50 protein-coding genes, 1 other RNA gene and 4 pseudogenes (2 of these 55 running past the window's edge) are annotated in these 57,671 nt (G+C 42.6%); 20 read left to right on the top strand and 35 right to left on the bottom strand.

Going from position 1 to position 57,671, the window contains the following annotated elements:
- Positions 1-622: the 3' portion of a universal stress protein gene (locus RAM70_RS01710; protein WP_008201218.1), read on the top strand. The gene continues 233 nt to the left of window position 1, outside the view; the window shows 622 of its 855 coding nt (coding positions 234-855); the start codon falls outside the window, past its left edge; the stop codon is at positions 620-622.
- Positions 623-625: 3 nt separating this feature from the next.
- Here the strand turns inward: RAM70_RS01710 and RAM70_RS01705 are convergent, their stop codons facing one another.
- From RAM70_RS01705 to RAM70_RS01695, 3 genes are read right to left on the bottom strand one after another with little or no spacing between them, the layout of a single operon-like run.
- Entirely contained in the window at positions 626-868 is a 243-nt protein-coding gene (locus RAM70_RS01705; protein WP_044033955.1) for a hypothetical protein, read from the bottom strand.
- Positions 780-1,109 carry a site-specific integrase gene (locus RAM70_RS01700; protein ID WP_312675769.1) on the bottom strand — a complete coding sequence of 110 codons (330 nt, stop codon included), beginning with the start codon at positions 1,107-1,109 and terminating at the stop codon, positions 780-782. Before RAM70_RS01700 ends, RAM70_RS01705 begins: the two co-directional genes overlap by 89 nt.
- Positions 1,046-1,243, bottom strand: a complete 198-nt coding sequence (locus RAM70_RS01695; RefSeq protein WP_312672027.1) for a hypothetical protein — start codon at positions 1,241-1,243, stop codon at positions 1,046-1,048. The genes RAM70_RS01700 and RAM70_RS01695 overlap by 64 nt, the downstream gene beginning before the upstream one ends.
- Positions 1,244-1,422: 179 nt before the next feature.
- On the opposite strand from RAM70_RS01695, the gene RAM70_RS01690 reads away from it, so the two are divergent.
- The 3 genes and pseudogenes from RAM70_RS01690 to RAM70_RS01680 all read left to right on the top strand — a co-directional run bounded on the left by RAM70_RS01690 (position 1,423) and on the right by RAM70_RS01680 (position 3,281).
- Entirely contained in the window at positions 1,423-1,863 is a 441-nt protein-coding gene (locus RAM70_RS01690) for an IS630 transposase-related protein (protein WP_312672026.1), read from the top strand.
- A pseudogene (locus tag RAM70_RS01685) lies at positions 1,809-2,294 on the top strand (IS630 family transposase); the annotation flags it as partial. The gene RAM70_RS01690 and the pseudogene RAM70_RS01685, both read left to right, overlap by 55 nt.
- A gap of 162 nt (positions 2,295-2,456) precedes the next feature.
- Positions 2,457-3,281 (top strand): hypothetical protein, encoded by an 825-nt coding sequence (locus RAM70_RS01680; protein ID WP_311130864.1) that lies wholly within the window; start codon positions 2,457-2,459, stop codon positions 3,279-3,281.
- Positions 3,282-3,691: 410 nt separating this feature from the next.
- Here the strand turns inward: RAM70_RS01680 and RAM70_RS01675 are convergent, their stop codons facing one another.
- The 6 genes from RAM70_RS01675 to RAM70_RS01650 form a co-directional block, all read right to left on the bottom strand.
- Entirely contained in the window at positions 3,692-4,084 is a 393-nt protein-coding gene (locus RAM70_RS01675; protein WP_002780952.1) for a pepsin/retropepsin-like aspartic protease family protein, read from the bottom strand.
- Positions 4,085-4,486: 402 nt separating this feature from the next.
- Positions 4,487-4,711, bottom strand: a complete 225-nt coding sequence (locus RAM70_RS01670; RefSeq protein WP_002753441.1) for a DUF433 domain-containing protein — start codon at positions 4,709-4,711, stop codon at positions 4,487-4,489.
- A gap of 356 nt (positions 4,712-5,067) precedes the next feature.
- Positions 5,068-7,278 carry a hypothetical protein gene (locus RAM70_RS01665; RefSeq protein ID WP_312675767.1) on the bottom strand — a complete coding sequence of 737 codons (2,211 nt, stop codon included), beginning with the start codon at positions 7,276-7,278 and terminating at the stop codon, positions 5,068-5,070.
- A 54-nt stretch (positions 7,279-7,332) separates the two neighbouring features.
- On the bottom strand, positions 7,333-7,509 hold the full coding sequence (locus tag RAM70_RS01660; protein ID WP_002735384.1) for a hypothetical protein: 177 nt from the start codon (positions 7,507-7,509) through the stop codon (positions 7,333-7,335).
- 64 nt (positions 7,510-7,573) lie between these two features.
- The gene (locus RAM70_RS01655; RefSeq protein ID WP_312672017.1) at positions 7,574-9,106 is read right to left on the bottom strand and encodes an NHLP bacteriocin system secretion protein; all 1,533 of its coding nucleotides are present in this window, start codon (positions 9,104-9,106) and stop codon (positions 7,574-7,576) included.
- A gap of 558 nt (positions 9,107-9,664) precedes the next feature.
- Positions 9,665-10,198: a DUF2062 domain-containing protein gene (locus tag RAM70_RS01650; protein WP_190381124.1), complete on the bottom strand. Its 534-nt coding sequence runs from the start codon at positions 10,196-10,198 to the stop codon at positions 9,665-9,667.
- Between the two features lie 53 nt (positions 10,199-10,251).
- Between RAM70_RS01650 and mnmE the strand changes: the two genes are divergently transcribed.
- Positions 10,252-11,625, top strand: a complete 1,374-nt coding sequence (gene mnmE / locus RAM70_RS01645) for a tRNA uridine-5-carboxymethylaminomethyl(34) synthesis GTPase MnmE (protein WP_288002572.1) — start codon at positions 10,252-10,254, stop codon at positions 11,623-11,625.
- 84 nt (positions 11,626-11,709) lie between these two features.
- Here mnmE and RAM70_RS01640 read toward each other — a convergent pair whose 3' ends face one another.
- The 4 genes from RAM70_RS01640 to tnpB form a co-directional block, all read right to left on the bottom strand.
- Positions 11,710-12,006: a polyhydroxyalkanoic acid synthase PhaR subunit gene (locus tag RAM70_RS01640; RefSeq protein WP_045360004.1), complete on the bottom strand. Its 297-nt coding sequence runs from the start codon at positions 12,004-12,006 to the stop codon at positions 11,710-11,712.
- Positions 12,007-12,118: 112 nt separating this feature from the next.
- Entirely contained in the window at positions 12,119-12,427 is a 309-nt protein-coding gene (locus RAM70_RS01635) for a DUF4164 family protein (protein ID WP_287658944.1), read from the bottom strand.
- 113 nt (positions 12,428-12,540) lie between these two features.
- A complete protein-coding gene (locus RAM70_RS01630) occupies positions 12,541-12,816 on the bottom strand; it encodes a hypothetical protein (protein WP_002760168.1) in 276 nt (91 codons plus the stop codon).
- A gap of 361 nt (positions 12,817-13,177) precedes the next feature.
- Positions 13,178-14,359, bottom strand: coding sequence for an IS200/IS605 family element RNA-guided endonuclease TnpB (tnpB, locus tag RAM70_RS01625; RefSeq protein WP_045360007.1), 1,182 nt, complete (start codon positions 14,357-14,359; stop codon positions 13,178-13,180).
- Positions 14,360-14,527: 168 nt separating this feature from the next.
- Here tnpB and alr point away from each other — a divergent pair, with 168 nt between their 5' ends.
- Together alr and RAM70_RS01615 are read left to right on the top strand one after the other, a co-directional pair.
- Positions 14,528-15,724: an alanine racemase gene (gene alr, locus RAM70_RS01620; protein ID WP_312672009.1), complete on the top strand. Its 1,197-nt coding sequence runs from the start codon at positions 14,528-14,530 to the stop codon at positions 15,722-15,724.
- A 434-nt stretch (positions 15,725-16,158) separates the two neighbouring features.
- Positions 16,159-17,463, top strand: coding sequence for a cytochrome P450 (locus RAM70_RS01615; RefSeq protein ID WP_312672008.1), 1,305 nt, complete (start codon positions 16,159-16,161; stop codon positions 17,461-17,463).
- A 122-nt stretch (positions 17,464-17,585) separates the two neighbouring features.
- Here the strand turns inward: RAM70_RS01615 and RAM70_RS01610 are convergent, their stop codons facing one another.
- The 7 genes from RAM70_RS01610 to glyS all read right to left on the bottom strand — a co-directional run bounded on the left by RAM70_RS01610 (position 17,586) and on the right by glyS (position 27,352).
- Positions 17,586-19,577 (bottom strand): ABC1 kinase family protein, encoded by a 1,992-nt coding sequence (locus RAM70_RS01610; protein WP_312672007.1) that lies wholly within the window; start codon positions 19,575-19,577, stop codon positions 17,586-17,588.
- 453 nt (positions 19,578-20,030) lie between these two features.
- Positions 20,031-21,122, bottom strand: a complete 1,092-nt coding sequence (locus tag RAM70_RS01605) for a glycosyltransferase family protein (RefSeq protein ID WP_312672006.1) — start codon at positions 21,120-21,122, stop codon at positions 20,031-20,033.
- 74 nt (positions 21,123-21,196) lie between these two features.
- A complete protein-coding gene (locus RAM70_RS01600; protein WP_312672005.1) occupies positions 21,197-21,886 on the bottom strand; it encodes a retron system putative HNH endonuclease in 690 nt (229 codons plus the stop codon).
- Positions 21,883-23,307 (bottom strand): AAA family ATPase, encoded by a 1,425-nt coding sequence (locus RAM70_RS01595; protein WP_312672004.1) that lies wholly within the window; start codon positions 23,305-23,307, stop codon positions 21,883-21,885. The genes RAM70_RS01600 and RAM70_RS01595 overlap by 4 nt, the downstream gene beginning before the upstream one ends.
- Before the next feature lie 70 nt (positions 23,308-23,377).
- Positions 23,378-24,451 carry a magnesium chelatase ATPase subunit I gene (bchI, locus tag RAM70_RS01590; protein ID WP_002760148.1) on the bottom strand — a complete coding sequence of 358 codons (1,074 nt, stop codon included), beginning with the start codon at positions 24,449-24,451 and terminating at the stop codon, positions 23,378-23,380.
- An 83-nt stretch (positions 24,452-24,534) separates the two neighbouring features.
- Entirely contained in the window at positions 24,535-24,924 is a 390-nt protein-coding gene (locus RAM70_RS01585; RefSeq protein ID WP_312672003.1) for a hypothetical protein, read from the bottom strand.
- Positions 24,925-25,219: 295 nt separating this feature from the next.
- Positions 25,220-27,352 (bottom strand): glycine--tRNA ligase subunit beta, encoded by a 2,133-nt coding sequence (glyS, locus tag RAM70_RS01580; RefSeq protein WP_312672002.1) that lies wholly within the window; start codon positions 27,350-27,352, stop codon positions 25,220-25,222.
- 132 nt (positions 27,353-27,484) lie between these two features.
- On the opposite strand from glyS, the gene RAM70_RS01575 reads away from it, so the two are divergent.
- A complete protein-coding gene (locus tag RAM70_RS01575) occupies positions 27,485-28,069 on the top strand; it encodes a MiaE family protein (RefSeq protein ID WP_190380657.1) in 585 nt (194 codons plus the stop codon).
- 72 nt (positions 28,070-28,141) lie between these two features.
- On the opposite strand, the pseudogene RAM70_RS01570 reads toward RAM70_RS01575, so the two are convergent.
- From RAM70_RS01570 to RAM70_RS01560, 3 genes and pseudogenes are all read right to left on the bottom strand, one after another.
- Positions 28,142-28,347 (bottom strand): annotated as a pseudogene (locus RAM70_RS01570) (hypothetical protein).
- A 51-nt stretch (positions 28,348-28,398) separates the two neighbouring features.
- Complete coding sequence (locus tag RAM70_RS01565) at positions 28,399-29,589, bottom strand: GNAT family N-acetyltransferase (protein WP_312672001.1); 1,191 nt, start codon at positions 29,587-29,589, stop codon at positions 28,399-28,401.
- A 255-nt stretch (positions 29,590-29,844) separates the two neighbouring features.
- Positions 29,845-30,525, bottom strand: a complete 681-nt coding sequence (locus RAM70_RS01560; RefSeq protein WP_312672000.1) for a RibD family protein — start codon at positions 30,523-30,525, stop codon at positions 29,845-29,847.
- Positions 30,526-30,616: 91 nt separating this feature from the next.
- Here RAM70_RS01560 and RAM70_RS01555 point away from each other — a divergent pair, with 91 nt between their 5' ends.
- Positions 30,617-32,542 (top strand): sensor histidine kinase, encoded by a 1,926-nt coding sequence (locus RAM70_RS01555; RefSeq protein ID WP_045360028.1) that lies wholly within the window; start codon positions 30,617-30,619, stop codon positions 32,540-32,542.
- 41 nt (positions 32,543-32,583) lie between these two features.
- Here the strand turns inward: RAM70_RS01555 and pheA are convergent, their stop codons facing one another.
- Both pheA and RAM70_RS01545 read right to left on the bottom strand, forming a co-directional pair.
- Positions 32,584-33,438, bottom strand: coding sequence for a prephenate dehydratase (gene pheA, locus RAM70_RS01550; RefSeq protein WP_045360030.1), 855 nt, complete (start codon positions 33,436-33,438; stop codon positions 32,584-32,586).
- Between the two features lie 227 nt (positions 33,439-33,665).
- Complete coding sequence (locus RAM70_RS01545; RefSeq protein ID WP_287999154.1) at positions 33,666-34,466, bottom strand: ribonuclease D; 801 nt, start codon at positions 34,464-34,466, stop codon at positions 33,666-33,668.
- Between the two features lie 18 nt (positions 34,467-34,484).
- On the opposite strand from RAM70_RS01545, the gene RAM70_RS01540 reads away from it, so the two are divergent.
- Entirely contained in the window at positions 34,485-34,994 is a 510-nt protein-coding gene (locus RAM70_RS01540) for a universal stress protein (RefSeq protein ID WP_045360031.1), read from the top strand.
- Here the strand turns inward: RAM70_RS01540 and RAM70_RS01535 are convergent.
- Positions 34,964-35,194, bottom strand: coding sequence for a hypothetical protein (locus tag RAM70_RS01535; RefSeq protein WP_287999157.1), 231 nt, complete (start codon positions 35,192-35,194; stop codon positions 34,964-34,966). The genes RAM70_RS01540 and RAM70_RS01535 overlap by 31 nt on opposite strands.
- Positions 35,195-35,749: 555 nt before the next feature.
- Positions 35,750-36,163, bottom strand: a pseudogene (locus RAM70_RS01530) (IS4 family transposase); the annotation flags it as partial.
- Positions 36,164-36,511: 348 nt separating this feature from the next.
- Here RAM70_RS01530 and RAM70_RS01525 point away from each other — a divergent pair.
- On the top strand, positions 36,512-36,805 hold the full coding sequence (locus RAM70_RS01525) for a hypothetical protein (protein ID WP_045360033.1): 294 nt from the start codon (positions 36,512-36,514) through the stop codon (positions 36,803-36,805).
- Positions 36,806-36,884: 79 nt separating this feature from the next.
- Positions 36,885-37,955, top strand: a complete 1,071-nt coding sequence (locus tag RAM70_RS01520; RefSeq protein WP_045360035.1) for a WD40 repeat domain-containing protein — start codon at positions 36,885-36,887, stop codon at positions 37,953-37,955.
- Between the two features lie 16 nt (positions 37,956-37,971).
- On the opposite strand, the gene rnc is transcribed toward RAM70_RS01520, so the two are convergent.
- Together rnc and rnpB are read right to left on the bottom strand one after the other, a co-directional pair.
- Entirely contained in the window at positions 37,972-38,676 is a 705-nt protein-coding gene (rnc, locus tag RAM70_RS01515) for a ribonuclease III (protein WP_045360036.1), read from the bottom strand.
- 160 nt (positions 38,677-38,836) lie between these two features.
- Positions 38,837-39,333: RNase P RNA component class A (gene rnpB, locus RAM70_RS01510), an RNA gene on the bottom strand.
- A 422-nt stretch (positions 39,334-39,755) separates the two neighbouring features.
- Here rnpB and RAM70_RS01505 point away from each other — a divergent pair.
- Entirely contained in the window at positions 39,756-40,583 is an 828-nt protein-coding gene (locus RAM70_RS01505; protein WP_045360038.1) for an alpha/beta fold hydrolase, read from the top strand.
- Here RAM70_RS01505 and RAM70_RS01500 read toward each other — a convergent pair.
- Positions 40,561-41,715 carry a histidine kinase gene (locus RAM70_RS01500; RefSeq protein ID WP_190381567.1) on the bottom strand — a complete coding sequence of 385 codons (1,155 nt, stop codon included), beginning with the start codon at positions 41,713-41,715 and terminating at the stop codon, positions 40,561-40,563. The two genes, RAM70_RS01505 and RAM70_RS01500, sit on opposite strands and share 23 nt — an antisense overlap.
- Before the next feature lie 147 nt (positions 41,716-41,862).
- Between RAM70_RS01500 and RAM70_RS01495 the strand changes: the two genes are divergently transcribed.
- Positions 41,863-43,452 (top strand): glycoside hydrolase family 57 protein, encoded by a 1,590-nt coding sequence (locus tag RAM70_RS01495; protein ID WP_045360042.1) that lies wholly within the window; start codon positions 41,863-41,865, stop codon positions 43,450-43,452.
- A 504-nt stretch (positions 43,453-43,956) separates the two neighbouring features.
- Here the strand turns inward: RAM70_RS01495 and RAM70_RS01490 are convergent.
- Both RAM70_RS01490 and RAM70_RS01485 read right to left on the bottom strand, forming a co-directional pair.
- Positions 43,957-44,220 (bottom strand): type II toxin-antitoxin system RelE family toxin, encoded by a 264-nt coding sequence (locus RAM70_RS01490; protein WP_045360043.1) that lies wholly within the window; start codon positions 44,218-44,220, stop codon positions 43,957-43,959.
- Positions 44,221-44,461: 241 nt separating this feature from the next.
- Positions 44,462-46,000 (bottom strand): serine/threonine protein kinase, encoded by a 1,539-nt coding sequence (locus tag RAM70_RS01485; RefSeq protein ID WP_312671999.1) that lies wholly within the window; start codon positions 45,998-46,000, stop codon positions 44,462-44,464.
- A gap of 509 nt (positions 46,001-46,509) precedes the next feature.
- Between RAM70_RS01485 and cruF the strand changes: the two genes are divergently transcribed.
- Complete coding sequence (cruF, locus tag RAM70_RS01480) at positions 46,510-47,424, top strand: gamma-carotene 1'-hydroxylase CruF (protein WP_045360048.1); 915 nt, start codon at positions 46,510-46,512, stop codon at positions 47,422-47,424.
- 1 nt (position 47,425) lies between these two features.
- On the top strand, positions 47,426-48,613 hold the full coding sequence (gene cruG, locus RAM70_RS01475; RefSeq protein ID WP_045360049.1) for a 2'-O-glycosyltransferase CruG: 1,188 nt from the start codon (positions 47,426-47,428) through the stop codon (positions 48,611-48,613).
- Positions 48,614-48,875: 262 nt separating this feature from the next.
- On the opposite strand, the gene RAM70_RS01470 is transcribed toward cruG, so the two are convergent.
- Both RAM70_RS01470 and RAM70_RS01465 read right to left on the bottom strand, forming a co-directional pair.
- Positions 48,876-52,481, bottom strand: coding sequence for an N-6 DNA methylase (locus RAM70_RS01470; protein WP_312671998.1), 3,606 nt, complete (start codon positions 52,479-52,481; stop codon positions 48,876-48,878).
- Positions 52,482-52,708: 227 nt separating this feature from the next.
- Positions 52,709-53,713, bottom strand: coding sequence for a glycoside hydrolase family 10-like protein (locus RAM70_RS01465; protein ID WP_045360053.1), 1,005 nt, complete (start codon positions 53,711-53,713; stop codon positions 52,709-52,711).
- Between the two features lie 145 nt (positions 53,714-53,858).
- On the opposite strand from RAM70_RS01465, the pseudogene RAM70_RS22835 reads away from it, so the two are divergent.
- Positions 53,859-54,143: pseudogene (locus RAM70_RS22835) on the top strand (transposase).
- 430 nt (positions 54,144-54,573) lie between these two features.
- Positions 54,574-55,014 (top strand): DUF29 domain-containing protein, encoded by a 441-nt coding sequence (locus RAM70_RS01460; protein ID WP_312671997.1) that lies wholly within the window; start codon positions 54,574-54,576, stop codon positions 55,012-55,014.
- 157 nt (positions 55,015-55,171) lie between these two features.
- On the opposite strand, the gene RAM70_RS01455 is transcribed toward RAM70_RS01460, so the two are convergent.
- Entirely contained in the window at positions 55,172-56,038 is an 867-nt protein-coding gene (locus RAM70_RS01455) for an alpha/beta fold hydrolase (protein WP_312671996.1), read from the bottom strand.
- 264 nt (positions 56,039-56,302) lie between these two features.
- Here RAM70_RS01455 and RAM70_RS01450 point away from each other — a divergent pair, with 264 nt between their 5' ends.
- A complete protein-coding gene (locus RAM70_RS01450; RefSeq protein ID WP_312671995.1) occupies positions 56,303-57,283 on the top strand; it encodes an ABC transporter ATP-binding protein in 981 nt (326 codons plus the stop codon).
- Positions 57,284-57,513: 230 nt separating this feature from the next.
- Positions 57,514-57,671, top strand: the 5' end (the start) of a protein-coding gene (locus RAM70_RS01445; protein WP_288002173.1) for an ABC transporter ATP-binding protein. The gene runs 784 nt beyond the window's last position; the window shows 158 of its 942 coding nt (coding positions 1-158); the start codon lies at positions 57,514-57,516; its stop codon lies off the right edge, out of view.

The raw sequence follows: 57,671 nt of genomic DNA, 5'->3' as shown, positions 1-57,671 counted from the left end.
TCAAGGAGATCCCAAAGATACCGTCTGTCAAGTTGCCGACGAAATCGGTGCAGACTTGATCCTGATGGGTTCCCGAGGACTGAAGCGACTGGAGGCAATTCTAGAAAATTCCGTCAGTCAATACGTCTTTCAACTGACTAATCACCCGATGTTATTGGTAAAAGACGATATTTACGTCAAAAAAATCAAAAAGGTGATGGTAGCTCTCGATAAGTCTAGCTCGGCTGATTTAGCTCTCGATCTGGCTATTTATCTCCTGCGGGATTATCCTTCAGCAGAGTTAATTCTGGCCCGCGTCAACCCCGACTTAAAACCGGAATTTGCCCCCACTTCCCCCAAAGAAATGGAAGAAAACCCGATTATAGGGCCGGCAGTGGCAAAAGCGAAACGGATGAATATACCCTATCGCTGCGTGGTGACGGGGGGTAAACCGGGGGAACAACTCTGCAAACTCGTCGATGATTATAATGTGGATCTCTTACTGTTGGGTTCGCCCGATCGCCGTCCTTCCGTGGCCAAGAGTTTACCAGATCTCGATCGCCTTCTCGGTACTTCCCTCTCGGATTATGTGCGGGTTAATGTCAATTGTCCTGTCCTTTTAGCTAGAAAAGAAGGGATTTAGCCCCTATTGGGTGTAGGCAGGTAAGTCTTGACTCATTTGATTTAAGTTGCTGGCAATGGCTTTCATCGTCATAAAAGCCGAGCTAAAGGCGATTAGCTCATTTAAGGGATAACTTCGACTCTCAACCCGCAAGCTCAGTAATTGCTTCTCAAGAGATTCAATTTCTTCGATGAGCAATCCTAACTTTGGTGGGTTGAGAATTACCTGGGCAGCGATCGCAGTTTGTTGTGCGATCGCTAAAATCATCAGCCATTTTTACTTCTTTGGTGAGGACGGTGGGCAGGCGTTTGGAGCGTTTTGCCCGTAAATATGCACCGATATTACCCAGTTCAATTTTAAGAACTTCCCGATAAAGGAAGAGGATGGCGTTGAGGGCTTGGTTCTGGGTGGCGGCGGCAACGTTTTTATCAACGGCAAGATGGGTCAAAAAGGCTCTAATTTCTTCACCCCCCATTTCACGGGGATGTTTTTTCTGATGGAAGAGCAGATAACGCTTAATCCAGTCCAGATAGGTTTGTTCGGTGCGGTAGGAGTAATGCGGTAGGGCGGATCGTCTCTCGCACTACGTCTAGGAGTTTTCGGGGTGGGGGAGGGTTCATAAAAGAGTACGCTAATCGGCATAACACGCTTATCGTAATATTATACGGAAAACTTCTCGTGATCGCTCCATTTGAGCGTAATATACGGAAAGATTCTTAAAAAAATGCGTATTTGGCGTGATAACACGGAAAATTTCCGTATATAGCAAAGAGCGGGATAGTTAGGACATAATAGAGAAAAAGAAATGAGGAGAAGCTTTCATGGCAGCACCCTATAGTGATGATTTAAGACAGAAAGCAGTGAGTGCCGTAGAGCGAGGGGAGAAAAAAAGCCATGTCTGTCGCACCCTCAATATTAGTCGTAATACATTAGACCTATGGCTGAAACGGAAGAAACAAACTGGGACGGTGGCCGCTAAAACTAACTATCGTCGAGGGCCGAAGCCCAAAATTGACGATTTAGAAGCCTTTCAAAAGTTGGCCGAACAATATGGGCATTTGACCCAAGAAAAAATGGCGCAAAAATGGGCTAACCCAGTCAGTAGGATGAGAATTGGTCAAGCGCTCAAAAGAATTGGATTTACTAGAAAAAAAAAACTTATGGCTACAGAGAAAGAGATGAAGAAGCCCGAAAAGAGTTTCTCCAAAAAATCAGAGGTTATGCCCCGGAAAGATTTGTCTATATTGATGAAGCTGGAATAGATAACACCATCGATTATCCTTATGGATATTGTCACAAATCAGAAAGATTTGAGGCTTTAAAGTTAGGTCACTGTAGCGAACGAGTTAGTGTGATCAGCGGTTGGTGGCGTGGTTCCACGATCGCGCCAATGGTGTTTGAGGGGTACTGTAATACAGAGTTGGTGTGTGAGTGGATAGAACAATTGCTATTACCCGAACTACTACCCGGTCAAATTATCATCATTGATAACGCCAGTTTTCATCCCAAAGAGAGAATCAAAAAATTGTTAGCTAAAGCGGGATGTGAAGTGCTATTTTTACCCGCCTATTCTCCAGACCTCAACAAAATTGAAAAGTTCTGGGCTAGATTGAAAAACTATGTTAGTCAGATTATCAATGATAGTGAAAACCTTGTGGATGCTGTGAGTAAAGCCTTCAGGCATCTGTCCTAACTAACTCGTTCTATGCCATAATATGTAGTTAGCTGGGTTCGCAAACATTCCATTTAAGCCTGCTACAGCGGTGTTTGCGCTGGTGAGGGACAAATAAAATGGCTAAAACTCTTACCCAGTAGGGAGTTCATTATTCTCATTCGTCTGAATACCGCTATACATATGGAAATTTCTCAATTATTAACAACATGGGGTTTAACTTCAATTCTGACTATTGCTCAAATCATTGGTTTACCAAACAAAAACAATCAAGTCTTAGCAGAATGTAGTTTTCTTGGTGTCACTTGCAATTTAACCAAAGAAAAGACTGCTTTTATTGAGCCGAAAAACCTACATTTTGAAAATAACTTAAAGCAGAAGTTTGATATTGCTTCTAACCCTTTAAATGCTAGTAATTTTTATGTTTTTGCTTATAAAAGGAATGATAATACTGTAATTCTTAGCCCAGGATACCTCAACTGTATTTCTGTGGATTGTTACTTTCAGAGAGGACAGGGTATTGTTCTACAGGGTAGGTATATTGCGAATGTAAGAGATGGTTCATCAGGAAATAAAAAGATTGTGGAGGTAAAATTTGTCGATCCAGGTTATCAATTAAATCTAACAACTGAAGGTAGAGCTTTTACAATTTCCAATGAATTAAGTGCTTTTTTTATTATTTATACAGAAAGACCAACTAGCTTCTGGAATCAGATTGTCTCTACTACTTCAAGTTTTACAAATCCTCAATTAATCGGTTTTGCAATTAAAAATGATGCTCCTACTGTATTAAATTTCCTATCGGAAACTGACCGATTTCCCCAAAACTTACCTAGTGGTAGAAATGAGGGAGTTCCTTTATATATACCTGAAGGATCAGAAGGTAGAGCTATGTTAATTTGTTCACCGAAAGGTCAACCAAGCGTTCCTGGATCTATATACAGAATAGACTCAATTTGGCCAGGTTCATCCTACAATAGCTGTCAACGTTTTAATATTACATGGTGAAAAGCTCTACACTAGACTCCTCCGAAATATAAATTGTGAGCTAAAATAGGTTCAGAATTCTATTTTACGGAGCATAAGTCTAATGACAAATCCATTTGAACATATCCAACAAAAACCCGAAACTGCCAAGTCATTAATTGGAGTGCGATCGCCGATCTTGTAGGGTGCGTTAACGAAGTGAACGCACCTTATCTAATGTTCAAAATCCGTGCGTTACGCTAACGCTAACACAGGCTACATCATATCGATCGCCAAGATTAAGTGCGATCACCGATCTTGTAGGGTGCGTTAATGAAATGTAACGCACCTTATCTAACCCCAGTTCGGGTTAAGCAGCGGGGGGTAAAGCCCATTCCATCTTCAAGGAGGGTTTTTTCGGCTGGTGACAGTAAGCAATCAAACCACCCTTATTAGAAGCGGATAATTTCAATCGTGCATCGCGATCGTTGAAAACAGACATCAAATTCTCGAAAAAAGTTCGTTTGCCCAAGAATTAAGGGTATCTGAGAGGTTTTTGCCCAAGCAAAGGCTAGACGAACAGGTTCCAAATTCCCAATTTGAACATACACAAATAACCCTCGTGCTTCAACCCTTGCAAGATTTCCGGCCAATGGCAAGCGGACAGTTTGTTCCTCCCAAATTGCACCCAATTGCGGCCCGATGTGGTAAGGTAATAGATTGACCGTAGATCCGGTATCCAGCAGGGCATTCGCAGAAACAGAAAGGCCTGCATGACTCAGAGTGATGGGAATCGTGGGTAATGCTTCATCGTCGGAAAGGGGAAATTCGACTGTACTAGGCATGGGTAGATGCCTCTCGGTCATCCTGAATCATATGCCTCAGAATATTGGCGGCTTCCGTGGCATCGTAGGGCGACCAAATCGGATACTCTGATGCGGAAAAGATAACCTGTAGTTCAGCATCCGGGATTTGTGCAGCTAGGAGTTTGAAGAGTGATAATTTGTCTGTCTGGCTCAGATTGTTGACCAGAAGAATTAACTCAGTGAGTGACATGGCTTAAACTTCTAGATATGCGAGAATAAATTGATCATAAGCGATCTGTGAGGTACGGTCTAACAATCCCGTTGCACACCGACCGTATCAGGTTGGTCGGTGCTGAGTAACAAGAACCACATCATGTCCAGCATCAATTAGAAATCTCGCAGTGATTGCGTAAACGTCTTGATCGAGAAGAAATTTCATTATTAAGCCGACACGAGTTTAATGTCTTCAGCCGCTACTAAAGCGATAGCATATTGCAGACAAGCACGAATGTCTTCAATTTGTAAATCAGGGTAATAATCCTGAATAATTATACTGAAAGAGAGTCCCTCATTTAGCAACTCAAGAACACTCTGCACAGTGATGCGCGTCCCTTCTATGCAGGGCTTCCCAAAATGAATTTGAGGGTTAACAGAAATTTTATACATTGTTGTCACCTAGTCGTAAGATGCCCTTATTTTAGATCACATTGCACAAAAACAGCCGTATAACAAGTCGCTGCACCAGAACGCCGTCACTTGGTTGAGTGCGATCGCCGATCTTGTAGGGTGCGTTACGGCGAATTATTAATTTTAGTTTTTTGACTAAATTGATAGCCGCCTAACGCACCCTACTGGACTGTTTCAGCTAATTTGGTGTATTAGAAAAATGCTATAAATTCTATAATCTAAGACTTTAAGCCGAAATCTATTGCCCTATTTTAGTTGAAACAGTCCACTACACTCTACTGAATATACAGCCCTGAGAGCAGAAATCCTTCAGGCTGATAATATTTGCCTATTACCTATTGGGTGTAGGCAGGTAAGTCTTGACTCATTTGATTTAAGTTGCTGGCAATGGCTTTCATCGTCATAAAAGCCGAGCTAAAGGCGATTAGCTCATTTAAGGGATAACTTCGACTCTCAACCCGCAAGCTCAGTAACTGCTTCTCAAGAGATTCAATTTCTTGGATGAGCAATCCTAACTTTGGTGGGTTGAGAATGACCTGGGCAGCGATCGCCTCAGCCATTTCATCAAAAGCGATCGCGGTCTGTTGTGCGATCGCTTGTAATTCAGGTAAAAACTTTTGTCGTATCGGTTCAGGAAGCGGTTGCTGTAGCACATCTTGTAAAGCATCCAGTTGAGCCGAGAGTTTTTGTTCGTAGCCGATGGAGAAATTCCAAAAATTTTGGTGTTTGGTTGCTAAAACTGTGGAAATTTGTTCGAGACTGGCAATCTTAACCGAGGCTGGATGTTGAGCGATCGCCACTGTGATGGCCTGCTTCAGTTGGGCGATATCTGACGGTGGCATCGTATCCTGAAAATAGCCTGACAGCAGTTTTTGATATAGCTGTCCCATTTTCTTAAAAGTCACAGAAAAATCTGTTTCCAGTTGGTTTGTAGCCGATTTTGTCATAAATACAGTGGTCAGCAACACCCCCAGAAACGCACCTACGGGAACTGAAATCAGTGCAGCCCAAATTCCTTGCTCGAAAAAAGGAAAAATATCCTTCCCGATGGCATCGGCTGCTACAATCGCACCGATGCGAGCGATGGGCGTAAACCCCAGCCAAGCACAACTGAAGTAGGCGAAAAAATAAGCCAGACTGCTACTAAAAGGATTATAACCAAAGGACTTGACCAACAGGTAAATACAGAGAATCGTCAAACTCAAGGAAACAGTGGCCGCCCAACCGATTGCGATCGCTCGCCCCCTTGTCGGTTGAATGACAGTGACCACTGCACCTATGATCACAATATCTGCCACTTTTTCGTAAGCAGAAGGATAGGGAAACTCGATGTGACGAATAATAGCCAGTAACAAACCAATAACCACGCCAAGACTGACAATTTCTCTCAGGCGTTTTAGGGATATAGGGGCCCATTTGGGAAAGGTAATCAGGTGTCTTCGTCTGAAAGTTGCAGTTACTTTCGTTTTATCGATTATCCTGCCTCCTAATCCCTCGCATTGTTGGATAAATCGAGATACAAGTTCAATAAATTGATAAAACTGTAGTGATTCTTGAACATCATACTGGTCAATCTCTCCACTTGTTCGGAGATGATCAAGTTTACCCCCAATATTCCCTAAATCTTCTTCTAATTCTCTAAGGTAAGGGGTAGCTAAGATTTTTTTGGCGTTACTCAGATCCCTCAAGCTATCAAAGCTGTCGGTAAGATGAGTCGCCAATTGGTTTAATTCATCACTGAACTGATGCACTAAATTTTGTTCATGCTTTTCGCCCTTAAAAGCCATCAGATCAGCTAATTGTCGAGTCAATTGGTTCTGAATTGCCAAGATTTCACTCCAATTTTCTGCCACCAATCTCTCACTACCGAATTCATGGGTTGCTTTTGTGAGTATTGAAAGGCTAGTTTGTGTTGATTTTTTAATCTGATTGAGTAAGTTAAGCTCGTTCTGCTCAATAGAAAGAGGATAATCCCGCTCGTCGACCTCAGTTTTTAGGTAGCGATCGAGGATTTTTTGGAACAAGCGCGGTATATCTTGAAGGATTCCCATCAAGTTCCGGTTGAGATCGGATCGAGTATTCTGGGGCCAAAATAGTAAGGCCACAGCAATTCCCACAGCGATTCCGATCCAGTTATCGATCAGGCGCGACCGCAAATAGAGCCAGATATCTTGTTGTGCTGATGTTCCTACCACTCTCATGGCAATTAAAGCGCCCAGTAGTGTGGCTTGGGAATAAGCGGCTTGCCATCGGTAAGTTTCACAGATCAGGGCGGCTAAAATGTAGGTGAGAGAGGGAATGACAAAAAAACTTGAGCCTTGGATTCCGTAGGCGTTCACCAGGATAGCGGCAATGATTCCCCCCAAAGCACTTCCCCCCAAACGCCCCAAACCTGCCGCAATCGCACCTCCCATCGATGGCTCAATCAGTACAGAGACATACCCAAAGACGGGATAGACAAAGTTGTCTAATACATTTCCTCGGTGCCAAAAGAAACTCGTTAAGAGAGCAGCACCCAGGGAAAATTTCAATCCCTGTCTGATCATTAGCCCGTTTTTACTGTCCAAGGTATCTCTATATCCTTTTTCGACTACTCATTGTTACCCATTAATCGCTCGCTCAATCCCATATAAAATTAGTGCCAAAAACGTCACCAACCAAAACCAAAGCTGAGGAGGCTCACTATGGATCAAGATGACTAAAACAAAGGCTGCGGCGATAATCCACCACTTAAACCACCAAGTCCACCATTGAGAACGTCTTTTCGGATTTTCCATATTAGGTTTAACCGTTTATTCTAGTCGTTGTTTCTTTCAGCTACTTACGCTCGCAAGATTGTGGTTAACGATCGTACACCCCTGTAATCCAGCGAAAAGCAGGGGTTATATAACTCACCAAAGAACGCTCTTCTACCACGGCATGGACATCTGCGGTAGTCCCGTTGGTAATTGTTTGGGGCGCTCCCTTGGCTTGGGTCCAGTAAAAACCACTCGGTGTATTGCGATCGACCTTCAGGGCTAAAGTGGCTTTGATAACACTTGCATTGACGGGTATAGGCTTATCGCGATCGTCTTCATCTCTACCCAGAAACAGCTTGCTGGCGAGTTCATGACTTCCGACTATATTTGCCAGTTCTGCCACAGTTACCGGCTGCTGATCGACGGTAATTACCTTAGCGACGATACCCCCATAGCGTTCGCGATCATAGAGATCGGGAACGACTTCTACTTCCTTGCCCGGTTCTAATCGTTTGGCATCACCACTCTTAAACAATGCCACCACGTTGGTCTTGGCCTTTAGATTGGAGACTTCTAACGTACCTATGCGCCCCCCCGGAGCCAGGACTTCCCCCGGATTAACAGATAAGTCTAAAATCTTGCCGTTGTACAGACTCACTACATTTTTGTTGGCTTGAATAGTGGTTCTTAACGTATTAATCTCTCGTTGCTGGTCAGCGATCGCATTGTAACGAAGAATATCACTGGCTGTATCTTGCAGGTCTATTTGCCGTTTTTCTGTGTTTAGTATATTATTCTGTGCCGTCAATGCGTTCATCTGCGCTCGCAGGCTTTCATCAACCCCCTTCAGGCGGTCGAGTTCTATTTGGACGCGATTGATACTATTAGAAGCCTCTAGATTATTGAACTGAAACAAATAGGAGGGAAAATCTAGCTTGGCGACAGCCCCCTCTTCGATAAGTTTATCGTAGGCGGCTAGTCTTTCATCCGTTGAGTTCTGGAAATTTTTAAGGTATCGAGCATGGGAGAGATAGGCTTCTCGCTGTTTTTGATTACTGGATAATTGAACTTGAAGTGCTTTAATCTGAAGCTGATTCGCCTTTTGCTGGCGATCTATTGAGGCTGCATTCAATTGGCGACGACTCACTTCAATAGAGTCAACTCTTTTATCCTGCTGCTTGAGATCTGCTAACCTATCCTTTTTATCCTTTAATTCTGTTTCTAATTCAGGAAACTCTAAAGTTGCCAGTAATTGCCCTTTTTTGACAGAATCTCCCGGTTGAATCAGGAGGGTTAACACCCGCCCACCTTGACGGGGTTCGATATTAACAATAGAACGAGGAATCAAAATGACCGCTCGTCCTTGAACAGGAGTCGGAATCTTGCCAACTATCGCCCAATAACTCAGTCCTCCGAGCAAAAGACCCACCGGCATTAAGCGCAGGATTATCTCCCCTAATCTTCCTGTTGGCTCCGAATATTTAAACGGTTTTTCCGAATCAATTTTAGGATCAATTCCCGTTTTTATTTGCTTATTATCCTGACCTTCTATCCTAGCCTGCGTTGTTTTCTTCGCACCCATATCTGGCTGCTGATGATTCTGATCAGACATAGATTCGGCTTGATTTTTTGCCATTGTACTGAAATGAGTAAAAATCACTTAATTTGTAACATGATAAACATTCAGAGGATATTACTTTAGACTAGGAAAATCCCCTGAAAAAATCGCTCAAGCTATTTTTGAGATATGATAACTAGGCTACCTCGAAAGATTTACCGAAGGCTCAAACCTTTAAAATTTCCTGTAAGAAACCTAATAAAGTAGCAAACTTGATGTGACCTAAAACAACCTAATTAGGGATCAAGTGTTTGAGTCCAACACTCCGACTAGAGAGATAATCTATCGAAAGAGTTTACACCATTCCAGCTTTTAACTTACATAAGGCGTATAGTCTCATTGTAACCGTTCAGGGGGGGGGATGTCAAGCCGCCAGTGGCATTGACTCTGTGGAAGGACTCTCCTGGGGCAGCAGAGAAGGAGAAGCACTGCCTTTCCTAGGGGCGCAAATCGCTTCGGTCATGAATTCACAGGGCTACCTCCCCTGCGCCAATTCCTGGTATCAACCGTAGGTGCTTCTCATCCATGCCTCTTAGATTACCAGATTTCGTCCCCCCCCTGAACGGTTACAATTTATCAGCGTTTTCTACCTGTTTGTCGCCGGTGATACCGTTGATGAACTAGGCGATAGCTAACAAAATAGGTTATCGTAGCAAATACCGTCGCTGATAGTAAGCAACCAAAAAACAGGGTCAAAAGAAATTGGCCGCCAGAACTAGCTAACTTTTCGGTGAAGCTTTGATTAGTTTGAAAAATGTCGCCCAAATTCGCTCGCCCGCTTTGACCAAGAATAAACTCTCCTAATCTATAATTAAACAGGAAAATTGGCAGATCGGTCACGGGATTGCTGATATAAGTACCCGCAGCAGCGGCAATTTTGTTGGCACGAAATAGGGTAGCTAAAAAGATAGCGATGATGATTTGAAGGCCCATCCACGGGAAAAATCCCGAAAAAACTCCCAAGGCAAAACCCCTGGCAATTTCCCTAGGATGTCCTTGTAATCGCATTAAGCGAATATACCAATAGCGCAAAAATCGCAGTAAGCGATTACTCGAATATTTGCGGCTTTTTCTCGCTTTTAATGACCGTGAGCGCATATTTTCGGGCATAAATGCTGACAAAATTGATACCGACTTCAATTTTAGCAAGGAGTGATTAAGAGATGTTAAACACAGGGGATACGATCGCCGCCATCGCTACGGCGATCGTTCCAGAACAGGGTAGCATCGGTATTGTCCGTTTATCCGGTAGTGAGGCAGTGGCGATCGCTCGTTGCCTTTTTCATAGCCCCAATCGTCAAAAATGGCAAAGTCATCGTCTTCTCTACGGTTATATCCGACATCCCCAAAGTCAAGCAATTATCGATGAAGCTTTGCTGTTGCTCATGTTAGCGCCCCGCTCTTTCACCCGCGAGGATGTGGTGGAATTTCACTGTCATGGCGGCATTATGCCCGTACAACAGGTGTTACAGTTATGTCTAGAAAATGGGGCGCGTTTGGCCCAAGCGGGGGAATTTAGCCTGCGTGCCTTTCTTAACGGCAGAATTGACCTAACTCAAGCCGAAAGCGTCGTCGATCTCGTTGGGGCGCGTTCTCCCCAAGCGGCACAATTTGCCCTCGCCGGTTTACAGGGGAAACTCGCTCAACCGATCCGCCATTTGCGCGCCACCTGTCTCGATATTTTGGCTGAAATTGAGGCCCGTATTGACTTTGAAGAAGATTTACCGCCCTTGGATCATGAGGCAGTTCTCCATAGCATAGAACAGGTTTTTTGTCAAGTAAATTTAATTTTAGCTACTGCCGAGCGCGGGGAATTGCTGCGTAGTGGTCTGAAAGTGGCGATCGTGGGGCGGCCGAATGTGGGTAAATCCAGTTTGTTAAATGCTTGGAGTCGGAGCGATCGAGCGATTGTCACCGATTTACCCGGCACTACCCGCGATATCGTCGAATCTCAGCTAGTTGTGGCGGGAATTCCCGTACAAGTCCTCGATACGGCAGGAATTCGCTCGGCCAGCGATCGAGTCGAACAAATTGGGGTGGAACGTTCCCGTCAAACGGCCCGGTCTGCTGATTTAGTTCTCTTAACCGTCTCGGCAGAGTCCGGATGGACCGAGGAAGATGAGGAAATTTATCTCTCTGTCAGCGATCGCCGATTAATTTTAGTGATTAATAAAATTGATTTAGCCAATCCTGAAACAGTAATTTACCCAGCAGAAATTAAGCGAGTTGTCAAGCTGTCGGCCGCCCAAAATCAGGGTATTGAAGACTTAGAAAAAACTATTATTAATGCTGTCCAAAATCAAGAATTACAGGCGGCTAATTTGGATTTAGCCATTAATCAACGACAAGCGGCCGCTTTAACTACGGCGAAAATTGCTTTGCAACAGGTCAAAAAAACAATTGACCAAAATTTACCTTTTGATTTTTGGTCGATCGATCTGCGTACTGCCATTCAATCCTTAGGAGAAATTACCGGCGAAGAAGTGACTGAATCGGTACTCGATCGCATTTTTAGCCGTTTTTGTATTGGTAAATAAGCAATGAGGAAATCTGGTCAACCAGAAACAAGGTTTTATCCTTTTGTGTTGGGTTAACTGTAGTTTTGTTGAGGATTAGAGAGATCAGATATTACTGGAAAAAAATACTTTCCACCCAGCCGTAATAATGGCACTCCCCAAAAGGATAATCAATGTCCAGACCTGATTTTTTTGGGTTCCCTCTACCGATATTAGCCGATTGTCGATGCCTTCGATTTTCCCGTCTAACACTTTAATATCCCCTTTGAGATCAGCTATTCCTATTTCTACTTTTGTCAAGCGTTCATCAATCTTATCGAATTTTTGACTAACTTCCTTGATACTGTCTTTAATTTCTTTAAGGACGACATCCAGGGAATAAGTGACAGTTTCGTTAGACATTGGCTAAACTCCTATACTGCATCTGGTTGGATATAATTTTATCTTAGTCTAGGCTTTAAGAAAATTTTCTTTCAGGAGCGATTAACTGTAGTCTTGTTGAGAATTAGAGAACTCAGATATTACTGGAAAAAAATACTTTCCAAGCAGCCGTAATAATGGCACTTCCCAAAAGGATAATCAATGTCCAGACCTGATTTTTTTGGGTTCCCTCTACCGATATTAGCCGATTGTCGATGCCTTCGATTTTCTCGTCTAACACTTTAATATCACCTTTGAGATCGGTTAATCCTATTTCTAGTTTGGTTAACCGATCTTCTACCTTGTCAAATCTTTCGTTAACCCGCTTCTCAAGCGAGTCGATCTTTCCCTCAATCCTTGTGAGGACAGCTTCTAGGGAATAAGTAACAGTTTCGTTAGACATTGGGTCAACTCCTATACTGCATCCGGTTGGATATAATTTTATCTTAAGTCTAGGCTTTAAGAAAATTTTCTTTCAGGAGCGGTTAACTGTAGTCTTGTTGAGAATTAGAAAGATCAGATATTACTGGAAAAAAATACTTTCCATCCGGCCGTAAAAATGGCACTCCCCAAAAGGATGATCAATGTCCAGACCTGATTTTTTTGGGTTCCTTCCACTGATTTTAGCCGATTGTCGATGCCTTCGATTTTCTCGTCTAACACTTTAATATCCCCTTTGAGATCGGTTAATCCTATTTCTACTTTTGTCAAGCGCTCATCAATCTTGTCAATCTTCCCCTCAATCCTGGTTAGGACAGCTTCTAGGGAATAAGTAACAGTTTCGTTAGACATTGGGTCAACTCCTATACTGCATGTGGTTGGATATAATTTTATCTTAAGTCTAGGCTTTTTGGCATTCCTTACCCTATAGTTAACTTCACTTCTGTACAACCACTGAGATAGTGTTAGGTGAAAACTTCGCTACTTTCTTGTCACTCGATCGAATCTAAAACCTAATTGGTTAAGCTAAAAGCTTTTAGGTACTTAGTTTCTAGACTTTATAACCCTAACTGCCAATTTTTTCGGGAACTTCCTAACATCCCATTCATCTTAAAGCCTAGATTCCGCCTGGAAAAAGGAGGAAATCCAGAGGAGTTTCCGGCTTTTTTCCTAGCCCTCTCGGTTTTCTTTTGGTTTGACACTCCCATCGCACTCATGCGAGGGATTCTTCGTTCACGGGGAGATGCCTTGCAAAAGCAGTGCCTTTACTTGGTCTTACTCTCCCTCCAGAAGCAGTAGCGGTATGCCCTACCGCCAAAATTCGTAAACCTTCGTCTCGAATATTCTTAGCGGCATTGATATCTCTATCGTGGGTTTCTCCACACTTAGGACATTGCCAACTACGAATATCTAAGCTTAAACTATCCAGACGATTTAAACAGTTACTACAAGTCTTAGAGCTAGGAAAAAATCTGTCAACTTCTATATAGATTTTTCCTTCCCATTCAGCCTTGTATTTTAACATGGTACAGAATTGACCCCAACCAGCATCACTAATTGATTTGGCTAGTTTCTGGTTTTTGACCATGGTTCTGACTGCCAGATTTTCTACCACTATGACTTGGTTTTCGTCAACTAATTTACGACTTAGTTTGTGCAGAAAATCTTCACGACAACGAACAATTTTAGCGTGAACTTTAGCAACTTTAACTCTAGCTTTATTTCGGTTGTTAGACCCTTTTTGCTTGCGATTAAGTTTCTTCTGTCTCCTCGCTAATCTCTGTTCGTACTTACGATAGTATTGAGGATTCCCGTGTTTAGTCCCATCTGATGTAATAGCAAAATGGGTTAGTCCAACGTCTATCCCAACAGCTTTTCCTTCTGTTAATTTTTCGGGTAAATCCTGACCATCATCATAAAGACAAGATGCGAAATATTCTCCTGATGGATTAACTGAAACCGTAACAGACTTTAAGTCTCCCTCTGGTGGCCGTGAAACTTGGCAATAGACTTCACCAATTTTAGGTAATACCAGAACATCATTTTTTAACTTACAGTGCTGAGGAAATCTAATCGACTGCCTATTTTGCTTTTTCTTGAAGTTAGGATATTTAGCTCGACCTTCAAAAAAGTTAAGGAAAGCACTAGAAAGATTTAAAGCTGCTTGTTGTAATACCTGCGATGGTACTTCGCTTAACCACTCATACTCTTTTTTTAGGGAAGGCAGCTGCTTAATTATTTCGTTTCTGCTTAATCCTTTTCCAGTTTGCTTGTAAGTTTCGGATGTTAAGTTTAGAGCGTAATTGTAAAACCATCTAGCACAGCCAAACGACTTGGCGAGCAAAACTGATTGTTCGCTTGTCGGATAGATTCTGTACTTGAATGCTTTTAACATTTTGCTTATCAAACTATATTTACTATGGTAAGCTATGCAAGGCTAAACTGTCAAGGATTTAATCGTGCTTCGCTGTTTTATATTGGTCGGGGTTTCATCCCGTCAGTACGAGGGTCTTCACCCCGACATCTGTGATAAATTGGGTTATGCGTGCAAAGGAGTGAGCGAGTGACGTTTAGCATCGAACCAAAAATTATCAATCCGCCCAAAAACCGTCATGATTATCAATTGTCGGAAGTAATTCGCTATCGTGCTTGGGTAGAGATTGATCGATCGGCCTTACAACAAAACGTGCGAAAAGTCAAGGCCTTATTAGCCACAAAAACGGAATTAATGGCGGTAATTAAAGCCGATGCTTACGGACACGGGGCAGTTAAGGTGGCTAACAGCGTTTTAGAAGCTGGAGCGCAGTCTTTAGCCATCGCGACTATCGGGGAAGGTATCGAACTACGCGAAGCGGGAATCGTTGCCCCAATTATGATTTTAGGAGCAGTGAACACCCCGGAAGAAGTGGCAGCCTTAGCCCATTGGCAATTGCAACCCACCCTGGTGCAAATCGAACAGGTACAAATTTTTGCCACCGTGATGAGACGCTTAGAACAGCGGCTGCCGGTTCATATCAAACTAGATACGGGGATGTCTCGCTTAGGTACACCATGGCAAAACGGCACAAAATTCGTCGAACAGGTTTTAGAGGCTCCTAACCTGAAAATTGCCAGTATATACTCCCATTTTGCCACAGCTGACGATCCCAATCCCGAGATCATGCAGTTACAACGGCAAAGATTCCAACAAGCGATCGCCGAGTTAAGATCAAAAGGTTATCATCCCCCCTGTCTGCATTTAGCCAACTCTGCCGCTACCCTAAGCGATCGATCTCTGCACTACGATCGAGTTAGAGTCGGATTAGCTCTCTACGGTCTTTATCCCGCCGATCATCTCACCGATAAAGTCCCTTTGCAACCGGTGCTACAAGTAAAAGCGCGCATTGCCCAAGTCAAAACCATTGCCGCCGGCTCCGGAGTGAGTTATGGTCATCAGTACATAGCCGCAAAAGATACTCGTATTGCTGTGGTCGGTATCGGTTACGCCGATGGAATTCCCCGCAATCTCTCCAATCGTTTAAAAGTATCCCTGAGAGGACGTTTAGTACCCCAAATCGGCGCGATAACCATGGATCAGTTAATGATTGACGTGAGCGAGATTCCAGAGGTAAAAACAGGGGAAATCGTCACACTTATCGGTAAAGACGGCCCGCAGTGCATCACCGCCGACGATTGGGCGCGGGATTTAGGTACGATATCCTGGGAGATTCTCTGCGGTTTTAAGCATCGTTTGCCGCGAATTACTATTAGCAAAGGCTAATTAGGGTTTGCGGCAAAAAGTTTTTCGGTGGGGGCAGGGTGTGGGGTGTAGGGTGTAGGGTGTAGGGTTTTAGCGATTTTGAGGGGGTCAATTACCTAATTTTCAGGGAAAAAGTACCTAAATTTTCCCCCTGATCACTCCCATATATGCTACTTTTTGGTTTCTAAAAAGTCTAAAAGTTTTACCCAACAAGGTTTTCAGATTTATTGATCAAGCCCTAATTATGGCGGTGATCTTAAAAAATGTCAATTGGCGGCAATTCTTACTGTTGACTGACTGGTGAGATGTGTAATTAACTTTGCTTAGGTACTTACCGTTGCTGAGTGCGATCGCTAATTGCTAGGCTAGATTAGGGGATGAATTCTCCGGTGCTTTAGGTTAAAATAAACAGGGTTAATCGACGGCAACTGATTAGTTTTACCCTAGAGGCAGCGATGACTATAAGCAACGATTTACCCCTACCCCCCGGCAGTTTCGGATTACCCCTATTAGGAGAAACAATCGCTTTTTTGACCGATGGGGATTTTGCCAGTAAACGTCATAATAAATATGGTCAACTTTTCCGTACTCATATTTTTGGCAGTCCCACGATTATTTTATCCGGTACCGACGCTAACAGGTTTCTCCTCAGCAATGAGAATAAATACTTTGCGGCAACTTGGCCCAAAAGTACCAAAACTCTCCTCGGCAGCGCATCTTTAGCGGTGCATACAGGAGATGTCCACGCTTCCCGTCGTCGCTTAATCTATCAAGCTTTTCAACCCCGGTCCCTAGCAAGTTATATCCCTACGGTAGAAACAATTACCGCTCGCTATTTAGAGCGTTGGCAAACCGCAAAAACCCTGTCATGGTATCCTGAATTAAGAAACTATACCCTCGATATCGCCTGTAAATTATTTGTCGGTCTTGACCAGGGTTCTGCTACCAAATTAGGAGAAGCTTTTGATACTTGGTGTGCGGGACTATTTACTCTTCCCCTTCCCCTTCCCTGGACAGCTTTCGGCAAAGCATTACGCTGTCGAGAAGAATTACTGGAAGCCATAGAAACTATCATTTTAGAAAGACAAAAAAATGATGACTTAGGCCAGGATGCTCTGGCTATCCTTTTACAAGCTAAAGACGAAAACGGTCAAAGTTTATCCCTAGCGGAATTAAAGGATCAAGTGCTATTATTACTCTTTGCTGGTCATGAAACTTTAACCTCTGCTATCGCCACTTTCTGCCTACAAATGGCACTGCATCCCGATATTTTTCAGCTTGTCCTTGAGGAAATAACTAATTTTGATCTATCCACTCCTTTAAGCGTTGATACCCTCAAACAGATGACCTATTTAGATCGCGTTTTAAAGGAAGTTTTACGTTTTACTCCCCCCGTGGGAGGAGGATTCCGTCGGGTAATAGAAGACTGTCAATTTAACGGTTATCATTTGCCGAAAGGATGGATAGTGCAGTATCAAATCAGCAATACCCATAAAGATAATAATATTTATTCCCATCCTGAAACCTTTGATCCCGATCGCTTTTTAGCCGAAGAAAAACCCTACGGATATATCCCCTTTGGTGCGGGATTGCGCGAATGTATCGGCAAGGAATTCGCTCGTTTAGAGATGAAAATTTTAGCCGTCCGTTTAGTACAAAAATACGATTGGCAATTACTCCCCAATCAAGATCTCACCCTCACATCTATCCCCACTCCCCATCCTCGCGACGGTTTACAAGTCACCTTTAAACCCCGTTAACCGTTTAGGATAAAAAAACTTTTAAAAAAGTTTAACGTTTTTCTCTGAGCCGTGAAATTTATTCCACGGCCTTTATTATCGGAAATGCTCAGATTTTGAGCCGTCGGTGGAACTGACAGAGGTTAATCGGCAGCGGGTAAAGCTTTCGATAATTCTCCATTTTGCCGATGATTTGGTCTATCAAATTCGAGAACTAGGTAACGAATTAAACGCGCTAGGGATTTTTGTAGCAAACCTTCAGCAATTTTTTGTCCCATCTGTTGGGTTTCCGGTTTAGCGATTAGTTTAGTCATCACTGGCACCATAGCCATGGCATCGAATCCTTTCGTTTCCTGTAAAATACTAAAGATGTTGCGAAGATGCTCAAAACTCTTAGCATCACCTAATAATTCTGGGGGAGTTTCTTGCACCGCTAAACCCACCTGTTGCCGGAAATTAACCGTGAGATTAAACCAAGTTCGACGGCCGAAATTATCGAGAGTATTTACTAACTCATTAACTAATTTTTCGCGGATAAATATACCCCTGTCTGAAAGGAGAAAATCTAACGCTTGATCGGTGACTTTCTCGAAGTTAAAATCATTAGAATCTTTAGCATTTCGCAGGAGATTTTCTAAACGATTCCAGCGAAAAGTACCGTCTTTAAACAATAAATCCCGCAGGGAATCTCGCAACTCCGTAGAAGGATCGGTGAGCAGACGTTTAGCAATGTAAGGATAGGCTTTACTCAGTACCTTAAAATTAGGATCGATGCCAATCGCTATTCCCTCTAAAGTCACCATCGAGCGAATAATCAGGGCATAATAGGCAGGGACTCGAAAGGGAAACTCATACATCATCGCCGACATTTTATCGGTGATACTTTTAAAGTTTAATTCTGCCACACTCGCCCCTAAAGCATTACCGAAAACTTCCGAAAAAGCGGGAACAATTGGCTCTAAATTGGTAGTTGGTGACAGGAAGTCTAACTTAACGTAATCCTTGGCCAAAGACTCAAAATCCCGGTTGACTAAATGCACCACCGCTTCGATTAAACCGTAGCGTTGATAGGGTTCAATATTGCTCATCATGCCGAAATCAAGATAAGCTAATTTACCGTCGGGAGTCGCTAATAAATTACCCGGATGGGGATCCGCATGGAAAAATCCGTGTTCAAGTAATTGACGCAAAGAACACTGCACCCCCACATTAACTAAGTGGGTGGCATCAATACCCTGGGACTGAATTTCTTTGATATTAGTTAATTTTGTGCCGTCCACCCACTCCATGGTTAAAACCCGTCTCCCGGTATATTTCCAGTAGATTTTGGGGATGTAAATTTCGGCAATATGACCATAAAGTTGAGCGAATTTTTCGGCGTTTTGTCCTTCGTGAAGATAATTAATTTCTTCAAAAATGCGACTGGCTAATTCGTCGGTAATTGCCACTAAATCGGAGCGAAGTCTTTTAATATTACCTTTCACCCAAGTCGCCAAACTACGCATGATATACACATCTAAAGTTATACAGCGAATCAAATCGGGACGCTGTACTTTAACGGCGACTTTCTCTCCGGTTTTTAATTTACCTTTGTAAACTTGTCCTAGGGAAGCGGCCGCTATGGGATTGGGGGATAATTCTGCGTAAATTTCTTCGGGAGAATAACCTAATTCTTCTTCGATAAAACGATAGGCAATTTCATTAGGAAAAGAGGGAATTTGATCCTGGAGAGTGGTTAATTCTTCTAAATATAAAGGCGGTACTAAATCAGGCCGGGTAGAGAGAGCTTGACCGATCTTAATATAGGTTGGTCCCAATTTGGTCAACATTTCCCGCAATTGTACGGCCCGTCTAATTTCATTTTTCGGCGATTTTCCCCGCAGTTTATCCCACCAGATACCGATGACAAAAGATAAAACCGGCAGGGCAATTTCGATTAATCTCCCCACAACTTCTAGAGGTCGCCGACGGTAATAGTCGTTAATAACTTGGGGATTGTAGCGCCAACTCTCGGCTACGTTGTCATCCATGGGGCCAATATCTTCCCGATGTTCTTCGGGAATATGGACGGGCTGCACTTCAACAGTAATCGGTTCTGGGGTTTGCGTCTCTGGGGAGATCATCTGTTCGGACATAGTTCGGTGGCGGGGCAGGGTGATTTGTAAACTATTGTAACAAGTATCGGCTTTCTGCCCGATCTTGTTTCTGTCTCCCCGGTTCTCTGCTCAGGTTCGTCTTCAACTTTACCCGGGGGTTATTCGGTATTTTTGACGATTTCGAGGCTGATACTGCCCTGATTATCCCGAATGTGATTGTCAAAAAATAGCGCGGTAATTTGGCTGGTTTCTAGGACTTTGTTAAATAAACAAGGGACGGCTGACCGATAACTAAATTTACCGCTAAGTAGCTGGTTATAATTAAATTAAAAATGGATTTTAGGTTCGATCCCCCCTGCCCCCCTTGATAAGGGGGGTGCCGATAGGCGGGGGGATCCCCCCTCAATCCCCCCTTGATAAGGGGGGTGTCTGATAATTTTTAACGCCTACCTACTTAATAATCCGAGGTTAAATTGGCTAAGTTAATCATTACTATTGCCTCTCAAAGTATTCTACGATAGCTCTCGCTATCGATTCTGCACCATCTTTAGGCGGTTTAACCTTTAATCTGGGCGGTTGGGGGGCTTGGCGTAAAAAGTCCCAATTACCTTGAAAAAATTCTTTACTGCTAATAATTTGATGATCACTATAATCTTGGATTCCGGCTAATAAAATCGCTGATTCGGCGAAACCTTCTCGCATTAGGGAAACAATCGGCACCTCTAATTTTAAAGCCTCGGCAAAGGTACTATATCCCGGTTTGGAAATAATTTGATCGCACAGGGGCATAAAATCCACGGGACGATAGCTCCGATCTGGTTTATCCTGTAAGCGGACTAAATTCGGCAATTCGGGCGCGTTTTTTTCAAAAGTGATAAATTGCCAATCGGAAAAACTGGCGAGGTTATTATATGGAATTGCTTCTAATCCTAACCCCCCAAAACTCAATAAAATAGTTTTTTCTTTAGGGGCATTTAGCTTAAATTCCTGTCGTAATTGTTCTTCACTGTAGCGGGGTGTACCCCCGGTTAAACCTGCCTCGGTAACGAGAGGAAATGCTGTCATCGCTTCTGCTAAAGGCAGTTTGAACAAGCGATCGCATTGATTATAACAACGACTAATCCAATCACTAATACTGGCAAATTCTTCACCCCAATCACGATAGATAAAATCCCAGCCAAAGTTACCGATCATCCAACAAGGAAGCCCCGCACTTTTGGCAATTAGTGCCGCTAAAGGCGGTAAATCGGCCACAACTAAACCGACACGATTAGTTTTAATAAAATTAACTTCACTGGCAATAATTGACCTTGATTGAGCAATTATTTGTTCTAATTTTTCTTTAGTAGCTAATTTATCCATCGTTAAACTATCCGATTGGATTACTCCCACATCAAACCCCCGGGGTCTTTGAATATATTCTCCGGATATATAGGAATCTAATAACCAGCGCGGGGCCGTGGTGACTAATATCGGCAAAATTTCGGGATTAAGTTCAATAATATTAGCTACTACCGAAGCACTGCGGACAGCATGGCCAAAACCATGATTAGTAACGGCAAAATAAACAACAGGACGAGACATAAATATCAAGTAGGGTGAGAATAATAAGCGAGAAATTTTGTTTTTCAGACCGTAGATAATAATTACCCTTAGTTTTAGGGAGGCAAATGAGGCAGTATATAAATACTAGCAAAAGCATAATATTCCGCTCCCGGTTGACAAGCTTCTTGCAGTAAAGATAAAGCCTCCGAGTCTCCTTGTTTTGCGAAACGTAATAATGCTAACAACCTTTTAATATATTGACTACGATAGTTAATTAATTCTTTTCGTCCACGCATACCATTGAGATCGAACAAATCTTCAACAATTTGACCACGCCGATCCCGACCATAAACACTGGCCAATTTTGCCATTTCATCCCAAACAAATTCAAGATGTGTATTCGGATCGGTTACTCCATCCGTGGGGTCTATTAACAGAGGATTTCCTGTGATATCATCGAGAGGAAAATTTGTGCCTTTGTGATTGGCATCATTACATTTATCACAAGAAAGCAGTAAATTCTCCCAAGTAAAAGTCAGATCAGGATACTGGCTTTTTGGATAAAAATGTTCGATCGCTCCGTAAGTTACCACTGTAATCTTACTTTCACAGTAAGCGCATTTCCCATTAAACATTTTAACTAATGCGTCTTTAACTTGCGGATGACTGTATTTATTTTGTGCTTGGTTAATTTGAGCTTTAGTTGCCTTGTTGTTTGATTTTATTGATTCTAAAGCCTCTAGCCAACGAGCGGCATTTTTAGCTAATACGGGTGGCTCTGATATTCTGGTGACAGGAATCAAGATAAACGCTCCTCTAGTAAGGCATCAATTCGGGATTCTAAACTATTAGGTTGAATAATTTCGCTAAAGGGTTTAACTTCTCCAACAAATAATGACAGTTGTTCATATTCTTCCTTTTCTTCTGCTGCCAGATTTTTATTTTTACGATTTAGTTGGTGGTAACGCTTAATTTTATTTTCTGTCTCAGTGGGAAAGGTTGATTTCAAACCAAAAGCAGAACTTGTTAAAGTACGATCAACATTAGCCGCTAATTCTTTATAAGGAATTTCTACAATCTCTGATTCACCCGCTACCAGATCGATTCGTAGGGTTAAAGAATTTGGCCCTGCACCGGCAGCGATTAAAGGACTATGAGTAGCGACAAAGAATTGAAGCTTGGGAAAAACTTCCTGTAACCATCCAGCAATTTCCCTTTGCCAAGAAGGATGTAAATGAATATCTAACTCATCGATTAAGACGACTCCAGAAGCCTCTGTGGGGTTATCTAGATTGGGGAAGGATTGTAATAATCGCCAAATTAAATCCCCGGCTAAAGCAATCATACTCCGAAAACCATCGGATAAACTAATGGTTGGAACTTTTTGACCGTTAACTAGAAACTGAATCAAGCCATCGGCAGTTACTTCAGCAATTTCTACATTACCGGGTAACAGTTTAGTAATTGCTTCTTCGCCGATTTTTTTCATTTGTTTGGCTTGAATATCTTCAGGATTTTTGGCTATTCGATAATCTAAATACACCATCCATCTCTCAAAAGAACTTAAAGATGTATCCTCATTAAATTGGCTGAAAAAGTTGCTAGAGCGTTTCGGAGGTTCAAGACTAGGAATGATCACTTGACTCACTCGTGTCAAACGACGGAAAGCTCCATAACCGACGGCAAACCAACCATGATTATCGGAGGCAAAAGCATTGGCTCGCAACCAACTTAAAATTTTAGTATTTTCTTCGATTAATGCTGGTTCTGTATAGGTTTGTTTGTCCTTACTGCCTCCTAACTCTAACCTTTCCTTGCCTGTAACAAAATAGGAATAAGCAAAAGTTTTTCGAGTTTTATCCGTACCAAATTTTCCCGCATCCCCATCTTCCTGATGAAGCACTGCGGTTAATTTACCCGGTGTTTTAGGATTACATATCCAACCGGTCGGACGTGGTAATAATTCTTTGGCTGCTTCTGGTCCTGCGAGCAGCAAAGCTAAAGCCTGTAGAATCCTGCTTTTTCCTACTCCATTTTCTCCTAATAAAGTGATCCAATGGTAAGGTTTAGCGCGCCAATGACGTTGATTATTGGGATTACGAATAAATTTAATCTCTTGATTCTGGAAGCATTTAATGTTTTCGAGTGTTATACTTTCAACCCACATCGACATTCCCCCAGAGGATAACAGCAGTCGATAGAATTCTAGCTTATTTGGCCACATCTAGCCCTTTTTGGTCTTCATCTCTAAATCCAGTCAAAAACCCTCTCTTCGGGGAGAGGGTAAATTAGATTTAGGAATTTTCTTCTAATCCAAAGACGCGATTAAAAGCTTTCAAGACTTTATAACCAGAATCGATCGATTCTAAGGGATCTTTCCGCAAACGGTGACGTAAACAGAGAACAATTACCCGACGGATATCATCTACCGTCACAGTTGTCCGTCCTTCCAAAGCGGCCAGAGCTTTAGCGGCGCGATTGGTAACGATATCGCCGCGCAATCCATCCACGTCCAACTCGGAACAAACCTCGGAAATTTTCACCCGCAGATCATAATCAAGCTCCACAGAAGGCAAAAGATTTTGGGCCTCCACTAGCTTTCTTTGCAGTTCTTCCTGTTCTAAGTTGTATTTCTCTAAAAACGAGAGGGGATTGCCATCAAATTCCGCACGCTGTTCCACGATTTTGACCCGTAGAGGGGGTTCTTTGACGGTGTGAATCTCGGCGTGCATTCCAAAGCGATCGAGCAGTTGTGGGCGCAATTCTCCCTCTTCTGGGTTGCCCGATCCCACCAAAACAAACCGGGCCGGGTGACGGATGGAAATTCCTTCCCGTTCCACCGTATTCCAACCACTAGCGGCCGAATCCAATAGCACATCGACGAGGTGATCGTCAAGTAAATTGACTTCATCCACATAGAGAATGCCGCGGTTAGCTTTGGCCAGCAAACCGGGTTCAAAAGCTTTTACCCCTTCTGACAGGGCCTTTTCGATGTCAATCGTGCCACAGACCCGATCCTCCGTCGCACCGAGGGGCAGATCTACCATAGTGACTTTTTTCTTGGCAATGGTCAACGGGATGGCCTCGTCCACCTTTTGCCGCACCTCATCGCTCATTAAATCGGGATCATTGGGGTCAGAATTAAAGGGATCGTTAGCAACTACGTCAATCTCCGGTAAAAGGTCGGCTAAAGCCCTAATTGTGGTCGATTTTCCCGTACCTCGATCCCCCATAATCATCACCCCGCCAATTTTGGGGTCGATGACGTTGAGCATTAGGGATAATTTCATTTCTTCCTGGCCGACAATAGCGGTGAAGGGAAAAACCACGCGGCGAGTTTTCGGAGGAGCTTGGGGAGTCACGGTCATAAGTGGATTCAAAAGTCAAGAGTTGTTGCGTAAAGAATTATATCTAGTGGGGGTTCTAGCCGTCAGCTTTCAGCAAAGCTTTATCATTGTAAGTCTTTTTCCCTGCTTTTTAAGATCCAGCGCCAGAGGGGATGATGCGGCCCTTTGTCCCGAATTTTCTGCACCCGTTGCTCTAAGCGCAGTTTTTCTCTGGGGGAAAGTCCTAAAATAATGTTGCGACTTTGCCAGACTAATACTGCTCCTGTAATGGCAACACAAAAGGCTAGACCGATAGAAGGCCAGTAATTGAAAGCTAAAGCGTATCTTACGGCTGTCCAAGTAAAATACTGCCGCATTAAGGCTATATCATCGCGTAAAACCCATAAACTAGCCGAACCAATCCCTAACCAACAACCCAACACAAACAACCAACGACCCCATACCGTCAGTCGATGTAATCTTTGGACTTGTTGCTGTAGTTCAGAATCGGCCATTTCAGTTATCAGTGAGCAGTAATCAGTAATCAGTGGGGGCTCTCCCAGGTTTGGTGGGTAAAATGTATTCTAAGATACAGTCTTGCGGGCGAGTGAGTGGAAGGAATCACAGAGACACAAAGGACACAGAGATCGATCACTACTATATAAGTTAAACTTATCACACAAAGAATAAGAGAGCCCAGTGGGGAATTATGAATTATGAATTAGGAAGTGTTTTCAGTGAACAGTAATCAGTGAACTGAAAACTCAAATCTGATAACTGATAACTGATAACTGATAACTGATAACTGAATTATCCTTTGACAATTGCCCCAAAATCTGCTAGGACTCGGGCGTGATTTCGCAGTAAACCCAAAAGATTTAAACGATTGCGACGGACAGATTCTTTTTCTGCCATAACTAACACACTATTTTCGCCATCAAAAAAGTCAGCCACCACGGGAGAAATTGCCGTTAAAGCAGTGACAAGACGCTGATAATCCCTTTGCTCTCTTGCGCTGATAGTTTCGGGAATTAGGGCAATTAAAGCGTCATAAAATGCCTGTTCGGAGGATTGTTCAAATAACTCCGTATCGATGATTGCCTTGGCTTCTAGGGTAGTTGTATCTAAATCTCCTTTTTGTGCTAAACGGGTGGAGCGATTGACGGTTTCATAGATGTTGGCTAACTGACCATCCTGACGAATTTGGCATAAAAAGCGGGCGCGTTCACGGGTATCTAATAAATTTTCTAAAGCGCGAGACTTATACTCCGGATCGTTTTCCCCTAAAACTGCATTAACGAGATCATAATCTATCCTCAAATCATCAATTAAGAGAGTTTGCAGACGTTGTAAAAAGAAATCTTTAATCAGATTGGCCGGGTTAGCTTTATCGTGATGACTGGTGACAAAATCCTTAGCTATTTGCTCAATTAATGCCAAAAGATTGATATTAAAATTGGCTGACCAGATAATACTAATTATTGCATTGGCAGCCCGACGGAGAGCGAACGGATCTGAGGAACCAGTGGGCAGCATTCCCAGTCCAAAAATACCGACTAAAGTATCCAATCGATCGGCAATTCCCACCACTTGACCGGTTATTGTTTCCGGGAGTATATCCCCAGCATTGCGAGGCAGATAATGTTCAAAAATGCCCCGGGCAACTACGGCCGATTCACCACTAATTAAAGCATATTTTTCGGCCATTACTCCCTGTAATTCGGGAAATTCATAGACCATTTGGGTAACTAAATCCGCTTTACAAAGCATGGCAGTGGACTCTATATCACTGCGACTTTGTTCATCGAGATTTAACTGTTCGACAATCATCTGGGCAATTTCCATAATTCGATCGACTTTATCGCGCATGGTTCCCAATTCTTCTTGGAAAGTGACGGTTTCCAGTTGGGGAAGGAAACTATCTAAGGGTTCATCACAATCGGCAGTATAGAAAAATCTGGCATCGGCTAACCGTGCGCGGATAACCCTTTCATTTCCCGCGGAAATAATCTCAGATTTCTGGGGATCGCCATTGGAAATAGTAATAAAATAGGGTGACAAACCCTGGGGAGTTTTCACTGGGAAATAACGCTGATGTGTCACCATCACGGTAATAATTACTTCTGGGGGTAATTCCAGAAATTCATCGTCAAACTTGCCGACAATTGCCGTGGGATATTCGACTAAGTTAGTCACTTCTGCTAATAAATCTGCGGGAATTTCTGCCACTCCCTCCAGCTTTTTGGCTAGGGTGGTAATCTGATCAGTAATTATCTGTTGACGCACTTGCGGATCCGCTTCCACAAAAATCGATCGCAAACTGGTTAAATATGCTTGGGGATGACTAATGGCTAAGGATTGCGGGTGTAGAATGCGATGACCAAAAGTTAAGCGATCGCTGGTTAAAGTGGTAGAGCCATTAATTAATTCTAGGGGCAAAACTTCCCCATCCACTAAAGTTAATAACCAACGAATTGGCCGGGGAAATCTTAAATCTCCATCTCCCCAACGCATAAAACGTCTTCCTTCCAAACGGGTAATCCATTGGGGAATTAATTCAGTTAAAATCTCGGCTGTTTGACGACCTGGAATCGTTTTTTCAATATAGACAAATTCTCCTTTGTCTGTGGCACGAATGGAGAAAGCAGCGGTGCTAACTCCCTGTTTTCGAGCAAAACCCTCACCAGCGGGGGTAATTTGACCATTTTTGTAGGCGGCACTAACTGGCGGTCCTTTTATCTCCTCGCTGCGAGCCTCTTGCTCCCTCGGTAATCCTGTGATTAACACGGCCAAACGGCGCGGGGTTGCGTAAACTTGAATAGCAGTCGCGTCCAGAGATTCCGTCTCTAAACTCTTGCTAACTCTTTCCTGCAATTGTGCGATCGCGCTATCGACAAAATCTGCGGGTAGTTCTTCTGTACCGACTTCCAGTAAAAAATCCATCTGATTGATTGGCCGTGTTTATGCTTCACCAATCATCTAGGCTATCACAGAAGCCGTGTCCTTAGTTTTTGACTGGTGTTGTTCGACTTTTTGGGTTAGGGTAAAAGATGCAGCACATTGGAATCAGCGACGATGGGAAAGATTAATTTATTAGTCAGTGCCACCTCTGAGGATTGGATAGAACAGGCAATTAATAATTTAGAGATTATTCTGCTCGATCATTCCCATTGTGAGCGAAAAGCGGCAGGAGTGGCCTTAAATCTCATGTTTCGTTATCCTTCCTACGCTTCCCTCGTGCGGAAATTAACAGCGATCGCCCAAGAGGAATTAGAACATTTTGAACAGGTCAATCAATGGTTAGATAAATGGGGAATTCCCCTCGCTCCCTTGAATTCTCCCCCCTATGGTGCTAAATTAAAGGCCCAGATTCGTCACCAAGAACCCGATCGCCTTTTGGATTCTCTGTTAATATCAGCTTTAATTGAGGCGCGTTCCCACGAAAGATTAGGTTTATTGGGAGAATATTGTCCCGATCCTCAATTAGCTCAATTTTATCGCGGTTTAATGGCTTCCGAAGCCCGTCATTATGGTATTTATTGGCTATTAGCAGCGGATTATTTTGAACGGACAGTGATCGAGCAACGTTTAGCAACCCTAGGGGCGATCGAAAGTGAAATTCTCACTACTCTGCACCCGGAACCTCGTATTCATAGTTGATTGCACTAATAGAGACAATGGCTCCATCTCGCATTTGCAGAAATACGGACAATTAGCAATTATCAGTGACTCTTAAATTATTACAAATATATCAGCAGCTGCCTGTAAGCATCCCACCGAAAAACTAATGCGCTCCGGGGTTTGGGGACGGCGCTTGCGTCCCCAACGGGTAGGGTTGATTCATGAATCAACCCTACCATGAATCAACCCTAGGATTGAGTGATAAAATCGGAAGTAATGACCAATTTTAGAAGATAGTTTCCCTTTAAAAATCCCAACTCAGTAGATTTACAAAAATGAGAGGCACCCAGGGACAAACCCTATCTAAATTACTCGTTAAACTCAATTTCTCTCTTAGAAAAGGGTAAATCTTGATTGATTGCCTCAATTTCTTCCTGTTCCATTTGATTAATTTCCTGGATATAGTTGCGGATAATTTGAGTCATTTTGCCATGATAAAAACGGTGTAAACTATGATTAGCAGTGGCAGGAAAACCCCGTCTTTTTTTATGTTGTCCTCCCGCACCGGGGTCAAACATGGTAATACCTTGACTAATTGCCCAATCGATCGGTTGATAGTAACAAGCTTCAAAATGTAAACAGTCGTACTCCTGAAAACTGCCCCAGTAACGACCATAAAGATTAGTATCTTTGCGAATACAAAAAGATAAACCCACCGGTTTAGTATCTTTTTCATTTTGGTAGGCAGTAATCAAAACCACTCGCTGACGATAATTCGGATATAATTGTTCAAAAAATTTCTGTGTCAGGTATTTACTTCCCCAGTAAAATTTATCACAGGTACTGCTATAAAACCGATAAATTAACGGGAACAAATGATGGGGAATTTCTTCGGCGGCCAGAGTTTTAATAGTTAACCCCGCATTAGTCACCGCTTTCCGTTCCCGTTTAATATTGCGGCGTTGATTAGCATTAAAAACCGTCAGATAATCTTCAAAACTTTGAAAACCTTTGTTATTCCAGATATAACTATGGTGTAACCAGGGAGTAAAGCCAAAATTTTCCATTAAAATTCGCCATTGGGGATCCACAAAAAGAAAATGACAACCCGACAGATTATTTTGATCACAAAAATGATCAATTGCCGCTATCATTAAAGCAGTAATCTCCAGTTCATTTTCCCCCGGAGCAATTAAAAAACGATAACCCACCGCCGGAGTAAAAGGGGTCATTCCTAACAGTTTCGGATAGTATCTAATCCCCAAACGATGGGAAAGATCTGCCCATTGGTGGTCAAAGACAAATTCACCGTAACTATGACTTTTAATATACAAAGGAGCGGCGGCAATTAACTCAGCACCGCGCCAAACGGTTAGATGAGCAGGTTGCCACCCGGTGCGTCCCGTGGCGCTGCCGGAAGTTTCGATATTATGTAACCATTCCCACTCGAGAAAGGGAGTAGTTAGGGGTTGAGCGAGAGCATCCCATTTTTGTTGGGGAATCTCACTCATTTTATCAATCCAAGCGACAGAATATTGGGGTTTAAGCTGTTCTACCATGGGACAAGATAAGTCAACCTTTTTATTTAAGGTTTGCTGAATAAATCTAAAACCCTTGTTGGGTAAGACTTTTAGACTTTTTGTCAATCAAAAAGTACCGGACTGGGAGTGATTAGGGGTAAAATTCCGGGACTTTTTCCCTGAAAATTAGGTAACTGAGTACCTCAAAATCAGTAAAACCCTACACCCTACACCCTACACCCCACACCCTGCCCCCACCAACAAACTTTTTCAGCAGACCCTATTTAAGGTAATCTAGTTTTGAGATTTGTGGGAATCTCGTTCAAGGGAATAATGTAAGAAAATTTCTTCTTGTACGGTTTCCACGCTCAAAAGTTGTAATTTTCTGGCAGAATCAGCCATAAATCCAGTTCCCCCCAGGGGAGTTGCCGCTTTATTGCCTCCTAACAGCAACGGACAAATGGTTAGGTAGATTTCATCGATTAAATCTTCAGCTAAAAGAGAGGCAATTAATTCACCTCCTCCCAGAATCGCCAGCTTTTTAATACCTAAAACCGTAAATTGACTAAAAATAGCCTTCCAATCACCGCAGACTAAGACAAGCTCAAATAAACCCCGATTTTCCCATGCCGCCACTTTTTCCGCTGCCGTGATTAACCAGCGCGGGAAAGGCTGCTGAAAAAATTTCATCTGGGGATCAAGCTGCCCTGAATAAGAACAAACGATCTGTATCGGCTGCGGAGATAATCCCCGTTGTTGACGGTATGCGAGAAAATCGCCATGACGGATAGGAAGACTGGTGTGATAAGCGCGCAGGGTGTTAGCACCGAATAAAGCGGCATCCATGGGGGATAAATGTTGTTCTAGACGCATTTTATCGGTAGCAGAGGCAAACCTGGCCGCCGACTGGTAGGCGTCGGCAATTTTACCATCGGCACTCATGGCTAAAATAACGGTGGTGTGAGGACGATTCATGGCAAATGCTCGGGGATATCACCCGGTCCGATTGGTTAATAGGCTAGTATAGTCTGGAGTTTGATAGCAAGAATCAAACCAATTTCCGCCTATGCCTATCGGTCAATCCTCCTTTCGTCGTATTCTGCTCTCTCGCCTACTCCTAGTCAGTGTACCTGTACTACTAATGGGAGTTTATGTCACCTATCGTAAGGCGCGATCAGCTTTTTTGGAAACGGCCCGTCAAAATCTTACCGAAAGTGCCATCAGAAAGGCAGATAATATTGAGCAATCAATTCAACTTTTGCAGGCCAATCTTATCACTGCTGGCGAAAGTCTGGTTTTAAAACAGGGAAACTTAGCCGAAAAAGAAGCTTTTTTACAACAATTCACCGCGCCGCTTCCTAATCAGATTAACTGTGTGGAATTAATTGATATTAAGACCAAGAAATCTTTATTAAATCGAGCCTGTGAACCAGAAATGATCAAAGTTTTGCCTCTAGAAAGATGGGCAGAAAAACGGACTAGCTTTGCTGGTAATATCGAAAATATTTTAGTTAGAAGTTTACCCCGAAAATTTCTAATTAAATCTCTCAATAATAATCGTCAATTAGAATTAGTTTTTGCCGTTCCCATCTACGATAATCAAGGACAATTACAATCTAGTCTGATTCTGCAAACTTCTCTACTTTACGGTGAGAAGGTTTTACCCGGTTCTTTGTCAGGTTATCCCGTGGTTATTTCTGAAAATGGCATTATTCTCGCTCATCCCTATTTTCATCGCATTGGTAAGCATATCAGTCAAGAAGCTGATGCTGAACGCTTAAATAGTATTATCAGTAATGCTATCCGAGGAAAACAAAATTTCTTGCATTTATTTTCTTTCGAGAAAGATGGCAAAGAATTAGTCGCTGGTTATAGTTCCCTCCCCAGTCCAGTTACGGGAGAATCGTCCCAACAATGGGTAGTTTTAGCCATTAGTCCCCTCCCTCAAGCTCTCGCTCCTCTACAACAAATTTGGGAGGCAATTTTTTATCTGATTTCTGGTTTATTATTAGCTTATTTAGTAGCTATTGTACTGATTGCCAGGGATTTAGCTAGACCTTTAGAAAAACTGCGAGATTATGCCTTAAATATTCATAAAATTCCTTCGCAAAAGATTGGACTTCAAAACTTTAATATTCGAGAAATTAATCAGTTAGCCTCGGCCTTAGAGGAAATGCTCGAACGTTTACGCCTTTGGGGAGAGGAAATAGTTAAGAGTTGGCAAGAAGCAGAAAATGCTAATCAATTAAAAAACCAATTTTTGGCGAATACTTCCCACGAATTACGCACCCCTCTTAATGGTATTATTGGCTCAATTCGTTGCGTTATGGATGGATTTTGTAATAGTGAGGAGGAGGAAAAAGAATATCTGCAACAAGCGGATAATGCCGCCGTACATCTTTTAGGAATTATTGATGATATTCTCAGTATTGCTAAAATAGAAGCGGGCAAACTTTCCGTTAATCCTGAACCAGTAGATTTACACCAAATTATCAATGAAGTTATTAATTTACAAACAGCATCGCTGCAACGTAAGCGCTTAAAATTCAATCTACTTTTGTGTCCAGAAAATCCGATAGTTTATGCTGATCCCACTAAATTAAAACAGGTAATTTTGAATGTTATTTCTAACTCAATTAAATTTACTGATAGAGGCACAATTTCTTTGATAACTCACCTAGAACATCCACAGGCTATTATGACTATAATCGATACAGGAATCGGTATAGACCCCCGGCAGCAATCAAAATTATTCCGACCTTTTGTGATGATTGATGGTTCCACAACCAGAAAATTTAGCGGTACGGGTTTGGGATTAGCTATTTCTAAGAATTTGATGAAAATGATGGAGGGAGATATTACTATCTCTAGTCAAGGTCAAGGTTTAGGAACAACTGTGGAAATTATTCTTCCTCTAGTGGGGGAAAAAAAGCTTGATTCTACCCCAGAGGAAAACTCATCTTTGCCGATTCTTCCCTCTCTTAAAAGCTAAAATATCTCTATTTAACTACTGTAATTTCTGGGCAACTTAGTTTATAATTCCTCTAAACTTTCTACAGGCAAATTAACCACCTGATAAGCACCAAGAACATCGATCGCATCGGTATAATTGGTTAATTCTTCTAAAGTTTCTGCGATTAAATGCTGTTGATCTGGATTAATTTCTAGATCGATAAAAAATATGTATTCTCCTAAAGATCGTTTAGTTGGTCGCGATTCGATCCGAGATAAATTAAGCTGACGTTTGGCAAAAACTTCTAAAGGTTTGACTAAAGCACCGGGTTGATCTAAAACTTGAAAAGCGAGGGACATTCGCTCACCTTGGCGATGGGAAGTTAAAGCCATTACCCAAAAACGGGTACAATTATCGGGATAATCATTAATTGGTTGTATTAATATTGGTACATTATAGAGTTTTGCTGCCCGGGGGGAAGCAATAGCGGCCGAATTGGCCTCTCGATCGAGAATTTGAATCGCTTCTGTGGTAGAATTAGTGGGAATAATCGGCACGTTAGGTAAATTATTTTCTAGCCATTTTTGACATTGAGCTAAAGCTTGGGGATGGGAATAAACGGTTTTAATTTCTGTTAGCGATTGTCTGGGAGATAGAAGTGCATGGGAAATCGGTAAAACTAATTCTTGTTGAATCTGTAACCCGGGTAATTGCCATAAAGCATCAAGAGTCATTACCACACTTCCTTCGGTGGAATTTTCCACCGGGACCACTGCTAAATCGGCCTGATTTTGGACAACCGATCGCAGGGCTAGGGCAATGCTAGGATAGGGTATTAATTGATGAGGCTGGGGTGGTAAACTATTAGCAAATGCTAAAGCGGCTGTTTCTGAATAGGTTCCCACTGGCCCCAGATAAGCGATCTTTACAGTCATTTAGATTATCCCCGCAAGCAATTTTTTCTAGCTATTACAGCCTTTCTCATAAATATCAAGTATAACCCAATTTGGTCTTGACTCCTATCTCCTATCTGCTTAATTCTGCTGTAATCATGTCAAGTCAGCTTCATTTTGTTTGATGGTCAATTGACTAATTTTTTTGGGAGTTTCCTCGATGGTTAACCCTTGGGCTAAATCCCCTAATTCTTTGAGAAAATCATTAGTTAAGGAGAGAGATATTTGGCTATCCTGTCCCGATAAATAGACAAGGCTAATTCGGCCAGTTTAACTTTTTTGTTGGTGCGATTTTGGTAACTGACCGAAAACCCGTTAATCTCCGCAGCCTCTTGCTGGATAATTGCCGACTTTAAACGTTCCTTGAGATGTTCCATCTCTGGATCTAAAAGCTTCCATTGCTGGTAAATTTCCCAATAACGATTAGTTAATCTTTCCAGATTCTCACCGGCAGGATCAGGAGTAATTAAATGGGAGAGCTGCAAAAGACGATGATGGATTTGGTCCCTATATACGGGGTCTTTTTGTGCATATTCTAGCTGGTCCGCCGTTAAAGGTCTTTTGCCCCAATTACCCCCCTGTTCAGTCTGATCAATAGGGGGAAAATGACAAAGACATTCAGCCAGGGTTTTTAGTTGATAATTGGGTAAAGGAGCAATATAGTAGGGAACCTTTTTAGCTAACTCTAGGGTACAGGTAATCTTTTTAACTTTGCCCTTACCGCCCAAAAATTTACAATCATAACTAGCATTGTGAAAAACCTTTTCTATCCAGTCAACCAGCATGATTTTAGTGATAAAATAGTTAGTCAGATCGGGTCGATCGAGAACATCCAAAATTGTCACCCGCTCACCCGTTAGGTACGTGGAATCAGCAAGAATTTGAATCAGAGACAAACGGGGAGTCTTGCTATCGTAATCAGCTACTTCCGTATCTAACCAAAGAATGGGAAAATAACAAAAGTGATCGATCGCATTTCTAATAGCGTCGGATTCCGTTAAATAAGGCATGGTTGCAGAGGCTGAAAAATGTATCAAAAAATCTTGATAGCAATAGATTTGTCCGAGATGGGGGATAGTGTTTTTAAGGAGGCTGTATCCTTAGCCAGTAAGTACGAAGCTAACCTCCTACTACTGCACGTCCTTTCCCCTGAAGAAGATTATAGCCCTTTACCGATTCCACCCAATTTAGCCGATATTTACCCCGCCCAGGGTAATGATCTCACTCTCGATTTTTGGCGGCAACAATGGGAAGAATTTGAGCAGAAAGGGGTGGAAATGTTGCAAAAAAGAGCTAATCAGGCGGTAGAAATGGGTGTAAAGGGAGAATACCGGCAAATTTACGGTCATGCCGCCAAAACTATCTGTAAAGTGGCGCGAGAGGAAAATATTGATTTAATTGTCATCGGTCGGCGTGGGCGATCGGGTCTAGGAGAGTTATTCTTAGGTAGTGTGAGTAATTATGTTCTCCATCATGCCCCCTGTTCTGTGTTAATTGTTCAACATCATCACTTTACCAAATTAGCCGTTAAAACTTGATACAAAAGCCTAGTCTCGTAAAACAGCAAGCGACACAGTCCATCCTTACCTAATGCCTTAAAACTGGGTAATTCTTTCTTTTTCTCGATTCTTTGACCGTTTTCGGTTTCGTAATAGAGATAAATACGGGGATTAAGCCAAGAATGCTTAAGTTTACCAATAATCTCGGTTTTAGCGGGTTTATTCGGGCAAATAGTCACCAGTGCATGAGCCTACAAGTGAGAGCGCATTAAGTCGGAACCCTTCCAAGACTTTTTCACCTTGTCTTGTTTTGCTGAGGTATCCCCAGAAATCTGATAGGAATACCCTAAGCCTAGATAAGCCTGAAACTTTCTCAGGCTAATATCGTGATTCCCTCTAAAGTAAGGTTTACCGTTGACTAAAAATCTTTCGATAGGATAGCAGTGTAAAAGCAGTAAACTTTGAGTAACAGTACCGAAAAGAAATTGGTCAAATACTTGACAATAACCCTTAAACTGCTCTAATTCCAGAATTTATCTTCGGTTTTTTTCTTTAACCGCGATTCTATCCTGATAGGTGACAATATCCTTGGCCAATAACCGACTATATTCACTGATTCCAGTGCCAGCAGTGGTTTTAATGCGCGAGTTATTTCTCAATTCGGCGATATGTCCTAATGTAGGATTAAAGCCATTAACTCCGATATAATCGAGGTTTTTTTGAGCGATTTCTGGGTGTTCACAACATAATCGCTGTCTAAGTTGATTAATTAAGGAATTTTGATTCTTGTTAAGTTGTTCTCTTTCATCACTGTTCGAGTTTCCTTTTTTCGGGAGCATCCACCACAGTAAGGGAATGGCAACTCCCTCGTGAACTATGCCTACAGTCAAGATGTTGTAGCAATGCGGGACCTACTCCCAAGTTGTCCGGTCAAGACTCAATACTCAAGGTTGGGGGATATTCACCCAACCCACGACAGTTTTGGCACTCTCAAAGTAATCAAGCTCGAAATTTCGGAAAAAGCGTTGTAATCTTTTGTAGTTAGACTCTTTGAGGGCTTTACCTCCAAATCCTACTGCTAACTCGCTCAGGTTGACGGTTTTGACTTTGAGCAAGGCGAGTAAAAACAGTGCGAGAAAGGAAATTCTGGCACCATGCCATCCTAGATGGGGTTGGAGGGCTTGCTTTAAGGCACTATACTGATTTATATGGTTTTCGAGATTAGTGCTATTTCTCATCAAACCCTACTCCCGCCTACTTTTCAAGCTTTTTGTCCTGTACTTAGCTTTAAACATTTTAACGATCTGCAATTGCTTGTATTAATTGAAATGGGTTGTCGTAAACATCTCCATGACGGGGATATTTTAATTAGGGCTTCACTGATATTCAGCCAACCCTAAATAGCAGTTGCCTACTGTCTTTTCACTGTTTACTGATTACTGTTCACTGATTACTGTTTACCGATCACTGAAAAACCCCCATCACCCGATCGACACCATTTTGCTAGGATGATAGGATAAGCTGGAATTATCGAAACCGTCGAAATAATAGATAAAATGAGTAATCTCCTCTGGCCGCGTTTTCTCAAGAAAGCTTACCGTCAAGAACCAATAACTAGCTTTATCTTTACCGCAGCGGCAGTAGATGTCATCATCGGGGTTCTAGGACAAAGATGGACACTGCTATCTTTAGGGGCAACGGTTATGGCGATCGCTATCTTCGCCAGGTGGCAACAGAGCCAAAAAACCAAGCCAATCAACAGAGAAGAAACAGCGAGATACTATTTACCGCCCCAATCGGGTCAAGTAGCTTTACCAACCCTGAAAAACGAAAAAAATCGACCTTCTTAGCTCAAAAATCTCACCTTGCTTGGCAATCAATCCCCTCAAAGGCTAGAATCTATAGCACCGTTAATATTCAACTAAATTTATGAAATTCCGATTGATGGGTGGGGAGAAACTTGTCTGGACAATTGTGGTCAGTGTCTTAACCACGCTGACAATCGGAGAACATCAGCTTAGTCATGCCCAAAGTCCTATTGCCCCCCCTAAACCCGCAGCTGAAAGTGGCGAAAAAACCCCAGAAACTATCCTAGTAGAAGGTTTAGGCAGACTTACCCTCGCTAAAACCTTAGAAGGGCAACAATCCACCCCTAACGCTCTGATTTTCAGTCCCGATAACCAATTGGTTCTCGCTGGTGGTAGTGATAGCGATCCTCTCCTGAGAATTTGGTCGGTAAAAACAGGTCAGAAAGTTTCCCAAACTCGCGCCCAAAGGACCAGCGTCAAAGCTTTAGCCATTAGTCCCAACGAAAGATTATTAGTTAGTAGCGGTTTAGATGGTTCCATTAATTTTTGGAATCTGGTGGAAGGCAAGTATTTAGGAATTGCCCTCGAACACGGTAATACTGTCCTCGCCCTCACCGTTACTCCCGATGGTAAAACCTTAATTAGTGGTGGTTTGGAAGGAATTCGCCTCTGGACAGTGCAACCCCCCCGCCGTCCCCTCTATCGTTTAAATTGGGTGGGTAATTTTGTTTATTCCCTAGGGATGAAATCCGATGGTGTCACCCTGGCTAGTGGTCATGAAAACGGTGCGGTACATTTTTGGGACATCCGCGAGGGCAAATTTTTATCGAAATTTTCCGCCCATCCCCAAGCGGTTAGCAAGCTTTTATACACTCCCGACGGTAAAAATTTAATTACGGGTAGTTTAGACCGCACGATTAAAATCTGGGATACGAGCAATAATAAGTTATTATTTACCCTCATCGGTCATACGAACCGAATCCGTTCCCTGGCACTCCATCCTAACGGACAAATTCTCGCTAGTGCCAGTAATGACGGTGTGCGTTTATGGGATGTGACCACGGGTAAACAGTTAGCCTGGTTTGATAATAATTCCGACTGGGTGGAATCCCTGGCTTTTAGTCCCGATGGGCAGTATTTGGCTAGTGGTAATTATGATTTGAAAATTCGCCTCTGGCAATTCGTCCGTTAGGCAAAAATATCTCCATTTAGCCTTTAACCACTTCTAGAAAAGCCGATTTAGCCGCTGCCTGTTCCGCCGCTTTTTTGCTTCTGCCTATTCCCACTCCTAATTTCTGCTCATTTAACCACACTTCCGCACAAAAACGCTCCTGATCTAAACCATTGATTTCTTTTACTAAATATTGCGGCAGTTTTTTGTATTTTGCTTGTGTCCACTCCTGCAAGGCATCCTTATAATTCTGTCGGGCCGGATCTCGACGAATTTCGGCCGCTTTTTCGCGTAGTGGCTCATCTAACCAAGAACGCACTAAAACCATCGTCTGTGTACTAAGATATAAAGCCCCCAAGACCGCCTCAAAAGCGTCTGCTAGTCGGGAAATTCGCCCCGCCCGATCGATACTCGTACTACTTGATACCAACAAATAACGCTCGAAACCGTAGCGATCCGCAAATTCCGCCAGAGTGCGATCGCTAACCATCATCGATCGCAGGGCGGCAAATTCTCCCACTAGCGCCTCCGGATAGGTTTCTAACAATACCTCCGCCGCCACGAGTCTTACCACAGAATCGCCCACAAATTCTAATTGTTCATAATTCTGATCACGGGAAACACTGGGATGAGTTAGAGCCAAATCCAATAAATCCCACCTGACGGGGACATTAGCCGATAAACCCAGCTTTTCCACTAGGGTTTTTAATTGTTTTTGGCGACGCGGATCACTTAAGGACATGGGAGCGGGAAGAAGGGGGTGTGGGGTGTGGGGTGTGGGGTGTGGGGTGTAGGGTGTAGGGTGTAGGGTGTGGGGTGTGGGGTGTGGGGAGAATAAATAAAAGCAATCTCCTATCTCCTGAATACTGAATACTGACTCCTGATAACTGATAACTGATAAAGGAGAGAGTCAGACATAAGCCGAATTCTGTATTTCCCAACAGCAGTAAAATTGCTTTTACCTTTGTTGGAATAGAGGTTATCTATCTGGGATAATTGTCACCAATTACCTCAAGCGGTTCCTAAGAACGGGACAGGAAAAAGACCAACCTTTGTCCCTCCACCTTGCTCCCCACCGGGGTTTACCGAGCCAGTACCTCTCGATACTGCTGGTGCGCTCTTACCGCACCTTTGCACCCTTACCCCCAATCAGTTATCAGTTATCAGTTATCAGTGATCAGTTATCAGTGATCAGTTATCAGTGGAAAGTTATCAGTGAATTTACTTTCGTTACTGATTACTGTGTACTGATTACTGAAAAAAGGGGGCGGTATTTTTCTGTGGCACTATCCTCACGCTCGCGCGCACTGGACGTTATCCAGCAAGTGTGGTCTTTCGGGAGTTCGGACTTTCCTCGGAATCATTGATAAAATGATCCCGCAACCTCTAGACCAACTCTCTCCTATTCTCTAGTATGACTTACCAGAGACTCGATCGCTCATATATCCCGGTCAATAATCAGTGATCAGTAAACAGTAAACAGTGAAAAGACAGTAGGAAACTCCTATTTAGGGTCTGCTGAAAAAGTTTTTCCTGGGGGTAGGGTGTAGGGTGTGGGGTGTGGGGTGTAGGGTTTTACCCATTTTCAGGGGGTCAATTACCTAATTTTCAGGGAAAAAGAGCCTAAATTTCCCCCCCGATCCCCCCAAGGTCTGGCACTTTTTGATGGGAAAAAAGTCTAAAATTTTTATCCAACAAGGTTTTTAGATTTATTCAGCAGACCCTATTTAATACTGCTCGCTTAATACATACTGCTCACTTAAAACTCAAATCTGATAACTGATAACTGATAACTGATAACTGACTCCTGATAACTGCTCAATGTCGATCGCTCTAAACGTTAACATCAAAGGTAATGGCTATCCGATCCTCTGTCTGCACGGTCATCCCGGTTCGGCAGCCAGTATGTCTGTATTTACTGAGCATTTTTGCCAACGCTGGCAAACCCTGGCCCCGGATCTGCGCGGCTACGGTAAAAGTCGTTATCGCCGCGATTTTCAGCTAGAAGAACATCTAGAGGATTTAATCGGGCTGCTCGATCGCCAAAAAATCCCGCAATGTTTAATTCTCGGTTGGTCTTTGGGGGGTATAATCGCCCTGGAATTAGTATTGCGGTATCCCGATCGCTTTCCTGGTTTAATTCTCGTGGCCTCGGCCGGACGGCCTTGGGGTAGTCATCCTCCCGTCACCACCACAGATTTAGTTTTGACGGGGATAGCGGCAATTCTCAATCAGATCAAACCGGGGTGGCGTTGGAATATTGATACTTTTGCCCGTCGTTCCCTGTTTCAGTACCTTTTTTCACAACATCAAGCGATTGCCTATCAATATCTCGCTCAAGATGCTGTTCCTGCCTACTTAGGCACTTCTCCAGCTGCCGATCGCGCTTTAAATCGGGCTTTAAAAAAAGGTAACAATTGTTTAAAATCTCTTGACACAATTACAATTCCCTGCTTAGTTCTGGCAGGGGCAAATGATCGCCATATTACCAGTGCCTCGAGCCAAGAAACAGCCGAAAAACTGAAACTGTGTCAGTGGAAATGTTACCCGGATACGGCCCATCTGTTCCCCTGGGAAATCCCCGACTTAGTTTTAGGGGACATTGATAATTGGTTAGCGGAGCATTTTAGCGATAAACTGGCAGGGTGAAGTGAAAACTACTGCCGTGGTCAGGGACACTATCCACCCAAATTTGACCGTAGTGGGCGCGAATAATCTTGCGACAGACCGATAAACCGATGCCATAACCTTCTTTACCCTCATCCCGTTTGAGACGCACATGACCCTCAAAAATATGCTCTTGTTTTTCTTCGGGAATGCCGGGGCCGGTATCACTGATGCTCACCTGTACTTTTTGAGTAGTACGATGGAGGACAGAAAGGGTAATTGCGCCGCCGGGGGGGGTATATTTGATCCCATTCTCCAAGAGATTAATAATCACCTGTCGGATTAACTCCTCATCAGCATAGACGGGGGGCAAATCTTGGGGGATATCGCTTTGGAGAATTAAAGTCTTTTCCTGAAAAGTATCAGTAAATTGAGACAAAATTTCCTGACAGAGGGATTGCAGATAAAATTTACTCTGTTGGAGAGTGAATTGCGCCGCCATGCTCTTAGAAGCTTGTAGAATATCTGTGATCAAACGGTTCATAATCCGGAACTGTTTGCGGGCCTGTTGGTGCAGTTGTTCTCGTAATTGCAGACTGCGCTCAGTATCCGGTTGATGATAGGCTAATTCTAGGGTTTCCACGGCGATGGAAGCGGCGGTGAGAGGGCTGCGTAAATCGTGGGCTAACATAGCCAAAATTTGGTCTTTAAATTTTAATTGTTCTAATAATTCTTCCTTTTCCTGTTTGAGACGAAAAACCTCATCGGCGATGCGGATGAGTTCGCCCGAATGTTCCATCTCTTGACGTTGTCCATCCTCAGCGTGATTATTTTTGATATCCTCTTTAATCGCTTTTTGCCAACGTACCAACCATTTTTTAAACTGTTCCACCAGATTACTGCCCGCGAGGGTATGACGGGGGCCGGGGGCAATTTTGACCAAGGCAGGGGTAGCTACAAGGCGAAAATGTTCGACTAAATGAGGTTGCTGGCGAATTTCGATGATCTGTAGGTCAATTGGGTAATCAGACTTTAAAGACTGGAGATAGGACTGAATTTGACGGATAATTTCTTGAGAACTGGGACGGTCATCAACAAATAGTAAAAGTTGAATCGAGAGAGGCGTTGTCGTCTCTCTCCCTAAAGCAGTCAGTGGCTCGTTAGATGGGAGCATCGGAAAATTAGTAAACCTAGGGATTGAGGAAATCGATCGATCGTCGATCGACTTTTATCATATTCTTTATTGTAGAAGCTTAAGATAGTATAAAATCTACTCAACCTAATCTTAAAGTTTTATTCCTTAATTCTAAGAAGAAATCCTATGGCTTTTGGCTATGTTGCCCTAGTTCTCCACGCTCATCTCCCCTTCGTCCGCCATCCCGAAAGCGATTACGTCCTCGAAGAAGAATGGTTATACGAGGCAATCACAGAAACCTACATCCCTCTGCTGCAAGTTTTTGAAGGTCTCAAGCGGGATGGTATCGATTTTAAAATGACCATGAGCATGACTCCGCCGTTGGTGTCGATGCTGCGGGATCCGTTACTGCAAGAGCGTTATGAAGAACACTTAGGTAAGTTAGAAGAATTAATCGCTAAAGAAATCGACCATAATCAACACAATGGTCATATTCGCTACTTAGCCGAATATTACGCTGAATCTTTCCAAAGTATCCGACAAACTTGGGAAAAATACGATCGAGATCTGGTCAAGGCATTTAAACAATTCCTCGACAGTAATAACCTAGAAATTATCACCTGTGGTGCGACTCACGGTTATATGCCCCTGATGAAAATGTACCCACAAGCGGTGTGGGCGCAAATTGAGGTGGCCTGTCAACACTACGAAGAAAATTTCGGTCGTCGTCCCAAGGGCATTTGGTTGCCGGAATGTGCCTACTATGAAGGGGTAGAAAGAATGTTAGCCGATGCGGGCATTCGTTATTTCCTCGTCGATGGCCACGGTATTCTCTACGGTCGTCCTCGCCCCCGTTACGGCAGTTACGCGCCCATTTTCACAGAAACCGGGGTGGCCGCTTTCGGTCGTGACCACGAATCCTCTCAACAGGTTTGGTCTTCCCAAGTCGGTTATCCGGGGGATATAGTTTATCGGGAATTCTATAAAGATTTGGGCTGGGAAGCGGAATACGAGTATATTAAGCCCTATATCATGCCCAACGGTCAACGCAAGAATATAGGCATCAAATACCACAAAATTACTAGCCGGGACGGTGGTTTATCGGAAAAAGGGCTTTATGACCCCTACTGGGCCAAAGAAAAGGCCGCCGAACACGCGGGCAATTTTATGTATAATCGCGAGCGGCAAGTGGAGAGTTTAGGGGGAATTATGGGCCGTCCTCCCCTGGTTGTTTCTCCCTACGATGCCGAGTTATTCGGTCACTGGTGGTATGAGGGACCCTGGTTTATTGATTTTCTGTTCCGTAAGTCTTGGTATGACCAAAATATCTACCAAATGACCCATTTAGCCGATTATCTCCGGGCTAACCCGACTCAGCAGGTCTGTCGTCCTTCCCAATCCAGTTGGGGTTATAAGGGTTTCCATGAATACTGGCTGAATGAAACTAACGCTTGGCTCTATCCTCACCTGCACAAAGGCACGGAACGGATGATTGAATTAAGTCATCATGAAGCGGAGGATGAATTACAGGAACGGGCTTTAAATCAGGCGGCCCGGGAGTTATTATTAGCGCAATCTTCCGATTGGGCGTTTATTATGCGAACCGGTACAATGGTTCCCTATGCTGTCCGGCGCACTCGTTCCCATCTGCTGCGGTTAAATAAAATCTATGAAGATGTGAAATCCGAGAAGATTGACTCCGGTTGGTTGCAAAAAGTCGAGGAAATCGATAATATTTTCCCCAATATCGATTACCGTGTCTATCGACCTCTGTAATCTCGGTTAGAGATTAATAAAAATTTTGGTGCGTTACAAGCTGTAGCGCACCTTGTTGTTTTCTGATTCTATCCGTGCCAATTAATTTGGCGTTGCTGATTTTAAGGATGAATTGTTCTCTAGGCCATTCTTAAAACTTGGGACTAAGTTAACTTGTAGATACGATGCACAATTAGCATTCAGATATTGATGGCTGCAACGCCGATTTTATGGTTTAGTGCAAATGTATTATTGTTTACAGCCGATTGAACCTTCGGTCAAGCGCCGAACGGCGATTATTTTTGCATAATAACCGATAGCGTCAACCTCCGTTCTGCCTGCAAGAAGTTGTTATACTAAATCCAGTTATTAAAGACTGATTATCTATTCCTCCTTTTGCCTTTTGCATGAGTGCCTTTTGCCTATCCTGATATGTAGGCTATACTCAACGGATTTAGTATTAGCCATGGAGTTTTCTATGGATAAGATCTACAAAGCTTTTAACGATGCAGTTATTTCCTGCGCTTACAGAGGATGAATATAATACTCATCATGTGCGCCAATCCAGTACCAATAAATATGCTCAGACTCTAACAAACCCAAAGCCCGATAGTTAAGGCTGACACGAGCGGAGTAGATCGGTTGCTTTTGACTGACTTGTTTAAACTGAAGGCTGGGGTGATACGGATCTTCTTGCCAGAGTGCATAAGCTTTTGCTGCTTGTTCCTGAACTGATGCAGGAAGATTATTAAGCTGTTTACGAAACGTTTTGGTGACACTTGATTTCATTTTTGTGTCGGAAATACTTCACTGGCTAGAGTAGTTTCACCCATTGCTATTTCCTGACGCACCATCGCACTTGTTCAATAAAAAGGGGGGTTAGTTAATAAGCTGCCCGCGCATTTAAATTGCTTGTTGAGACGAGGCAAGAGGCACTCTTGCAAGAGGCAACAGTAAAGGGATTGGGGGAGATTCGGCTAATCTTAAGAATAAGCGCTTTAAATGCGTCTTAGCTTACCCCCCTGATTTTTTAGGGCTGCGCGGCCAATTCCGACTCTAATTTAGCCATAATTTGGGGCTTGAGTTCATCCAGTTTCTGTTTTAACGTCTGCTTGCTAATTTGCGGGTTGCCACCCTGGACCGATTGACTATCGGTCAGCCATTGCTGCAAAATTTGGCGTTGATTGGCGGGAATATTAGCGGTGATCACATTTTCACAGATGTTGCTGCCTTCGAGGGAGAAAAATAAAATCCAGTATTGACCGGTTTCGCCGAGGGTTTTGGTCATTTTTTGACCCTGGGGGGTTTTTAAGTCCAAATAACAGGGCAACCAGCGCGGTCCCTGTTGACGATGATAGAGGACAGTAATCCAGAGAATCATCGGGTGGGGTGCGGGTAAAAAGAGGAATTGATTATAACGGACACTAGCAACCCGAACGGGGATATCTTCTCGAGCCAACATTACCCATAAACTGGCAAAAACCCCGTCAGCAGCCTGGAGACAGCGTGGGAAGACAATTTTTTGGCGGGGTTTGTCCTCGGGCCAACTGGACTTGAGACAGACATCCTTGGCATTAGCAGCAGAAACAATGGTTTGATCTAAATCATGAAGGGTTTTGATTTTGGTGGTGTAATCGTCAATTTTTTTGACTATTTCATCGATACGATTCAATTTGTTGGGTTGAGCATTTTTGGCTAGGGGTTCGAGTCGTTCGAGAACTTGTAGTATATCTGTAACACTTTGTGGGCGATCGCTGGGTGCTTTGGCTAAACAGCGTAGGATTAACTGTTCTAATTCTGGCGGTAATTGCAAGCTAGAATTAAAGGGACAGGGTTCGACGTAGTGGTGAACCTCATACCAACCGCCAAAGGAGAGATTATCGGGAAAAAGGGGCGTTTCTCCCGTGATCATCTCGTACATCACAATCCCGAAACTGTAGATATCGGAACGATGATCGAGTTCTTTACCTTCCATCTGTTCTGGGGAACAATAGGCTAAGGTTCCCATAAACGATTGGGTTGGGACTTCTCCTGATTGGATGGGTTTAGCGATGCCAAAATCGAGAATTTTCACCAATTCCCCTAATCCTGAGTCCTGAATCACGATAATATTGCCTGGTTTGATGTCCCGGTGAATAATCGGACACATCTGTCCTTGGAAGATAATACCCTTATGGGCGCATTCCAGGCCGAAACAAATCTGACGGGTGAGATTGAGGAAGCGCGAGAGAGGCAGCGGGTGATATTTGATGATTTCACTCATGCTTTCCCCTTGCAAAAATTCCATGACGTAGAAGGGGACTTCCTTTTCATCTACACCATAATCACGAACTTTAACAATATGAATACTTTTTTCGCCTAAAAGTGCCGAAATAGTCGCCTCTCGCTCGAAACGCCCGCGCATTCTTTTGTTGAGGAGAGTTTGCGAGAGAAATTTCACGGCGACGGTTACGCCACCTAAGAGTTTATCTTCTGCTCGATATACTTGTCCCATGGCGCCGCTACCGATCAACTCGACCAGTTGGTATCGATTGGCAAGTAGGCGCCGATGTCTAGAATCTGCCGACATAGCTAGGCTACTGTGTTAATTATAGTGAGTCTGGTGGAGAGAGTTTTTTTAAGAACCGCTGCAATTGGTGGGCGATCGAGAGGACTTAATCTTAGAGTGCCATTTTTTCGGGCTAAAAGCATCATTCTTAATATAGCGCTTTTCACGTTACTGAGGTGTCGAGAAGTTTGGCTAACAAAGGGTTTAATCCCCTTGCCCATGCCTCATTCTGAGGAAAACTGCTATATATATTTTCAGGCATTTTTAGTCATTGCCCCTTGCATAATTAATTTTTGGGGGTTGAAAAAATGAAAAAACTAAGTATAAAGTAGCATAAAATCTCTAAATAGACAATTTGATTGATTATTATGACCACTGACTCCTGCCTACTGACTCCTAAACCGATGCTACACTAAAATCCCTAACCCCTGTAAAACTTTTTTGCCGAAAGTGACCGATCTGCGTAATAATTCTTTAATAAAGATTTGTAAACTTGAAAATGATTATCCCTTCGCAGTGCTAGAGATTTAATGAGACGACTAATTGCGATCGAAAAAGCTCTGCTCATCGGTCATATTGTATCGATGGCTTTTGGACTAGCGGGATTGTTGCTAGTTTTGCCCCATCCCGAATTTGTGGCCAATTTACCGGATTTTGGCAAAACCGCCTTTGCTTGGTCAATGGCCGGGGGGGGTGTGGTGTATATGGTGTTAGGAATGGCAGCCGTGGCTGTTTATGCCTATCGAACTCTAGGAGTGTGGCACTGGTTAGGATTCATGGTTCCCGCTATCAGTTTATCCCTTTGTAGCGAACTATTAGGAACCAGTACCGGCTTTCCTTTCGGTCATTATCGTTATCTTTCGGGCCTAGGTTACAAAATTGCGGGTTTAGTACCCTTTACTATCCCCCTATCTTGGTTTTATCTCGGTTTTAGTGCCTATATTATCGCTCGCGTTGGTTTATCCACTCTTGCTTTACCCCAATGGCTACAAAATCTAGGATCGATCGCTATCGGGGCGGTATTATTAACTTCCTGGGATTTTGTCCTAGATCCGGCCATGAGTCAAACTACCATACCCTTCTGGATTTGGGAACAACCGGGGGCCTTCTTTGGGATGCCCTATGAAAATTTTGCCGGTTGGTTCGGTACAGGCTGTGTTTTTATGACGGTAGCCACTTTAATTTGGCAAGTGCAACCGGTGAAACTGCCAAGTCAAGATTTAACCCTACCTTTTGTGATGTATTTAGGTAATTTTGGCTTTGCTACGGTCATGAGTATCGGTGCTGGTATTTATCCGCCGATTTTCCTAGGATTACTCACCGGTGTTCTGCCTTTAATACTCCTCTATAATCGCGCCCAAGCTGTTGCTTCTGGGCAAACAGTGCCAACCAGCGAAGTAACAACCCTAAAAATCCCCGTTGTTTCGGTGAGAGGAGCCAAATAAGTTGTTAACTGAGATAATTCTCGGTGCATTCTGCCTGGGGCTACTGCTGTCTCAGGCTGTTGCCTTTTTTATCCTTCTTTCCCGTCTGCTAAAAGGGGCGCGTCGTCGTCCTCCCCTGACTCCCCAACCCCCCACCCCGGAGATGTTAGGGACAGTAAGCGTGATTGTGCCGACGTTAAACGAAGTGGCCAGGATTGACGGTTGTTTACGGGGATTGAGTCAACAGAGTTACGAAGTGCGAGAAATTCTGATTGTCGATAGCAATTCCCAAGATGGTACGCGGGAAAAAGTCAAGGAGATAGCGGCAAAAGACCCCCGCTTTCGCCTGAAAACCGATTATCCTTTGCCTCCCGATTGGGTAGGTCGTCCCTGGGCGTTACACAATGGTTTTTTGTTTAGTTCTCCTAAAAGTGACTGGATTTTGGGCATTGATGCCGATACCCAACCCCAAGCAAATTTAGTCGCTAGTTTAGTTAAAGCTGCGATCGCAGAAGGTTACGATTTAGTTTCCCTGTCGCCGCAATTTATCCTCTCCTATCCGGGAGAATGGTGGTTACAGCCGGCTTTATTGATGACTTTGCTCTATCGCTTTGATGCGGCCGGAGTGCGCGGGCAAGATCCCGAACGAGTCATGGCCAATGGTCAATGTTTTCTCTGCCGGCGGTCAGTTTTAGCGGCTTTAGACGGTTATAGCGGGGCAAAAGGTTCTTTTTGCGATGATGTCACCCTCGCCCGTCTAGCGGCAACGAAAGGCTATCGGGTGGGATTTCTCGATGGGGCGAAGTTGATTCGCGTGCGGATGTACGAAGGACTCAAGGAAACTTGGCGCGAATGGGGCAGATCTCTTGACCTCAAAGATGCCTCCTATCAGGGGCAATTATGGGGCGATTTAGCTTTATTAGCTCTTACTCAGGGATTACCGATAATTATCACTCCTTTACTGCTCACAGCTTTGATTTTTGGCTACAATTTCCTGAGTTTAAAAATTGTTTTGACTTTAAACCTGCTGCTGTTATTGATTCGCTTTGCCCTTTTATTGGCTGTCTCTCCTAGTTACTATCGGGGCGAAAAAGTCAATCTATCTTCAGGATTATTTTGGCTATCTCCCCTAGCGGATCCGCTGGCAGTTATCCGCATTTTTATCTCTGCTTTTACCCGTCCCCAAAGTTGGCGCGGTCGAGTGTATTAAAAATGTTAGGGTGAAGACCCTCAGTTTCGTAGAAACCCAACTTTAAGGGTTTCTTTTATGAAAGTTTGCCTGAGATTTTCTCCTTTTTAAGTAGGTAGGCGTTAAAAATTATCAGACACCACCCTTATCAAGGGTAGGGTTGATTCATGAATCAACCCTACCTTATCAAGGGGGGATCAAGGGGGGATTAAAGGCAAAATCCATTTTTAATTTAATTATAACCAGCTACTTAATTTAACGGTTTTCAAGATAAATTAGGCTTTTAGTCATCACCTAAAATCATGGCTTCGACTTCCTGTTTAGCTTTTTCTAGGTCGTCTTTGGCTTGTTGTTGGAGTTGTTTGGCTTGATTACGAATTGCCGTGATATGCTCACTAATTTCGATTTGTTTTTCAATGGGGGGTAATATTATTTTTAAATGCTTAACTACGTTTTTTGTTATTCCTGTAACAGTTGCTCCTGTTATTTCCCTTTTAAGCTGCACACTCCCTATTTTTGAGCTTAGATAATTTAGCAAGTATATGGGATTGATCAAGCTAGAGCATCTTATTAAAAACAAGTGTTCATTGATGTTTTGTCCCGAATATTTTTCTTGTAAAATAATTCCTATCTTACCAGTAGTTGCACCATCTTTTACAAGCAAAATATCATTAAGTCTTGTTTCTGTTAATTTATGTGAATTGTGATATTCATGGGGGATATATTTGGGGTTATTAATTTCAATTTCACATCGATTATTAATATGTTCACCCCCAAAACTTAAAACTCCATCATCTATATTTGCAACACCTCCTTGAGGACGACTTCCACTTTCTAAAAAGGTTAAAACCTTAGATAACAATATTATGTTACTTTTGCTTTTGATTTTATTTAAAATATGAATATAGTATTTTTGAAAATAAAAAGGATCAAACCTATCGCCTGATACTTCGCTTAAATTACGGATAAAAATTCGGTTTTGAATAGTGTTTTCTTCGGGTTCGGGTAACTCAATCCCCAACTCCCCTAACAGATAATCATCAATACTATCTAGTAATCGCTGTGCTTCCAGTTCTTTTTGTTTTTTTGAAAGATAACTTTTATCAAGAAAATCAACTATTTCTAATTGTTTTTTAATAGATGGTAAAAATATGTGAATCTCTGATATTTCTTCATTATTTAAGTTATTTTGAGCAGTTCCTTTACCAATAAATTCAATTTGAACTCTTGTTATATTTAAATCAAACATATAACAAAAATATTTCTTATTTATAACTGACCAATCTAATTTTAGTGTCACCAATGCTGAATTTAAGTTGGCTTCAGAAATATGATCGGGAATTATTGAAACTGTTCCAAGGTTTTCTTTTGTTCCACTAATTGCAAAAACTACATCTCCAGCAGTAACTTGCGATCTTTTAAGAGTATTTTCATGGACATATCTAGTTATGTATTTAACATCTTCTAAATTTATAGTATGCTCTTTAAGATTGTTTACACGAAGAAAATAGACCCCATTTTGATAATCATCTGTATAAAAACCATCACGGGGTCCATCTCCTCGATTCCAAGATAATATTAATCTTCCAATCCTATTAAATAATGGATTATTTATTAACTTTTTCCTTATCGACAAAAAATCTGGCCTGTGGTAATAAGGATCAATTCTAGCAATAAGATTGAAAAAATTGACGAAAAATACCTTATTCTTATCCACATCAAGACTTAAAAAAAAACCATCCTTACCTGACTCTATCGACTCAATAAACCGCGCAAGCTCCCGACCAATAAAATCTAACTCATTATTATTAGTCTGTTTACCCGTTGCATCATAACCAATATTTTCGGCAATCGCCATAAAAATCGGATAATCTTCGATTACCTTTTGCTTTTCTTCCCCATACTGATCACTCAAAGACTCCTTTAAAGCCTCAATTTGGTCATTATATTCCGCCGTGACCGACTTTTTCCACTCCTTATAAGCCTCCGAATCCGTCAACGCTTTACCGGACAAATTTTGAGCATTATCAAAACCTCGTAACTCCTTTAAATGCCGCTTCTTATTATTTTCAATCTTATCCAATAACTTTAAATAATCATTACCTTGCTTAATTTGATCCTGTAAAGCCAGTTTAGCCTGTTGAATACTTTCCGTTACTGCTTGCGAATACTTTTTCAAAAATAAAACCGAACTTTTAACCCCCGCTCCCGTTGCAGAAAAAGCCGTCTGAGGCATCGAAACCACCGCCACAATGCGATATTTTTCCTCGATTCCATCCCTCACATACTGCAAACTTGAATTAGTCAAAATACCATCAGGAACCACCATCGCTAAATAGCCACCTTCCTTTAAAAAACGATGACATTGCTCAAGAAATAAAACTTCTGTACTTTGGCTGTCCCGCTCCGTTGTCCTACTTTTAGGATTTAACCAATCTACCGCCTTCATCGCAAAGCTATATTGGGATATATAAGCCTGTTCCGTTTGTTTAATAACCGAACCAAAAGGCGGATTAGTAATAACAAAATCAAAGCGATTATATGTAAAGCCTTTATTTTCTGTCCGTTTAATTAAATCTTCACTATCGCGTAAACCATCCGCCGCAATTACATTGGTATGACCATCATCATGGATAATCATATTCATTTTGGCAACCCGGGCAATCTGTTCATTAATTTCAATGCCAAACAAATTACTCTGAGCAAAATTATGCCAATGCTGATAATGTTTGTTATATTCTTTCGGATCCGTTTGATAATTGGGATAGTATTCATCAGCTTCCGTACGAACCTTCTCTAACGCATGAAGCAGAAAACCACCGCTTCCACAAGATGTGTCTAAAACTAAAGAATTGTGCTTGATGGGTAGTACATCCACAATAAACTTAACAATTGGTCGAGGTGTAAAATACTGCCCAAAATCTCCGCGAAAAAATGACCCCATAAACGTCTCAAAAGCTCGACCCTTACTATCTAAGTCTGTTTCGCCTAAATTAATACTTTCCAAATAACCCACCACCGTCCGCAACTTCTCTGGACTTAAGCGAATATCATCCTTAAAAACTTCTGCATCTGCTCGACGACCTTCTTCATATAAAGCCTTAATGCGCTCACTTAATTGCTTATTTTCCCGTTGTTTTCTTTCCTCCTCTTTTTCATTAGCTTTAGGTGCAACACTAAAGATCTGAAAATCGTAGGGTTCCCCTACCTTGCGAGCTTTCTTTTCATCCCAAATTTTACAAAAAATTAGCTTATCTAACTCGTCAAAAGCCTCTGAGGGATTCAACTCTCCCCCTCCCCATAAGGATTGATGAGCCTGCTTAAAACGACGGGTTAACTCATCCTCTGTAACTACTGTTAACTCAAATAACTTTTGTCCATTAGAAATACCACCACCTTTAGCATATTTAAAACGCGCTAATGTTTCCACTCCCGATTGTGGAATATCAGTGATAGTAATTCTTTCCTTTGGCTTTTCTGTTGGTACTTGATAATATTCATCTTTAATACCGGAAGTTATCCAAACATATTTCGCTCCTTCCGCCACCGCATAACTAAAACCCTGCTCTACTGCCTGAGTAAATTCTAATTCTGAAACCTCTTGTTTTTTACATTCAACAACGATATGAGGGGATTTATGCCCATCATCATTATAAACAATAATATCCGCTTCTTTGGTCGATGATCCCATTGCTACGGGAACAAATAACCGAATCCGCTTTTGAGCATAACCATAGGTCAAAACTAATTTTAAAAAAGTCTCAGCTTGTACCTGTTCTTCAGGATTGCTATAATTTCGCTTTTTATTTTGATTAATATAGGTAATATATTTCTGCTCATCATCTAACTTAATTAAGCCTTTTTTTATTCCTTCTTGAATTAAACTCATAAGCGTCTGATGACCGATTCATTGACTGAGATAAAAAAATTATAATATTAACTGGGTATTTCAGACAACCCAAAAAAAGTTAACTTGAGCATCTTGATTGTTTAGCCCGTTAAGTAGCTGGTTATAATTAAATTAAAAATGGATTTTAGGTTCGATACCCCCTGCCCCCCTTGATAAGGGGGGTGCCGATAGGCGGGGGGATCTGATAATTTTTAACGCCTACCTACTTAAAACCGAGGAATATGATTAAAAAGATAACGCATGACCACAAATTCCCAACAAAATAACGAATAGCCATAACCCTGACGCTCCACCGTCCTCACCTGAGCTTGTAAACCCTTTAAGGAAAAATCAGGATTCCAACCCGCATATAAACCCACCCCCACCGGCACATACCGGGAAGCTGTCGCCAGTCCCGATCCCGAAAGACTCGCCGCCACCTGATTGGGAGTTTTCCGATAGATCTGTAAGACCACCTCATCCACAATCCCTTGACGCACCCAAGCCAACCAATTTTGATTATATTTATTCACCGCAAAAGAGTGAGGATTAGGCGAAAGACTCACCACCAACTTGGGATTAATCGCCTTGACATGATCGTGCAACTTGCGGGTTAAATTCGTTAAAGCCTGACTTTTATTACCAAAAACACGCGGAACCGCCCAATGATCATCTAACTGAATCCCCGCCAAATCTTTTTCTTTTAAAATATCTTCCATATTCCCCAAAAGATAGGCTTGTACCTGCGGATTCGCCGGATCTAACCAGACATTGGTTTCCACCACCGTCTTCCCTGCGGGCGTTTTTAATAGCCAATCCGGATGCTTTTTGGCAATGGGATCCTTAGGCGATAACATCAAACCATACTCAAACCAAGCAAATGGCTTCAAACCCTGCCGTAAAGACTCCTTAACCGCTGCCCTCCAGGGATTGCTCAACGGCGGCACAAACAACCAATTCGTCGGACGTTGGGAAGTCGGATAAAGCGTTCCCCTAAACCCATAAACACTAAAATACACCCGGTCATAACCCGATCGCGAAAGATGATTTAACACCTCATCTAAGGACGTAGTGTGATGTAACAATATCGTGCCAATATTGGTTAACCAAACCCCCTTCATCTGCTCATTTTCCACTGCCTTTCGGGGAGCCGCTCGGTGAGTAACCAACAACAAAAAAGCCACTCCAGCAACAATCCCAAGCCTCTTTAGGTACTTGCTAAACTTAACCATGATTGCCGATTAATCCCACCCAGATATTTGATAATAGCATTATTGTAGTCCGATTTTTGATATTCAGTTCATTATCAGCGATCGCTGTTTAGTTATACTAAATCCGGTTATTAAAGACTGATTATTTATTCCCCTTTTTGCATGAGTGCCTCTCCTCATAACTAACCTATACTCAACGGATTTAGGATCAGACCATGTTCGAATTCTTCTTACTTACCCACCCCTGATGCTCTTAAGTGGGTTAATAGTCAACCTAAAAGCAACTTCTTGCCAATTAATCTGGGACAATTATCCTAACCATTTTTAAAAGATTTATTGGCAAGACAAACGGGTTTTGTGGACAGGGACGTATTTCGTGGCTGGTTGTGGTGGTGTTACGATAGACCAACTTAAAAAATATGTCGAGAATCAGGATTCTCCTAACTATTAGTTGTGCTTCGTGTCACTGAGCTTTTACATTGAGCCTTTACATTGAGCGTGTCGAAATCTGTCGAAATCTGTCGAAGTGTGGACACTGAGCTTTTACATTGAGCGTGTCGAAATGTGTCGAAGTGCTGTTCTATATTGGCCGAACCTTTCATCTCCGAGGTGAAACAAAGGGTTCCTTCAAGCCGACATTACAGGTAACTGCCTTGTCAAACGCTTTTGTAACCCACAGGCAAAGGTGAAACAATCTCTTATACTACCAGCCAAATTCTGGCAGATTTTTTTGAAAAAATCCTTGACAAATCCCCGCACTTGACAGATACTTATATATAGAATGGGAATCCGTGCCTGCCTGCGAACCCTCTTTTTTTAGGTTAGATAAGCGTCAAAAAAATAAAAACCTAATACCTGACCAGCGCTAAAGAGGATAGGTTATGACAACTAAAGACTTATACGAACAGGACTATCCTGCTTGGTTAGAAGAAACGGCCAAACAACTGCGACAAAGACAGACAAATGTATTAGATTGGGAACATCTCGAAGAAGAAATCGAAGCATTGGGAAACGAACAGAGACATAAAGTAGATAGTTATCTCCTACAATTGCTCATTCATCTGCTTCTCTACCAATACTGGCCGGAGGAACGAGAAAGATGTGCGCGGGGATGGCAGGACGAAATCGGTAACTTTCGGGTGGAATTAGAACTTTTATTGGAGTCTAAAACCCTTTATAACTATTTTTTAACCAGAATCGCCGTTATTTACCCCAAAGCAGTGAAGCGAGTCCGACAAAAAAGCCAATTACCGGCCGCTATCTTTGCCGAAAGCTGCCCCTATAGTCCCGAACAAATCCTCGATTCCGATTTTCTCCCCTGAAATTCCAGCAGATTTCTTCAAAAAAACCCTTGACAAATCCCCGCACTTGACAGATACTTATATATATAATGGGAATCCGTGCCTTCCTGCGAACCCTCTTTTTTCAGGTCAAATAAGCGTCAAAAAAATAAAAACCTGATAACCGGTCCCTAACTACCTATAAGCTTTTCACCCAATCACTAATCAACTGGTTAACCTCTGTGGGAATTTCATCGTGGGGACAATGACCGGCAGTTAGATAATATTCTGTGAGAGAAGGATAGTATTGACGGAATTTGGCCCCGCGTTCCCTAGTATTCATCCAAGGGTCCCCTTCACCCCATAACATCAACAGGGGACAACTTAACTTTTGCAGGAGAATATCCACATTTTCCCCCCGGGGAGATTTAAACACAGAAGCAAAAACTTTGGCTGCTCCCGCATCCAGGGAAGGACGACGGATATCTTCTATTAACTGCTCAGTAATGGCACTGCGATCGAGATATACTTTCTCTAGGGTTTTGCGGATAGTTTTGGGTTGACGGGTATAGAGAAATAAGAGATAACTGGCCCAAGGTTGCAGCAGCATCGATCGCAGTAATTTTTGTGCTAAATTAGGCTGACGATTGCTTTCTGTATCGCTAAAGGGACCGGCGCTATTGAGGAGAATTAATCCCCGAACATTCTCGGAATGATTAGCAGCCACACAGAGAGAAGCGTAACCCCCCAGAGAATTACCCGCTAAAACCGTCGGTTGGCCCACAACTTCCTTGATAAAATCATTTAATTGTTGCTGCCAAAGATTGCCACTATAGACAATATCCGGTTTAGCTGATCTACCAAATCCTAACAGATCGATCGCCCATACCTCCCATTCTGAGGCTAAACCTTGCACATTTTTTCGCCAATGGTCGGTGGAAGCGCCAAAACCGTGGACTAATAGTAACGGGGGTTTTCCCGCAACTCTAGTACCCGCTTGCACATAGTGTATAGAATTTCCTTGCCATTGCCAATTTTGCCTTATCGTCAGAGCAGCTGTATTCATCGGCCGTTTTGTTAAGTAATGTGAATAATTCTTAGTCTAACCGATTGAGAAACTGGAGACCAAGCTAGAGATTTTTAGCCAAACCCCTTGACCAAAAACGGAACTTGACATATACTTATATATATAATGGGAATCCGTGCCTGCCTGCAAACCCTTCATTTTTGGGCAAATAACCCTAAAAAACACTCTCAAAAAAAATCTTGAGCGGGATTAATCTGCTGGTATGGGTGGCTAACCCCAGAGAATTACTCCTGAATAACAGCTATGAAGATTTTGACGATTTTACAGGGATTAATCGACAAAAATCCCTTAACTGAGGCGGATCTAGAAGAATTACTAGCGATCGAATCCTTAAATTTTAGGGAGACTAACCCTCTGATCCTACAGGAAAGGGCGGAACTATTAACGATTCTCTGGCCGCGAGTCTGGCAAAAATGTCAGGAGTTAGGGATAAATCAGCCAAATCAGATTTTGATCAGCTGTTGGCGCTTCTGGATTCCCTGGGCGCTACAGCTACGCAGCCACGCAAAACCGTTGATTCAAGGCATTTTGGCCCCTCAAGGCACGGGTAAGACCACCTTAACATCCATAATGTCGATTATTTTAGCCTATTTTGATTTAAAAGTAAATAATCTCTCTTTAGATGATATTTATAAGACCTATAATGAGCGAATAAAATTGCGTCAAAAGGATGAAAGATTGCGCTGGCGTGGTCCACCGGGTACTCATGATATAGCATTAGGAATTAAAGTTTTAGAACAGGTTTGTCAGCAAGAAAGTCCGATTTTAATCCCGCGGTTTGACAAGTCCCTGCATCGAGGACAAGGAGATAGAATTGCAGCGGAACAAGTGGAACGAGTTGATATTCTTTTTTTCGAGGGTTGGTTTGTGGGCATGAATCCAGTAGAAGAAACAGTCTTTGATCATGCCCCCGATCCGATTAATAGCGAAGAAGACCGACAATTCGCCAGGGATAATAATCAAAGATTGCGAGAATATCTACCCCTCTGGTCAAAAATCGATCGCTTACTGATTCTTTATCCCCTTGACTACCGTTACAGTTTACAATGGCGACAGGCGGCCGAAACAAAAGGAGGTATGAACCCATCAGAAATCGAGGAATTTGTCAAGTATTTTTGGAAAAGTTTACATCCGCAATTATTTCTCCCACCCCTGCTCAAACAAGCAGATCTAGTGGTAGAAATTAATCGGGATCATAGTCTGGGAAAAATCAGTTATCAGTGAGCAGTAGGCAAGAGGCAAGAGGCAAGAGGCAAGAGGCAAAAGAAAGAATCTGGCAATTCTCCTACCCAAAAAGAAGGTTAGAAACTAAGTCCATAAAATCTTCTAGCTTAACAAATTAGGTTTTAGATTCCGTCGAGTTAAAAGAAAGCTCCGAACTTGTCACTTAACACTATTGACTGAAAACTCCCATCTGGTAACTGATAACTGATAACTGATAACTGATAAAGCTTATGATTGAAGTCGAACATCTGAGTAAAATTTATGGTTCTACCGCGGCAATCAGTGACGTGGATTTTACCGTAGAAAAAGGAGAAATTCTCGGTTTCCTAGGACCAAATGGAGCGGGAAAAACCACGACTATGAGGATTTTATCCGGTTATATTCCTGC

The organism is Microcystis wesenbergii NRERC-220 (genome assembly GCF_032027425.1).
Classification (GTDB): domain Bacteria; phylum Cyanobacteriota; class Cyanobacteriia; order Cyanobacteriales; family Microcystaceae; genus Microcystis; species Microcystis wesenbergii_A.
The sequence above is the reverse complement of the archived record's forward strand: the minus strand, read 5'-3'. Positions and strand labels throughout refer to the sequence as shown.

Bases quoted from the DNA above. Each gene is read 5' to 3' on its own strand.
- RAM70_RS01455 (WP_312671996.1), bottom strand. From the start codon at position 56,038: ATGAATACAGCTGCTCTGACGATAAGGCAAAATTGGCAATGGCAAGGA.
- RAM70_RS01545 (WP_287999154.1), bottom strand. From the start codon at position 34,466: ATGCCTTATTTAACGGAATCCGACGCTATTAGAAATGCGATCGATCAC.
- RAM70_RS01490 (WP_045360043.1), bottom strand. From the start codon at position 44,220: ATGAAATCAAGTGTCACCAAAACGTTTCGTAAACAGCTTAATAATCTT.
- tnpB (WP_045360007.1), bottom strand. From the start codon at position 14,359: ATGTTAAAAGCATTCAAGTACAGAATCTATCCGACAAGCGAACAATCA.
- RAM70_RS01640 (WP_045360004.1), bottom strand. From the start codon at position 12,006: ATGTCTAACGAAACTGTCACTTATTCCCTGGATGTCGTCCTTAAAGAA.
- RAM70_RS01500 (WP_190381567.1), bottom strand. From the start codon at position 41,715: ATGCTCCCATCTAACGAGCCACTGACTGCTTTAGGGAGAGAGACGACA.
- RAM70_RS01695 (WP_312672027.1), bottom strand. From the start codon at position 1,243: ATGCCGATTAGCGTACTCTTTTATGAACCCTCCCCCACCCCGAAAACT.
- RAM70_RS01540 (WP_045360031.1), top strand. From the start codon at position 34,485: ATGTATCAAAAAATCTTGATAGCAATAGATTTGTCCGAGATGGGGGAT.
- RAM70_RS01655 (WP_312672017.1), bottom strand. From the start codon at position 9,106: ATGGCAAAAAATCAAGCCGAATCTATGTCTGATCAGAATCATCAGCAG.
- RAM70_RS01560 (WP_312672000.1), bottom strand. From the start codon at position 30,525: ATGAATCGTCCTCACACCACCGTTATTTTAGCCATGAGTGCCGATGGT.
- RAM70_RS01630 (WP_002760168.1), bottom strand. From the start codon at position 12,816: ATGTCTAACGAAACTGTTACTTATTCCCTAGAAGCTGTCCTAACCAGG.
- RAM70_RS01470 (WP_312671998.1), bottom strand. From the start codon at position 52,481: ATGAGTTTAATTCAAGAAGGAATAAAAAAAGGCTTAATTAAGTTAGAT.
- RAM70_RS01705 (WP_044033955.1), bottom strand. From the start codon at position 868: ATGATTTTAGCGATCGCACAACAAACTGCGATCGCTGCCCAGGTAATT.
- RAM70_RS01675 (WP_002780952.1), bottom strand. From the start codon at position 4,084: ATGCCTAGTACAGTCGAATTTCCCCTTTCCGACGATGAAGCATTACCC.
- bchI (WP_002760148.1), bottom strand. From the start codon at position 24,451: ATGACCGTGACTCCCCAAGCTCCTCCGAAAACTCGCCGCGTGGTTTTT.
- RAM70_RS01450 (WP_312671995.1), top strand. From the start codon at position 56,303: ATGAAGATTTTGACGATTTTACAGGGATTAATCGACAAAAATCCCTTA.
- RAM70_RS01650 (WP_190381124.1), bottom strand. From the start codon at position 10,198: ATGCCCGAAAATATGCGCTCACGGTCATTAAAAGCGAGAAAAAGCCGC.
- RAM70_RS01460 (WP_312671997.1), top strand. From the start codon at position 54,574: ATGACAACTAAAGACTTATACGAACAGGACTATCCTGCTTGGTTAGAA.
- RAM70_RS01565 (WP_312672001.1), bottom strand. From the start codon at position 29,589: ATGGTAGAACAGCTTAAACCCCAATATTCTGTCGCTTGGATTGATAAA.
- RAM70_RS01575 (WP_190380657.1), top strand. From the start codon at position 27,485: ATGGGAAAGATTAATTTATTAGTCAGTGCCACCTCTGAGGATTGGATA.
- RAM70_RS01520 (WP_045360035.1), top strand. From the start codon at position 36,885: ATGAAATTCCGATTGATGGGTGGGGAGAAACTTGTCTGGACAATTGTG.
- RAM70_RS01585 (WP_312672003.1), bottom strand. From the start codon at position 24,924: ATGGCCGATTCTGAACTACAGCAACAAGTCCAAAGATTACATCGACTG.
- RAM70_RS01615 (WP_312672008.1), top strand. From the start codon at position 16,159: ATGACTATAAGCAACGATTTACCCCTACCCCCCGGCAGTTTCGGATTA.
- RAM70_RS01485 (WP_312671999.1), bottom strand. From the start codon at position 46,000: ATGTCGGCAGATTCTAGACATCGGCGCCTACTTGCCAATCGATACCAA.
- RAM70_RS01505 (WP_045360038.1), top strand. From the start codon at position 39,756: ATGTCGATCGCTCTAAACGTTAACATCAAAGGTAATGGCTATCCGATC.
- RAM70_RS01690 (WP_312672026.1), top strand. From the start codon at position 1,423: ATGGCAGCACCCTATAGTGATGATTTAAGACAGAAAGCAGTGAGTGCC.
- RAM70_RS01595 (WP_312672004.1), bottom strand. From the start codon at position 23,307: ATGTGGCCAAATAAGCTAGAATTCTATCGACTGCTGTTATCCTCTGGG.
- glyS (WP_312672002.1), bottom strand. From the start codon at position 27,352: ATGGATTTTTTACTGGAAGTCGGTACAGAAGAACTACCCGCAGATTTT.
- RAM70_RS01670 (WP_002753441.1), bottom strand. From the start codon at position 4,711: ATGTATAAAATTTCTGTTAACCCTCAAATTCATTTTGGGAAGCCCTGC.
- RAM70_RS01635 (WP_287658944.1), bottom strand. From the start codon at position 12,427: ATGTCTAACGAAACTGTTACTTATTCCCTAGAAGCTGTCCTCACAAGG.
- RAM70_RS01610 (WP_312672007.1), bottom strand. From the start codon at position 19,577: ATGTCCGAACAGATGATCTCCCCAGAGACGCAAACCCCAGAACCGATT.
- pheA (WP_045360030.1), bottom strand. From the start codon at position 33,438: ATGACTGTAAAGATCGCTTATCTGGGGCCAGTGGGAACCTATTCAGAA.
- RAM70_RS01465 (WP_045360053.1), bottom strand. From the start codon at position 53,713: ATGGTTAAGTTTAGCAAGTACCTAAAGAGGCTTGGGATTGTTGCTGGA.
- cruF (WP_045360048.1), top strand. From the start codon at position 46,510: ATGAGACGACTAATTGCGATCGAAAAAGCTCTGCTCATCGGTCATATT.
- RAM70_RS01680 (WP_311130864.1), top strand. From the start codon at position 2,457: ATGGAAATTTCTCAATTATTAACAACATGGGGTTTAACTTCAATTCTG.
- RAM70_RS01605 (WP_312672006.1), bottom strand. From the start codon at position 21,122: ATGTCTCGTCCTGTTGTTTATTTTGCCGTTACTAATCATGGTTTTGGC.
- rnc (WP_045360036.1), bottom strand. From the start codon at position 38,676: ATGTCCTTAAGTGATCCGCGTCGCCAAAAACAATTAAAAACCCTAGTG.
- RAM70_RS01665 (WP_312675767.1), bottom strand. From the start codon at position 7,278: ATGATCAGACAGGGATTGAAATTTTCCCTGGGTGCTGCTCTCTTAACG.
- RAM70_RS01525 (WP_045360033.1), top strand. From the start codon at position 36,512: ATGAGTAATCTCCTCTGGCCGCGTTTTCTCAAGAAAGCTTACCGTCAA.
- RAM70_RS01660 (WP_002735384.1), bottom strand. From the start codon at position 7,509: ATGGAAAATCCGAAAAGACGTTCTCAATGGTGGACTTGGTGGTTTAAG.
- RAM70_RS01495 (WP_045360042.1), top strand. From the start codon at position 41,863: ATGGCTTTTGGCTATGTTGCCCTAGTTCTCCACGCTCATCTCCCCTTC.
- RAM70_RS01555 (WP_045360028.1), top strand. From the start codon at position 30,617: ATGCCTATCGGTCAATCCTCCTTTCGTCGTATTCTGCTCTCTCGCCTA.
- mnmE (WP_288002572.1), top strand. From the start codon at position 10,252: ATGTTAAACACAGGGGATACGATCGCCGCCATCGCTACGGCGATCGTT.